This window comes from Streptomyces sp. NPDC093984, assembly GCF_044764595.1.
GTDB lineage: Bacteria > Actinomycetota > Actinomycetes > Streptomycetales > Streptomycetaceae > Streptomyces > Streptomyces cynarae.
In genome coordinates this window covers 110,452-165,375 of record NZ_JBIWIM010000007.1, presented here as the reverse complement: position 1 = coordinate 165,375, position 54,924 = coordinate 110,452, and the positions used below count along the sequence as shown (strand labels likewise).

55 protein-coding genes and 5 pseudogenes (1 of these 60 only partly in view) are annotated in these 54,924 nt (G+C 69.8%); 36 read left to right on the top strand and 24 right to left on the bottom strand.

Translation table 11 applies throughout. The features are described 5' to 3' along the window. Positions 1-201 precede the first annotated feature (201 nt). Positions 202-591, bottom strand: coding sequence for a VOC family protein (locus ACIRC0_RS25135; protein ID WP_403619521.1), 390 nt, complete (start codon positions 589-591; stop codon positions 202-204). A gap of 280 nt (positions 592-871) precedes the next feature. Here ACIRC0_RS25135 and ACIRC0_RS25130 point away from each other — a divergent pair, with 280 nt between their 5' ends. From ACIRC0_RS25130 to ACIRC0_RS25090, 9 genes and pseudogenes are all read left to right on the top strand, one after another. Continuing rightward, positions 872-1,183 carry a hypothetical protein gene (locus ACIRC0_RS25130; RefSeq protein ID WP_403619518.1) on the top strand — a complete coding sequence of 104 codons (312 nt, stop codon included), beginning with the start codon at positions 872-874 and terminating at the stop codon, positions 1,181-1,183. Between the two features lie 406 nt (positions 1,184-1,589). After that, the gene (locus ACIRC0_RS25125; RefSeq protein WP_403619515.1) at positions 1,590-2,402 is read left to right on the top strand and encodes an amidohydrolase family protein; all 813 of its coding nucleotides are present in this window, start codon (positions 1,590-1,592) and stop codon (positions 2,400-2,402) included. Between the two features lie 191 nt (positions 2,403-2,593). Next, positions 2,594-4,297: a serine/threonine-protein kinase gene (locus tag ACIRC0_RS25120; RefSeq protein WP_403619512.1), complete on the top strand. Its 1,704-nt coding sequence runs from the start codon at positions 2,594-2,596 to the stop codon at positions 4,295-4,297. Positions 4,298-4,527: 230 nt separating this feature from the next. Next, positions 4,528-4,812: pseudogene (locus ACIRC0_RS25115) on the top strand (MerR family transcriptional regulator). A gap of 287 nt (positions 4,813-5,099) precedes the next feature. Further along, positions 5,100-5,303, top strand: a complete 204-nt coding sequence (locus ACIRC0_RS25110) for a cold-shock protein (RefSeq protein WP_007383480.1) — start codon at positions 5,100-5,102, stop codon at positions 5,301-5,303. Positions 5,304-5,495: 192 nt separating this feature from the next. Beyond that, positions 5,496-6,134: pseudogene (locus tag ACIRC0_RS25105) on the top strand (DEAD/DEAH box helicase); the annotation flags it as partial. Between the two features lie 311 nt (positions 6,135-6,445). Next, positions 6,446-6,781, top strand: coding sequence for a hypothetical protein (locus ACIRC0_RS25100; protein ID WP_403619509.1), 336 nt, complete (start codon positions 6,446-6,448; stop codon positions 6,779-6,781). Between the two features lie 21 nt (positions 6,782-6,802). Beyond that, positions 6,803-7,102 carry an SCO5918 family protein gene (locus ACIRC0_RS25095; RefSeq protein ID WP_403619506.1) on the top strand — a complete coding sequence of 100 codons (300 nt, stop codon included), beginning with the start codon at positions 6,803-6,805 and terminating at the stop codon, positions 7,100-7,102. A gap of 218 nt (positions 7,103-7,320) precedes the next feature. After that, on the top strand, positions 7,321-7,734 hold the full coding sequence (locus tag ACIRC0_RS25090) for a DUF5994 family protein (protein ID WP_403619504.1): 414 nt from the start codon (positions 7,321-7,323) through the stop codon (positions 7,732-7,734). A gap of 579 nt (positions 7,735-8,313) precedes the next feature. On the opposite strand, the gene ACIRC0_RS25085 is transcribed toward ACIRC0_RS25090, so the two are convergent. Continuing rightward, positions 8,314-8,904, bottom strand: coding sequence for a TetR/AcrR family transcriptional regulator (locus ACIRC0_RS25085; RefSeq protein ID WP_403619501.1), 591 nt, complete (start codon positions 8,902-8,904; stop codon positions 8,314-8,316). A 111-nt stretch (positions 8,905-9,015) separates the two neighbouring features. Here ACIRC0_RS25085 and ACIRC0_RS25080 point away from each other — a divergent pair, with 111 nt between their 5' ends. The 9 genes from ACIRC0_RS25080 to ACIRC0_RS25040 all read left to right on the top strand — a co-directional run bounded on the left by ACIRC0_RS25080 (position 9,016) and on the right by ACIRC0_RS25040 (position 17,273). Next, positions 9,016-10,026: an NADP-dependent oxidoreductase gene (locus ACIRC0_RS25080; RefSeq protein ID WP_403620307.1), complete on the top strand. Its 1,011-nt coding sequence runs from the start codon at positions 9,016-9,018 to the stop codon at positions 10,024-10,026. A gap of 499 nt (positions 10,027-10,525) precedes the next feature. Next, on the top strand, positions 10,526-11,008 hold the full coding sequence (locus tag ACIRC0_RS25075; RefSeq protein ID WP_403619498.1) for a nuclear transport factor 2 family protein: 483 nt from the start codon (positions 10,526-10,528) through the stop codon (positions 11,006-11,008). A 409-nt stretch (positions 11,009-11,417) separates the two neighbouring features. Next, positions 11,418-12,377 (top strand): ATP-binding protein, encoded by a 960-nt coding sequence (locus ACIRC0_RS25070; RefSeq protein ID WP_403619495.1) that lies wholly within the window; start codon positions 11,418-11,420, stop codon positions 12,375-12,377. Positions 12,378-12,426: 49 nt separating this feature from the next. Further along, positions 12,427-12,819, top strand: a complete 393-nt coding sequence (locus ACIRC0_RS25065) for an SCO5389 family protein (protein ID WP_403619492.1) — start codon at positions 12,427-12,429, stop codon at positions 12,817-12,819. 324 nt (positions 12,820-13,143) lie between these two features. Continuing rightward, positions 13,144-14,121, top strand: a complete 978-nt coding sequence (locus ACIRC0_RS25060; protein WP_403619489.1) for a metal ABC transporter solute-binding protein, Zn/Mn family — start codon at positions 13,144-13,146, stop codon at positions 14,119-14,121. A gap of 9 nt (positions 14,122-14,130) precedes the next feature. Beyond that, on the top strand, positions 14,131-15,069 hold the full coding sequence (locus ACIRC0_RS25055) for a metal ABC transporter ATP-binding protein (RefSeq protein ID WP_403619486.1): 939 nt from the start codon (positions 14,131-14,133) through the stop codon (positions 15,067-15,069). Then, complete coding sequence (locus ACIRC0_RS25050) at positions 15,056-15,964, top strand: metal ABC transporter permease (RefSeq protein ID WP_403619484.1); 909 nt, start codon at positions 15,056-15,058, stop codon at positions 15,962-15,964. The genes ACIRC0_RS25055 and ACIRC0_RS25050 overlap by 14 nt, the downstream gene beginning before the upstream one ends. Further along, positions 15,961-16,830, top strand: coding sequence for a metal ABC transporter permease (locus ACIRC0_RS25045; RefSeq protein ID WP_403619481.1), 870 nt, complete (start codon positions 15,961-15,963; stop codon positions 16,828-16,830). Before ACIRC0_RS25050 ends, ACIRC0_RS25045 begins: the two co-directional genes overlap by 4 nt. After that, positions 16,827-17,273, top strand: a complete 447-nt coding sequence (locus tag ACIRC0_RS25040; protein WP_403619478.1) for a Fur family transcriptional regulator — start codon at positions 16,827-16,829, stop codon at positions 17,271-17,273. The genes ACIRC0_RS25045 and ACIRC0_RS25040 overlap by 4 nt, the downstream gene beginning before the upstream one ends. A gap of 277 nt (positions 17,274-17,550) precedes the next feature. Here the strand turns inward: ACIRC0_RS25040 and ACIRC0_RS25035 are convergent, their stop codons facing one another. Next, positions 17,551-18,117 carry a helix-turn-helix domain-containing protein gene (locus ACIRC0_RS25035; RefSeq protein WP_403619475.1) on the bottom strand — a complete coding sequence of 189 codons (567 nt, stop codon included), beginning with the start codon at positions 18,115-18,117 and terminating at the stop codon, positions 17,551-17,553. A gap of 193 nt (positions 18,118-18,310) precedes the next feature. Here ACIRC0_RS25035 and ACIRC0_RS25030 point away from each other — a divergent pair, with 193 nt between their 5' ends. Next, positions 18,311-19,705 carry an MFS transporter gene (locus ACIRC0_RS25030; protein ID WP_403619472.1) on the top strand — a complete coding sequence of 465 codons (1,395 nt, stop codon included), beginning with the start codon at positions 18,311-18,313 and terminating at the stop codon, positions 19,703-19,705. Positions 19,706-19,725: 20 nt separating this feature from the next. Here ACIRC0_RS25030 and ACIRC0_RS25025 read toward each other — a convergent pair whose 3' ends face one another. Continuing rightward, positions 19,726-20,001 (bottom strand): helix-turn-helix domain-containing protein, encoded by a 276-nt coding sequence (locus tag ACIRC0_RS25025; protein ID WP_403619469.1) that lies wholly within the window; start codon positions 19,999-20,001, stop codon positions 19,726-19,728. 59 nt (positions 20,002-20,060) lie between these two features. On the opposite strand from ACIRC0_RS25025, the gene map reads away from it, so the two are divergent. Beyond that, the gene (gene map, locus ACIRC0_RS25020; RefSeq protein WP_403619466.1) at positions 20,061-20,828 is read left to right on the top strand and encodes a type I methionyl aminopeptidase; all 768 of its coding nucleotides are present in this window, start codon (positions 20,061-20,063) and stop codon (positions 20,826-20,828) included. Between the two features lie 261 nt (positions 20,829-21,089). Here map and ACIRC0_RS25015 read toward each other — a convergent pair whose 3' ends face one another. From ACIRC0_RS25015 to ACIRC0_RS25000, 4 genes and pseudogenes are all read right to left on the bottom strand, one after another. Beyond that, positions 21,090-21,959 (bottom strand): class II glutamine amidotransferase, encoded by an 870-nt coding sequence (locus ACIRC0_RS25015; protein ID WP_403619464.1) that lies wholly within the window; start codon positions 21,957-21,959, stop codon positions 21,090-21,092. Between the two features lie 185 nt (positions 21,960-22,144). Then, positions 22,145-22,354, bottom strand: a pseudogene (locus tag ACIRC0_RS25010) (glutamate decarboxylase); the annotation flags it as partial. 125 nt (positions 22,355-22,479) lie between these two features. Then, positions 22,480-22,911: an ASCH domain-containing protein gene (locus tag ACIRC0_RS25005; protein ID WP_403619461.1), complete on the bottom strand. Its 432-nt coding sequence runs from the start codon at positions 22,909-22,911 to the stop codon at positions 22,480-22,482. 93 nt (positions 22,912-23,004) lie between these two features. After that, on the bottom strand, positions 23,005-24,954 hold the full coding sequence (locus ACIRC0_RS25000) for a SpoIIE family protein phosphatase (RefSeq protein WP_403619458.1): 1,950 nt from the start codon (positions 24,952-24,954) through the stop codon (positions 23,005-23,007). Positions 24,955-25,577: 623 nt separating this feature from the next. Between ACIRC0_RS25000 and ACIRC0_RS24995 the strand changes: the two genes are divergently transcribed. Next, on the top strand, positions 25,578-26,405 hold the full coding sequence (locus ACIRC0_RS24995) for an alpha/beta fold hydrolase (RefSeq protein WP_403619455.1): 828 nt from the start codon (positions 25,578-25,580) through the stop codon (positions 26,403-26,405). A gap of 604 nt (positions 26,406-27,009) precedes the next feature. Here ACIRC0_RS24995 and ACIRC0_RS24990 read toward each other — a convergent pair. Then, complete coding sequence (locus ACIRC0_RS24990; RefSeq protein ID WP_403619453.1) at positions 27,010-27,648, bottom strand: HD domain-containing protein; 639 nt, start codon at positions 27,646-27,648, stop codon at positions 27,010-27,012. Between the two features lie 138 nt (positions 27,649-27,786). On the opposite strand from ACIRC0_RS24990, the gene ACIRC0_RS24985 reads away from it, so the two are divergent. Next, positions 27,787-28,761, top strand: a complete 975-nt coding sequence (locus ACIRC0_RS24985) for a GlxA family transcriptional regulator (RefSeq protein WP_403619451.1) — start codon at positions 27,787-27,789, stop codon at positions 28,759-28,761. 373 nt (positions 28,762-29,134) lie between these two features. On the opposite strand, the gene ACIRC0_RS24980 is transcribed toward ACIRC0_RS24985, so the two are convergent. Further along, complete coding sequence (locus tag ACIRC0_RS24980; protein WP_403619449.1) at positions 29,135-29,626, bottom strand: hemerythrin domain-containing protein; 492 nt, start codon at positions 29,624-29,626, stop codon at positions 29,135-29,137. A gap of 227 nt (positions 29,627-29,853) precedes the next feature. Then, positions 29,854-30,219: an STAS domain-containing protein gene (locus tag ACIRC0_RS24975; protein ID WP_403619447.1), complete on the bottom strand. Its 366-nt coding sequence runs from the start codon at positions 30,217-30,219 to the stop codon at positions 29,854-29,856. Between the two features lie 214 nt (positions 30,220-30,433). On the opposite strand from ACIRC0_RS24975, the gene ACIRC0_RS24970 reads away from it, so the two are divergent. After that, positions 30,434-30,856, top strand: a complete 423-nt coding sequence (locus ACIRC0_RS24970) for an ATP-binding protein (RefSeq protein WP_403619445.1) — start codon at positions 30,434-30,436, stop codon at positions 30,854-30,856. A 157-nt stretch (positions 30,857-31,013) separates the two neighbouring features. Here the strand turns inward: ACIRC0_RS24970 and ACIRC0_RS24965 are convergent, their stop codons facing one another. Then, positions 31,014-31,949: an LLM class flavin-dependent oxidoreductase gene (locus ACIRC0_RS24965; protein WP_403619443.1), complete on the bottom strand. Its 936-nt coding sequence runs from the start codon at positions 31,947-31,949 to the stop codon at positions 31,014-31,016. A 109-nt stretch (positions 31,950-32,058) separates the two neighbouring features. Between ACIRC0_RS24965 and ACIRC0_RS24960 the strand changes: the two genes are divergently transcribed. Continuing rightward, positions 32,059-32,526: a MarR family winged helix-turn-helix transcriptional regulator gene (locus ACIRC0_RS24960; protein ID WP_403619441.1), complete on the top strand. Its 468-nt coding sequence runs from the start codon at positions 32,059-32,061 to the stop codon at positions 32,524-32,526. 213 nt (positions 32,527-32,739) lie between these two features. Here ACIRC0_RS24960 and ACIRC0_RS24955 read toward each other — a convergent pair whose 3' ends face one another. The 4 genes from ACIRC0_RS24955 to ACIRC0_RS24940 all read right to left on the bottom strand — a co-directional run bounded on the left by ACIRC0_RS24955 (position 32,740) and on the right by ACIRC0_RS24940 (position 35,258). Further along, positions 32,740-33,639 carry an amidohydrolase family protein gene (locus ACIRC0_RS24955; protein WP_403619439.1) on the bottom strand — a complete coding sequence of 300 codons (900 nt, stop codon included), beginning with the start codon at positions 33,637-33,639 and terminating at the stop codon, positions 32,740-32,742. A 79-nt stretch (positions 33,640-33,718) separates the two neighbouring features. After that, entirely contained in the window at positions 33,719-34,129 is a 411-nt protein-coding gene (locus tag ACIRC0_RS24950) for a hypothetical protein (RefSeq protein WP_403619436.1), read from the bottom strand. Positions 34,130-34,199: 70 nt separating this feature from the next. Continuing rightward, positions 34,200-34,367 (bottom strand): hypothetical protein, encoded by a 168-nt coding sequence (locus ACIRC0_RS24945; RefSeq protein ID WP_403619433.1) that lies wholly within the window; start codon positions 34,365-34,367, stop codon positions 34,200-34,202. 294 nt (positions 34,368-34,661) lie between these two features. After that, the gene (locus ACIRC0_RS24940) at positions 34,662-35,258 is read right to left on the bottom strand and encodes a polysaccharide deacetylase family protein (RefSeq protein ID WP_403619429.1); all 597 of its coding nucleotides are present in this window, start codon (positions 35,256-35,258) and stop codon (positions 34,662-34,664) included. Here ACIRC0_RS24940 and ACIRC0_RS24935 point away from each other — a divergent pair. Beyond that, entirely contained in the window at positions 35,257-35,499 is a 243-nt protein-coding gene (locus tag ACIRC0_RS24935) for a hypothetical protein (RefSeq protein WP_403619426.1), read from the top strand. The two genes, ACIRC0_RS24940 and ACIRC0_RS24935, sit on opposite strands and share 2 nt — an antisense overlap. A 702-nt stretch (positions 35,500-36,201) precedes the next feature. On the opposite strand, the gene ACIRC0_RS24930 is transcribed toward ACIRC0_RS24935, so the two are convergent. After that, positions 36,202-36,927, bottom strand: coding sequence for an SDR family NAD(P)-dependent oxidoreductase (locus ACIRC0_RS24930; protein WP_403619425.1), 726 nt, complete (start codon positions 36,925-36,927; stop codon positions 36,202-36,204). Between the two features lie 274 nt (positions 36,928-37,201). On the opposite strand from ACIRC0_RS24930, the gene ACIRC0_RS24925 reads away from it, so the two are divergent. Together ACIRC0_RS24925 and ACIRC0_RS24920 are read left to right on the top strand one after the other, a co-directional pair. Beyond that, positions 37,202-37,570: a hypothetical protein gene (locus tag ACIRC0_RS24925; protein ID WP_403619422.1), complete on the top strand. Its 369-nt coding sequence runs from the start codon at positions 37,202-37,204 to the stop codon at positions 37,568-37,570. A 630-nt stretch (positions 37,571-38,200) separates the two neighbouring features. After that, positions 38,201-39,385, top strand: coding sequence for a type III polyketide synthase (locus ACIRC0_RS24920; RefSeq protein ID WP_403619419.1), 1,185 nt, complete (start codon positions 38,201-38,203; stop codon positions 39,383-39,385). Positions 39,386-39,554: 169 nt separating this feature from the next. On the opposite strand, the gene ACIRC0_RS24915 is transcribed toward ACIRC0_RS24920, so the two are convergent. Beyond that, entirely contained in the window at positions 39,555-41,717 is a 2,163-nt protein-coding gene (locus ACIRC0_RS24915) for a SpoIIE family protein phosphatase (RefSeq protein WP_403619416.1), read from the bottom strand. A 266-nt stretch (positions 41,718-41,983) separates the two neighbouring features. On the opposite strand from ACIRC0_RS24915, the gene ACIRC0_RS24910 reads away from it, so the two are divergent. Beyond that, positions 41,984-42,190 (top strand): glycosyl hydrolase-related protein, encoded by a 207-nt coding sequence (locus ACIRC0_RS24910; RefSeq protein ID WP_403619413.1) that lies wholly within the window; start codon positions 41,984-41,986, stop codon positions 42,188-42,190. On the opposite strand, the gene ACIRC0_RS24905 is transcribed toward ACIRC0_RS24910, so the two are convergent. Next, positions 42,191-42,652 carry a hypothetical protein gene (locus ACIRC0_RS24905; RefSeq protein ID WP_403619410.1) on the bottom strand — a complete coding sequence of 154 codons (462 nt, stop codon included), beginning with the start codon at positions 42,650-42,652 and terminating at the stop codon, positions 42,191-42,193. Positions 42,653-42,761: 109 nt separating this feature from the next. Next, complete coding sequence (locus ACIRC0_RS24900) at positions 42,762-42,962, bottom strand: hypothetical protein (RefSeq protein WP_403620371.1); 201 nt, start codon at positions 42,960-42,962, stop codon at positions 42,762-42,764. Positions 42,963-43,035: 73 nt separating this feature from the next. Between ACIRC0_RS24900 and ACIRC0_RS24895 the strand changes: the two genes are divergently transcribed. Continuing rightward, the gene (locus ACIRC0_RS24895) at positions 43,036-44,583 is read left to right on the top strand and encodes a helix-turn-helix domain-containing protein (RefSeq protein ID WP_403619407.1); all 1,548 of its coding nucleotides are present in this window, start codon (positions 43,036-43,038) and stop codon (positions 44,581-44,583) included. Positions 44,584-45,382: 799 nt separating this feature from the next. Here ACIRC0_RS24895 and ACIRC0_RS24890 read toward each other — a convergent pair. Then, the gene (locus tag ACIRC0_RS24890; RefSeq protein WP_403619404.1) at positions 45,383-45,934 is read right to left on the bottom strand and encodes a YciI family protein; all 552 of its coding nucleotides are present in this window, start codon (positions 45,932-45,934) and stop codon (positions 45,383-45,385) included. Between the two features lie 49 nt (positions 45,935-45,983). Here ACIRC0_RS24890 and ACIRC0_RS24885 point away from each other — a divergent pair, with 49 nt between their 5' ends. From ACIRC0_RS24885 to ACIRC0_RS24875, 3 genes and pseudogenes are all read left to right on the top strand, one after another. After that, positions 45,984-46,238 (top strand): NIPSNAP family protein, encoded by a 255-nt coding sequence (locus ACIRC0_RS24885; protein ID WP_403620300.1) that lies wholly within the window; start codon positions 45,984-45,986, stop codon positions 46,236-46,238. A gap of 186 nt (positions 46,239-46,424) precedes the next feature. Beyond that, on the top strand, positions 46,425-46,883 hold the full coding sequence (locus ACIRC0_RS24880) for a MarR family winged helix-turn-helix transcriptional regulator (protein WP_403619401.1): 459 nt from the start codon (positions 46,425-46,427) through the stop codon (positions 46,881-46,883). A gap of 723 nt (positions 46,884-47,606) precedes the next feature. Further along, positions 47,607-47,864 (top strand): annotated as a pseudogene (locus ACIRC0_RS24875) (IS630 family transposase); the annotation flags it as partial. Here ACIRC0_RS24875 and ACIRC0_RS24870 read toward each other — a convergent pair. After that, positions 47,861-48,778 (bottom strand): NADP-dependent oxidoreductase, encoded by a 918-nt coding sequence (locus ACIRC0_RS24870; protein ID WP_403620297.1) that lies wholly within the window; start codon positions 48,776-48,778, stop codon positions 47,861-47,863. The pseudogene ACIRC0_RS24875 and the gene ACIRC0_RS24870 overlap by 4 nt on opposite strands. A 279-nt stretch (positions 48,779-49,057) precedes the next feature. Between ACIRC0_RS24870 and ACIRC0_RS24865 the strand changes: the two genes are divergently transcribed. The 4 genes from ACIRC0_RS24865 (at position 49,058) to ACIRC0_RS24850 (ending at position 53,177) form a co-directional block, all read left to right on the top strand. Continuing rightward, on the top strand, positions 49,058-49,591 hold the full coding sequence (locus ACIRC0_RS24865; protein WP_403620294.1) for a kinase: 534 nt from the start codon (positions 49,058-49,060) through the stop codon (positions 49,589-49,591). Positions 49,592-50,423: 832 nt separating this feature from the next. Further along, positions 50,424-50,846, top strand: coding sequence for an Hsp20/alpha crystallin family protein (locus ACIRC0_RS24860; RefSeq protein ID WP_403619398.1), 423 nt, complete (start codon positions 50,424-50,426; stop codon positions 50,844-50,846). Between the two features lie 63 nt (positions 50,847-50,909). Beyond that, positions 50,910-51,578, top strand: a complete 669-nt coding sequence (locus tag ACIRC0_RS24855) for a universal stress protein (protein WP_403619395.1) — start codon at positions 50,910-50,912, stop codon at positions 51,576-51,578. A gap of 123 nt (positions 51,579-51,701) precedes the next feature. Beyond that, the gene (locus tag ACIRC0_RS24850) at positions 51,702-53,177 is read left to right on the top strand and encodes an AAA family ATPase (protein WP_403620291.1); all 1,476 of its coding nucleotides are present in this window, start codon (positions 51,702-51,704) and stop codon (positions 53,175-53,177) included. Between the two features lie 142 nt (positions 53,178-53,319). On the opposite strand, the gene ACIRC0_RS24845 is transcribed toward ACIRC0_RS24850, so the two are convergent. Beyond that, positions 53,320-54,423, bottom strand: a complete 1,104-nt coding sequence (locus ACIRC0_RS24845; protein ID WP_403619392.1) for a hypothetical protein — start codon at positions 54,421-54,423, stop codon at positions 53,320-53,322. Positions 54,424-54,527: 104 nt separating this feature from the next. Beyond that, positions 54,528-54,924: pseudogene (locus ACIRC0_RS24840) on the bottom strand (glycosyl hydrolase family 65 protein); its annotated part runs 183 nt beyond the window's last position; the annotation flags it as partial.

Genomic DNA, 54,924 nt, shown 5'->3' with positions numbered 1-54,924 from the left:
CGCCGGTCCGCGGATCGGGAAGGCTTGTGGACCTGCCTGCTAAGGCCTGGGAGCCGGGGCACCATGGCGGGACCTGCCATCGCCGCCCGTTACCGCGCCGGACCCCTTCTGGCATCCGTGATCCTCTGGCTGCGTGGACTCACCTGATGATCTTTTGTCCGGCAGACCCCAGAGCTGTCCGACGGGTCGCCGTGCGAATCCTCAGGCGTCCTGCGGATACCAGCGCAGTTCCACAGTGTTGCCGTCCGGGTCCTGCACGTAGAGGGAGATCGCGGTGCCCTGGGCCCCGAAGCGCTCACCGGGACCGTCCAGCACCGTGAAGACGCCGGAATCGATGACCTGTTGCCAGTCGAGCGGCTCGACCACCAAGCAGATGTGGTCGACGTTGGACCCCTCTGGCCGCTCGGCGGGCGCCTTGACTAGGTCGATGATGGTGGTGGGGCTCACCCGCACCGACGGGAAGGAGACCTTGCCGGCCCGCCACTCCTCCACCCGCACCGGCTGCAGGCCCATAGGACCGGTGTAGAAGGCGAGCGAGCGCTCGATGTCGGCGACGTTCAGGACGAGGTGGTCGAAGCCGATTACGCGCATGGTGTCTCCACAGGGTCGGGGCGCCGGGGCGCCGATGGCGGTACGACGGGGCCGGCGGCTCCGGATCTGAGCCGTCGGCAGTGGCTGGTCGCCCGGCTGCCGTCGCCTGCCCCTGATCTAAGCATCGCCAAGCGGGCATCCATTGGTCCAACGCATGCTTGTCATCTGATCCATCGCATTTCACGATTGATCGATTGATCGACGGATCTTCAGCAGATGCGTACGTGCTCGCGGTAACGGAGAAACGGAGACCGCCTGCTCCACCCGCGCCGCCCGAACAGTGCCACACGTCCAGTTCGCGCTCAGCGGCCAAGTGGACCGGCTGGAGAAGGAACTGGGCGCCCGGCTGTTCGATCGGATCAGCCCGGCGAGGCGTTTCTGCCAGCCGCCTACCAGGCAATGGAAGCGGCCGAGCAGTCCCCGTCCTGGCGGTGCAGAACGCCTTCCCGGCGAGCGACGTGGGCACCGCCACGTCCGCCAACACCTTCTTCCGCGAGATCGACGCCACGCTGGGCACCGCGGCCGTGGGCGCGCTCTTCTCGCATCGGCCTGGCGGACCAACGCGCCGACCGCGTCCCCGCCTCCGCCATGAAAGCCGTCGGCGACACCGACTCCCTCGCCCCGGCACTCGTCCGCTCCCTGCCGGGGAAGATCCAGGACGCGGTGATCCTCGCCCATCAGACGCGCTGACGCCGGTCTTCCGTTACCTGGTGCTCATGTTCGCGCTGGGCCTGGTGCTCGCCTTCCTCCTCCCGGGGAGAAAGCTCTCCGACGGGACCCCGCCTCGAAGTCCGCCCCGGTAAAGAACCTCACGCACAGTTGAGGTCCCTCGGGAACGGGCGGTACCGGCGCTTGGGAAGGGGCTGTCTCTCCGGCGGCTGCGACGGCGCCGTCGGACGGTGGCTGCGGACGACACGTACGGTTAAGGTTGCGGTAAGCGATCGCTTAGCCGTCTCGACGCAGGACGGCCGAGCGCCAGCAGAGAGGCCGGGAACGTCATGCCAGTCATCGATGCCTGGATGCAGCACCCCACACTCCGTCACTCCAACCACGAGATGTTCGAGTCGTTGCGCAGGTGGACGGGGCGGGCGCTGCTGGAGGAGCCGTTGCCGGTGAAGGCCACCGTGGCCGCGATGGCCGCGGCCGATGTCGAGATCGGACTGTCGGCGGCCTGGTACGGGCCCCAAGGGCCGCTCATCAGCAACGACGAGTTGGCCGAGTTCGTCGCCCAGTCCGACGGGCGGCTGCGAGGGGTGGCTGGCGCGCATCTCGCCCGGCCGGTCCAGGCCGTGCGTGAACTGCGCCGCGCGGTGCGGGAACTCGGCTTCGTGGCCCTGCGGATCGTGCCCTGGCTGTGGCAGCTCCCGCCCACCGACCGGCTGTACTACCCGCTGTACGCCGCCTGCGTCGACCTGGGCATCCCCTTCTGCACCCAAGTCGGTCACACCGGCCCGCTGCGCCCGTCCGAGACCGGCCGTCCCATCCCCTACATCGACCAGATCGCGCTCGACTTCCCCGAGTTGACCATCGTGTGCGGACACATCGGCTACCCCTGGACCACCGAGATGATTGCAGTGGCGGACAAGCATGCCAACGTCTACATCGACACCAGCGCCTACACCTCCCGCCGCTACCCCCGCGAGCTGGTCGACTACCTGCGCGGCCGAGGCCGCCGGAAGGTGCTGTTCGGCAGCAACTACCCCATGATCACCCCTGGCCAGGCACTGGAACACCTCGGCGAACTGGGCCTGGACGAGGAGGCAACCGAGCTGTTCCTGTCCGGCAACGCCCGACGGGTCTTCAGCCTCTGAGCACCGGCTCGCGCAGTTGGCCCCAGCAGTCGGTGGCCTGAACCACGGCCCCTGGGTCGTCATTTCGTGGCTCCCTGAGCGAAGCCGTTATAGGTGCTGGCGAACTTTCCGGCGTAGTCGCAGCGGAAGTCGGAGTGGTGGACGTCGTGCCGTCGTCGGGTGCGATCCTAGGAGCGAGGTGAAGGGGGAGGGTGAACGTGCAACCGCTGGAGCTCACGGATCCGGCCACGGTCGGTGGATATCCGCTGTTGGCCCGGCTCGGTGCGGGCGGCATGGGCCAGGTGTATCTCTCATGCACCCCGTCGGGCCGGCCGCTGGCGTTGAAGACGGTTCGCGCTGATCTTGCGGCAGCGCCGGACTTCGAGCTCCGGTTCGCCCGGGAGATCCGCAACAGCGACCGTGTCCGCTCCCCGTACACCGTGTCGGTCGTCGACTTCAGCCCGCCCGGGCGGCACCCGCAGTGGCTGGCGACCGAGTACGTGGCCGCGCCGTCACTGACCGACTGGGTCGCCGCGCACGGCCCCCTGCCTCCAGGCGCCGTCCGTGCGCTGGGCGGTGAACTCGCCGCCGCCCTCTCCGCTGTGCACGCCTGCGGTCTGGCGCACCGGGACGTGAAACCGTCCAACATCCTCCTGTCGGGCGAGCGTCCGATGCTCATCGACTTCGGCATCGCCCGCGCCGCGGACGACACACGGCACACCCGTACAGGCGGTGTCATCGGCTCCCCCGGCTACCTCGCCCCCGAGCAGGCATCCCACGGCGCCGCCACCGAGCCCGGCGATGTGTTCTCACTCGCTTCCGTCCTGGTGTTCGCGGCCACCGGTCACAGCCCGTTCGAGCGTCCGGGCGAGGACGTCTCCGCGGCGATGCTGCTGTACCGGATCGTGCACGAGGAGCCCAGCCTCGACGGCGTGCCTGAGGAACTGGTGGGTGTTCTTGCGCGCTGCCTGGCCAAACACCCCGAACAGCGCCCCGGCAGCAGCGATGTGGTGCACCTGCTGGCCCGGCGCGGTGAGCCCCGCTGGGGGCCGTCGCTGCTGCCCGGCCTCGCTGCCGTGCTCGCAACGCGCCAGGCGGAAGTCACGCGCCTGCTCGCGACGGCTCCGGAGGCGACGACGCCTGCCATGGCGGCCCCTGTCGCGACGGCGTCGGCATCTTCGCCCGCCGCCGACCCGTCGCCGTCGTGTGCTCCGCCCTCGCGACCCGGTATGGGCGCCGGCGTTCCGGAGTCGTTCGGGCCCCCACCGCTCGCCGCCTCGATAGGCGGTTCCGCCGCTCACAGATCCACCGGTTCCGCCGTGCAACCGACCGCCGCCCGCCCGGCACGGTCCGCCTGGCTCGTCGCCGCCACCGCGGTGGGCGCCGCTGCCGCGCTGGCCGCCGCGGTGCTGCTGTGGCCCCGCGGCGGAGGCGACGACACCAGAGGAAAAGGAGCCGGGAGCGGCAGCGCGACACCCTCTGCCTCCGCCTCCGTGGCGGCCCCCGCTCTGTCCAGGAAATGGGCGGGCCTCTGGACCGGCAAGGGCCCGGGCAACCCGGATGCCGACGGGCTGCTCCAGCCGCGCACGAACTCCTTCGAGGTCACCCTGACCCTGCACACCGCAGACCTAGGGGAGGTCGCCGGCAAGCAGGTCAGCAACATCACCGAGGTCGGCACCGGGCGGGAGGTGGGCTGTACCGAAGCCCTGGAACTGCGCGGGGTACACGGATCCACGGCCACCTTCGAGGCGGTCACCAGCCACCCCACCGACCGCTCGTCCTCCACCCTGACCTGCGAGAAGGACCGCATCTACGTGGTGGAGCTGACGGACGCCAACACCATCACCCTCGGGGAGGAAGGCGCTCAGTCGGCTGGTGCCCCCTCGCAACTGCGCCGGGGCTCGACTACTCGGTGACGATGAGATCGGTGACGATGAGACGGATGTGTGACCCAGGCCGGCGGGCCTGACGTCTCACACCGGCCGGCCGGCGGGCGCCGCCAGTGAACAACCTGCCTGAACCGCCGTCACCCCGTCACGCCTCGCCCCGTGATGGTGCCTGCTGACCTTGGTCGGGCATTCCTGCCGGGCGGTCGCTGCGCAGCAGGCCGGGAAATCTGCTGGGGCGGGATCAGGTATGTGGGCTCGTGGCGCCAGGGTTTACTACCGGGGCACCACGGGGGACGGGTCTCAGGGCCATCGGTGAGGCCAAGCTGATCACTCCTCGGCGCTCGGAGGGCGGCCACCGCCGTTACTCCCGCTACCAGCTGCGTCTCGCCGCCCGCGCCCGCGAGCTCGTCGACCAGGGAACTGCCCTCGAGGCCGCGTGACGCATCATCGTCCTCGAGGACCAGCTGGAAGAGGCCCGGCGCCTGAACGAGGAGATGCGCCGCAGGCTGGGCGGCTCCGGCATGGGTGACACCGTGAGCTGAACGTCCGCCTGGCTGAATATCTGTCACCGCCGTTGCAGATTTACACACAGATTCCCGAAAGCTTCTGCATCTCCGCGGGGCCAGAATACTGTCCCGGCCGAATCAGGATGGAGGAAGGCGCGGGCGTTCCGCGTGCGCCTGTGTTACCGTGAAACAGTTGCGGCTTTGGTTGCCGGAGATTTTTCATACGAAATCCCTCCAGCTTTCCGGTCTCCCGGATGGGTGATCATTGCGGCAACTCGGGTCTGCGCAGTGCGGACCCCGGCATGCCCGTAGGGAGATTGAATATGGCATCTGGCACCGTGAAGTGGTTCAACGCGGAAAAGGGCTTCGGCTTCATCGAGCAGGACGGCGGCGGCGCCGACGTGTTCGCGCACTACTCGAACATCGCCACCTCCGGCTTCCGCGAGCTTCAGGAGGGCCAGAAGGTGACCTTCGACGTGACTCAGGGCCAGAAGGGCCCGCAGGCGGAGAACATCGTTCCCGCCTGACGCTGACGCGTATGACGTGGCTGGGGCCCGCGCTCTTGGGGCGCGGGCCCCAGCCCGTTTACCCCCACACTTTTTCACCTCGCCGCCTTTCCAGATTTCCCTTCGGCTCATTCTTGCGAATTCTGCCGCGGTTCCTCGCCGCCGAATGGAATTCCTCGATACGTGCCGCGCGCATCGAGGAAGGTTCCCCCATTGAACCGCACCGGTCGTACCGGTAACAATTCTGCTGGTTTCCGTACGCGGAGGACGAGCCCGCAAGGGAGGGGGGCACCTTGCAGTGAGTTCGCCCTTCCCGTCATGCTCACCGAGGCACTGCCCGCAGCGGGGGCGCTCGCCGATCTGGATCGGCCCGGGCCGGCGCGCACCGCGCTGCGCGCCGCAGGCGTGACCGTGCCGTTCCCGATCCAGGCGGCGACCCTGCCGAACTCGTTGGCAGGCCGGGACGTCCTGGGCCGCGGACGTACGGGTTCGTGTAAGACGCTCACTTTCCGCCTGCCCCTGCTGACCCGCTTGCAAGGGAAGCGGGCCGAACCCCGGCAGCCTCTCGCCCTCGTGCCCGTACCCACCCGGGAAGTGGCCCAGCAGGTCACCGAAGCGCCCAGCCCCTACGCGCGGGCGCTGCGCCTGCGGCTGACCACCGCGGTCGGCGGCATGTCCATCGCTCGTCAGACGGCCGCACTGCGCACCGGTACCGAAGTCGTCGTCGCGACCCCCGGCCGGCTGAAGGACCTCATCGATCGCGACGGCTGCCAGTTGGACCACGTGGCCGTCACCGTCCTGGACGAGGCCGACCAGATGACCGACATGGGCTTTCTGCCGCAGGTGACCGCGAGCCCGAGCTGAGCCGTATCACCAGCGCCCGGACGCCCTCCGGAGTGCCCGTCACCTTCGCCGCACCGGCCGCCGAACCATCCCAGCGCCCCGGATCCGCCGGGCGCGGCCGAGGCGGGCGGGCGAGGCGGCCTCGGCGTCCCGCGCCCGGCAGGAACCGATAAGGGCACGCACCTTCGGCCGGCACCGGAAGCCCGCCCCGCCGAAGAAGGCAAGCTCTTGAACCCCAAGAGGAGAAACTCTTGCTCCATGCCCCGCACAGCCCTTCGCCCCGTGCAGCCGACGGCACAGGCCTCACAGCCCGCGACGCCATGGGCGCTCCCGGACTCCAGATAGACGATCACATGACCGTCGACGTGGCACTGTCCGTGCTCATCGGCGCGCGCGCCACCCACCTGCTCCTGCAGGACGACGACGGCCGCTGCTCCGGGCTGGTCACCAGGGCCCAGCTCACCGCCCACCGCGCCGGCTCCTCGTACAGCGACCGGATCCGGCTGCGGGACATGCCGCTGGAGCGCGGACCGTTCACCTCGTCCGCGTCGGCCCTGAGCGACGCGGAAGCCGCCATGCGGGTCCGGACGCTGGACGCGTCCCCCGTGGTCGACGAGCAGGGCTACGCCCTGGGCGTCCTGACCGTCACACCCTGACCGTTCCCCGTGGAGGCGCACATGCGCTGTGTCATCGCCCGTTTCCCCTTCGACCTGACGAAGAACGAGGTCGAACAATCGATGGAGAGCGTCCGGCCCGAACCCGCCGTGGGCATCTGCGTGACCATCGCGCGCAGGGCCTATCCGGTCAAGCAGGTCGGGCAGGTCATCACCAAACAGGACCGTCGCGACTTCACGGCCGTTGAGGTGAGCAGGGCACTGACCCGGCTCGGCTTCACCTGCTACCAGGCGCCGGCTGTCCGCCCGCAGGTCCGCCCTGACCCTTCGTCGCTTCCCTGGGCCGACACACCGCTGGGCTAGTTCCCGCGGACCTGTTGTGGTCGCACTCACCTCGTGCTTCGAAACGGACGTACGGTGGCGGCACCGAGAGCATGTCGCGCGACGCGACCGCGGCGGTGCCGTTCCCGGCGAACGACGGAAACGGGCGGCCGGAAGCCGCCCGGGACGGGATCACACGTATGGTCACGAACGGAAGCCCCCTCGAGAACGTTTCCCCCGCTGGGGCACGCACCTACCGGATGCCTCTTCCCCGGCTGACGCTCACTTCCGACGCCGGCCGCGGGCTGCTGGACGGAGCCTGGTGGCCCCGCTGCGACGCTCTGGAACTGGAACTGCCGGCGCTGGTCGGCGCGGTCGACCCCGGATTCGGCACGGTCGCCAGCGTCACCGTGGACACCGCCGCCTGGCCCGACGCCCCGCGTACGGTGCCGGCGCCCGGCCACGTCATCGAAGTGTCCCTGTCGGACGTCGACAACGAGGCCCACACCATCGCCCTGGACTGCGGCTTCATGGGGCGCCGGGAGTTGCTGGTAGTGCCGCCCGGTCAACCCGCCGATGCGGCCCGCTGGTTGCTGTCCACCGCCGCCGATCCGTGGAACGCCCTGGCGGCCACCCACATGCTGGCGCTCGCCGAGGCCCGCTGGGGGCGCTGAGGGCGGGGGAGAGGCCGGGTGCGGACTCTCACACCGTCTGCGGACGGCAGGCATCCTTCTGCTTGGGCCACATCACCGTGGGCCGAAAGCACCCCGCGCCTGGATGAGGCAGAAGCTCACCGGTAACCGCTGGGCGTTCCTACCCGGGGACCACCGCCCAGCGGGGAACTGTGCCAAGCGAGCGCCGAGCCGGGGGGAGGGGGAGGCGGAGTTCGGCGATCTGCCGTGACGCCGGGCTCGCCCGAGCGGTCGGGGGCGTGCCGGCCGGGGTCCCGGCCTGCAGCGACGCCCAGAACGCCTCGGTGTCGGCCTCGGTGACGAGTGGGCCCAGGCGAAGGTGCAGGGGCGTCCCTGAGGGCCGGGTGCTGCATCGCTCAGCTGAGCGGTCAGGGGCCGGCCAGGGCGCTGATCGGCTTGCGCGCCGCGGCCTTCGTCGGCCGCTTGGGCAGCGGTCGCGGGGTGCTCCCGGCGAGCGGCGCGACTCGTTGCCGCGGTCCTCGGCCGGTTGGCCAACTGGCGTCGAACCTCTCCATGCCGAGCGCGCGGCCGAGTCCGCTGGTCAGCGTGCGGCCATTTCAGCTACGGGACTGAGGGCGGCGTTCCCACCTCGGCGTGGCTGCTCCCTGCGTTCGTCAGAATCGCCCTCGCGACAACCTCGAAGAGGCGATCGGCGCGTGGCGCGAGCGAGGGCTGATCGCCGAGCCAAGCGAGCATGGCTACCAGCGCAAACAAATCGGCGCCATCGATATCGCTCCGTGCCACGCCCGCGGCCTGGGCACGCGTGAGGAGCCGCGCGCCGGCTGCGCGCAGGGTGACGCACGAAGCGTGGAGTGCGGATTCGGTGTCCTCGATGGCGGCTGCCATCAGCACGGTCACGCCCCGATACTCGGTCGTCCACGCGACGCAGTCGCGTAGCCACGAAACGAGAGCGTCTTCGGGCGAGCGTGACGTCTCGAGCTCGCCTGCCTTTGCGGTCAGTTCGTCGAAGCTCGTGCGGAGCAGGGCGTCGAGCAGCGCCTCGCGCGTCGGGAAGTGCCGCAGCAGCGTCGCGAGCCCGACATCGGCCCTGCGCGCGATGTCGCGCAGTGACACGTCGACGCCTTGCTCGGTGATGGCGGTGCCCGCTACTGCGAGCAGGTGGTCGCGGTTCTTCCTGGCGTCGGCCCGCATCTGTCCCTCTTGACTATCCGGATCAGTGGTCCATATATTCGGATCAGTGGTCCACTTATGTGGATCGCTGATCCGAATAAGCGTATCCCGCAGCGCGGGCAGGAGAAAACGATGCCGACACACACGATGAGGGCGGTCCGGCTCCATGAGCACGGCGGCCCTGAGGTTCTGCGTTACGACGAGGTGCCGATTCCCGAGCCGGGGCCGGGTGAGGTGCTCGTTCGCGTTCACGCGGTCGGCGTCAATCCTCCGGACTGGTACCTGCGCGGCGGGCTGACCAGGATGCCCGGGGAGACGGAATCGACGGTCAGCCTGCCGGTGATTCCGGGGACGGACGTGTCGGGCGTCGTCGAGGCCGTCGCCGCGGACGTGGACGGCCTCGCCGTAGGGGATGAAGTCTTCGGTCTTCTGCGTTTTCCCAGCTTCGACGGCAGGGCGTATGCGGAGTACGTGGCCGCGCCCGCGTCGGACCTCGCCCGCAAGCCGGCCGGTATCGATCACGTGCACGCCGCCGGGGCGCCCATGGCCGGGCTCACCTCGTGGCAGTTCCTGATCGAACTCGGACACGATCATCCCTCGCCCTTCCAGGAGGCACGGCATCGCCCGACGGCACTCGACGCCGACACGACGGTGCTCATCAACGGCGCCGCGGGGGGCGTGGGGCACTTCGCGCTACAGCTGGCGAAGTGGAAGGGTGCACGTGTCATCGCCGTGGCATCGGGCGCGCACGAATCGTTCCTGCGCGAACTGGGCGCCGACGAGTTCATCGACTACACCAAGAGTCGTCCTGAGGAACTCGTGCACGACGTCGACCTCGTTCTCGACACCGTCGGTGGCCCCGACAGCGAGCGTTTCCTGCGTACGCTCAAGCGCGGCGGCGCCCTGTTCCCCGTGTTTCCCGGGGACTTCGACGAAGCAGAGACCGCGAAGCTGGGCGTCACGGTCTCGACCGCGCAGGTCCGCTCGAACGGCGCGCAGCTCGCCGAACTGGGGCGCCTGCTCGACGCGGGTACGGTCCGCGTAGCGATCGACAGCACGTTTGCGCTCGCGGACGCACGAGCAGCGCACGAACGCGCCGCCCGAGGGCACATCCAGGGAAAGATCGTACTCACGGTCGCTTAGGCACGATCCGTTTCCCCGAGGCGTCCGGTGCCGTCCGAGGGGCATCGACGGCCATCGAGCTCCCGACGCGGAGAGCTTGGGGCGCGTCTGGCGGCCAAGGCGGTCGCGATGCTCGCTGCGGCGGGGCGCGGCCCCCCCGGGGGGGGGGGGGGGGCCCCCCCCGGGGGGGGGGGGGGGGGGGCCCCCCCGGGGGGGGGGGGGCGGCCCCCCCCCCCCGGGGGGGGGGGCCGCCGCCCCCGCCGCAGGAGATGCCGAGACGGTCGCATTCCCGATGCCGGCGGAACGGCGACATCACCGGCCTGCATCACCGGCCGACATGACCGGCCGGCACATCGCCGTCGTCGGCGGCAGCGGTCCGGCGTCCTGACGGTGGAGCGGCCGGTCGCAGGACGGCGCGCCGCTCACGGCACGCCCTCCACCCCTGGCGAACGCCGGGTGGCCGCTGTCGCTGTGCGCGCCCGATCTTCCACCCGACAACCGAGCACGAGCGAGGTTTGCCATGACGACGACTGCGGCTTTCGGCTGGGGAAGCAGCCACCTGAACACCACGCCGGCGGGAGAGGTGGATCTCGCCCCTGAAGGGCGGCTCGCCGTCCAGCAGACGCTGGCACGCTACGCCTTCGCCCTGGATCACGGAGATCTGGGGACTTTGGCTGGCGTTCTGACCGAAGACGCCACCTGGACGGTCGCCATCGCCGGTGAGGTCGAGCAGGGCCCCTTCGTCGGACGCGCGGCGATTCTCGGCCTGGTGCGCGATGCAACGGAAGCGCAAACCGAGCAGCGAAGGCACAACCTGATCAACATGGTCTTCCACCGTGCGGACGCCGACACGGCAGTGGTGTGGGCCTACCTGATGCTGACGTCGAACGCAGGCGGAGCCTCGAACGTGATCGCGACCGGTTTCTACACGTTCACGCTGCAGCACGCCGAAGGCGAGTGGCGCATCGCGAAGCTGTTCGTCGGTCTGGACAACGCCGCATGAAGCCCAGCGGCCAACCGGCCGAGCCCAACCTCCACTTCGCCCCGACCCCATGGTCCAGCCCGGCCTGATCAGGCCGTCCGACGTCGGCGCGGCCAATCCGGCCGCGTCCCGCGCCCACTGAGACTCGGACGGCGTGTAGAGGAAGAAGGTCTCCTCGTCGTGCGTCGAGATCCGAGCCTCGCGACGCCGCTGGAGGGCGATGACGTCCGCGAGCCCGGTCTCCACCGACACCGCGGCCGGATCTACCGGCACGGCCGGGTCCGATGTTCGGACGGATCCCCCATTTGCGCCACGGGTCACCCAACTGGCGTGCGTGACCGGCCGAGTTGCGATGCGAGTGATTTGACACCGCCCTGCCTCATCGCCAGCCTATGCTCATGACTTCCATTTTCAATAAGAGGGGTTGGCCGTGCGTGTCGCGTTCGTAGGCAAGGGCGGCAGCGGCAAGACGACCCTGTCGGCTCTCTTCTCCCGTCACCTGGCGCGCTCGGGCGCGCCGGTCGTCGCCATCGACGGTGACATCAACCAGCACCTGGCGTACGCCCTCGGTCTCGGTGACGACGAGTTCTTCACCGCGCCGCCGCTCAGCGCGCGGATCGGCGAGATCAAGGACTACCTTCGGGGCACCAACCCGCGCGTCCCGTCCCGCGACGCCATGGTCAAGACGACCCCGCCCGGCCGCGGCTCCCGCCTGCTGCGACTGCTGGGCGAGGACGAGGTCCACTCCCGCCACGTCCAGGAGGTCGACGGCGTACCGCTCATGGTCACCGGCGCCTTCGACGAGAGGGATCTCGGCGTGGCCTGCTACCACTCCAAGCTCGGCGCGGTCGAGCTCTACCTCAACCACCTGGTCGACGGCCCCGGCGAGTACGTCGTCGTCGACATGACCGCCGGCGCCGACGCTTTCGCCTCCGGGCTGTTCACCCGCTTCGACATGACGTTCCTGGTCGTCGAGCCGACCCGGAAGAGTGTCTCCGTCTATCGCCAGTACCGCGACCACGCGGCCGCGTTCGGCGTCCCAGTCGCCGTCGTCGGCAACAAGGTCACAGGTGAGGACGACCTGCTGTTCCTCAAGGAGCACGTCGGCGACGACCTGATCGCCCACTGCGTGCACTCCTCTTGCGTGCGGGCCCAAGAGCAGGGCCGCGGCCACGCCGAGCTGGAACCTCACAACACCCGCACGCTGGACCGGCTGCGCGCGGCCGTCGACGCTCGCCCCAAGGACTGGGCCGCCTTCCAGGAGTGCGCCGTCGAGTTCCACCTGCGCAACGCCACCGCCTGGGCCGACGAGGCCACCGGCCAGGACCTCGCCGCCCAGGTCGACCCCGACTTCCAGCACGGCCCCACGGCACTGACCGCTCTCGCCTGACCTCCCACCACCACCTCAAGAACACAGTCACAGAACAGGACGGCCCTTCATGTCGCTCGACGTCTCCCCGCAGCTGCTCGCCGAAGCCGAGATGGGCGAAGTGCGGGAGCAGGACTTCGTGGATACGGTCCGCACGTCCCTGCCGTACGCCTACGACCTCATCGCCCGTCTGGCCACGGAACTGCGCTCCGGCACCGCGGAGTTCGCCGACAACCAGACCCCGCCTCCCTCGGAGAAGGAACGTGGCCAGCTGCTGCGCGCGCTGTCCAGCGACGCCATCCGCGGTAGCCTCGAGCGCCACTTCGGCATTGCCCTCGCCTTCCAGAACTGCCACCGCGTCGCCGCCTTCCACCCCGAGGCACGGGGCGGCGAGACCCACACCCGCTTCACATCTCTGCGTGCGCAGGTCCTGAACCAGTCGCCGGAGTTCCGCGACTGCTGAGCCGCTGACAGCGTCGGCGGATCGCGACGACGATCGCAGCTACCCCGTACTCCGGACGCGACCTCCGCTCCGGGCGCCAGCACCTGTCGCAGTCGTACCGCGGTGGAGGCAGCTTCCGGGGGGTCGCGTGAGCAGAAAACCTCTTCAGGCTCGGGGCTGTCGCCACCAGTGGCGACAGCCCCGAGCCCTGGGAGGTCGGTCAAAAGGTGGCAACGGTTTTCAACTGTCATTGAGATGAAAATCGTTTCTATCTAGGGTGAGTGCTGTGACCCACTGCCGACGCGTGTCCGTTTCGCGTCCGGCACCGCCCGAAGGAGCTCCAACATGTCCGCCGTCCCGGCACGTTCCGCCCCACCGTCCGTGAGGCTCGCGCTCGTCGCAGCGACCGCCGCCCTGACGGCGGCGACGGCGACCGCCTGCTCGACCTCCTCCTCGAACGCCGCCGGCAACACCACCGGGACCAGCAGCGGCAGCGGCTCGGGCAAGACGATTCAGGTGGTGGCGGCGGAGAACTTCTGGGGCAGCATCGCCTCGCAGCTCGGTGGCAGCCATGTGAAGGTGACCAGCATCATCACCAACCCCGACACCGACCCGCACGACTACGAGCCGACCGCTGCCGACGCCCGCACCGTGGCCGGCGCCCAGTACGCGATCGTCAACGGCATCGGCTACGACGCGTGGGCTGACAAGCTCCTGGCCGCCAACCCCGGAAGCGGACGCACCGAGTTGAAGGTCGGCGACCTGGTCGGCATCAAGCCGGGCGGCAACCCCCACCGCTGGTACTCACCGGACGACGTCCACAAGGTGATCGAGAGGATCACCGCCGACTACAAGAAGATCGACCCGGCCGACGCCGCGTACTTCGACCAGCAGAAGACGACCTTCGAGACGAGGACGCTGGCCGGGTACAACAAGCTCATCGCCGACATCAGGGCGAAGTACGCGGGAACCCCGATCGGCGCCTCGGAGTCCATCGTCATGCCGCTCGCCGAGGGCCTGGGGCTGAAGATGCTCACCCCGCAGACATTCCTGGACGCGATGAGCGAGGGTTCGGACCCCACGGCCAAGGACAAGGCCGTCATCGACCAGCAGATCAAGGACAAGAAGATCAAGATCTACGTCTACAACTCCCAGAACTCCACGCCGGACGTCCAGGCGCAGGTCAAGGAGGCCAAGGCGGAAGGCATCCCGGTCGCCACCGTCACCGAGACCCTCACCCCCGCGGGCGCCGGCTTCCAGCAGTGGCAGAGCGCAGAACTGCGGGGCATCGAGCAGGCCCTGGCCAAGGCCACCGGGAAGTGAGCTGACGCCATGAACCCGATAGCGAAGGCCCGCGAAGCCGTCACCCACAGCGGACACACCGTCCCCAACCGCCGCGCGGGCGGCCACGACACCGGACCAGAGAGCGGAAGCGGCCCGGTGGTCGCCCTGCGCGACGCCGCCGTGCGGGTCGGCGGCCGTACGTTGTGGTCGGGCGTGGACCTTCGCATCGGGGTGGGCGAGTTCACCGCCGTCCTCGGGCCCAATGGCGTCGGCAAGTCCACCATGCTCAAGGTGCTGCTCGGCGCCCGGCCCGCCGCGGCCGGTGAGGTGCGGGTGCTCGGCGTCCGGCCCGGGCAGGCCGGCGACCGCATCGGCTACCTGCCGCAGCGTCACGGTTTCGACGCCTCCCTGCGGATCCGTGGGGTGGATGTGGTGCGCATGGGTCTGGACGGCGACCGGTGGGGGGTTCCGCCGCCGTTTCCGAGCGTGCGTCGGCGGGCCGCCCGCGCGCGGGTGGACGAGGTGATCGAGCTGGTCGGGGCGTCGGCGTACGCGAACCGACCCATCGGGCAGTGTTCCGGTGGCGAGCAACAGCGGCTACTGATCGCCCAGGCCCTGGTCCGCAGGCCCGAGCTGCTTCTGCTGGACGAGTCGTTGGACAGCCTCGACCTGCCCAACCAGAGCGCGGTGGCCGCGCTGATCGGGCGCATCTGCCACCAGGAGGGCGTGTCGGTGGTCATGGTCGCCCATGATGTGAACCCGATACTGCACCACCTGGACCGGGTGGTGTACCTGGCCGAGGGCGGGGCCGCCGCCGGCAGCCCGGGCGAGGTCATCACCTCCGAGACGCTGACGCGGCTGTACGGCACGCCGGTCGAGGTGCTGCGGACTTCGGACGGCCGGCTGGTCGTGGTGGGCCAGCCGGAAGCACCCGCGCCGCACACCGATCGGCACGACACCCCAGGGAGCGGTCATGGTGCTCGCTGAGACCGGGGCACCGGCCTGGTCCTGGAACCTCCTCACTGACTTCCAGGAGATGTGGTCGTACCCCTTCATGGTCAACGCGTTCCGCGCGGGCGCGGTCGTGTCCGTGGTCTCCGCGGTCGTGGGGTGGTTCGTGGTGCTGCGGCGGCAGACGTTCGCCGCGCACACCGTCTCCGCGGTCGCCTTCCCCGGCGCGGCCGGGGCGCTCCTGCTCGGGGTGAGCGCGGTCTACGGGTACTTCACGCTGTGCGTGGCCGCCGCGGTGGTCATCGCGGCCCTGCGCGGCGGCGGTGACCACGAGGAGTCCGCGCTGACCGGGACCGTGCAGGCGTTCCTGCTCGCGTCCGGATTCTTGTTCACCGCCCTGTACCGGGGACTGTTGGAGGGGCCGCAGACCATCCTCTTCGGCACCTTCCTGGGCATCACGTCGTCGCAGGTGACCGTGTTGACGGCGGTCGGGGCGGTGGTGCTTGCCGTGCTGGCGGTGATCGGACGGCCGTTGCTGTTCGCGTCCGTCGACCCCCAGGTGGCCGCCGGACGCGGGGTGCCGGTCCGGGCGCTGTCGGTGGTCTTCCTCATCCTGCTCGGGGCGGCCACCGCCGGGGCGAGCCAGATCACCGGAACCCTTCTGGTCTTCGCCCTGATGGTGATCCCGGCCGCCACCGCGCAGGTCCTCACCGCCCGACCGGGCCCGAGCCTGGCCCTGGCCGTACTGCTGGCGTTCGCCGCCACCTGGCTCGGGCTGATCGCCGCCTACTACTCGCCGTATCCCCTGGGCTTCTTCGTGACGACCATCGCCTTCGCCGGATACCTGCTCGCGCTGGGCCGGCGCTCGCTGCACGCGGTGCTCGGCCGCCGGGCCGTGGCCTCGACCGCCGCCGGGGAGGTGACGGCATGACCTTCCTGCTCGCCGTCTCCCCGCTGTCCCAGCCCTTCCTGCTGCACGCCTTCCTCGCCGGGACCGCGATCGCCGCCGCCTGCGGGCTGGTCGGCTACTTCCTGGTCCTGCGCGCCCAGGTCTTCACCGGTGACGCGCTCAGCCACGTCGCCTTCACCGGCGCGATGGCCGCCCTCGCTTTCGGCTACGACCTGCGCCTGGGGCTGTTCGCCGCCACCATCGCCGGCGCGCTGCTCTTCGGCACCCTCGGCCGCCGGGCACGCCCCGACGACGTGGTCATAGGCAGCGTCTTCTCCTGGATCCTGGGCCTGGGCGCCTTCTTCATCACCCTCTACACGACCTCCCGCAGCACCACCGACGGCACCGCCGGCATCAGCGTGCTGTTCGGCTCCGTCTTCGGCATCTCCACCAGCAGCGCGGTCGTCGCCACCCTCGTGGCCGCCGGAGTCGCTCTGCTGATGGTCCTGATCGCCCGGCCGCTGCTGTTCGCCACCCTCGACGAGGCCGTGGCCGCCGCACGTGGGGTCCCCGTCCGCCTCCTCGGCTACGCCTTCCTCGCCCTCGCCGGCATCAGCGCCGCCGAGGCGACCCAGGCCGTCGGCTCCCTGCTCCTGCTCGGCCTGCTCGCCGCCCCCGCAGGCGCCGCCATCCGGCTCGCCGACCGGCCATACCGGGGGCTTGCCCTGTCCACCGGGCTGGCCGTGCTGGAGATGTGGGCGGGGCTGTTCGCCTCCTACGCCGTGCCGAACATGCCGCCGAGTTTCGTCATCATGGCCGTCGCCACCGCCGTCTACGCCGCCACGTTCCTGATCCGACGGCCCGCCCAAGGTCCCCGCGCACGACCCGCTGTCCCCACCGGCGCATGAGTACCGAGCGAGGCAGGCTGATGGCACGCACCCGGCAACGCACCCCCGCTGAAGTGGCGCTGATCGGCCGCCACACTCACCAGCGCTCCGTCGTCCTCAAGGCGCTCATCCGGGCCGACGGCTTCGTCGGCGCCCAGGCCCTCCACGCTCAACTCGCCGCCAACGGCACACCGGTCGGCCTGTCCACGGTCTACCGCACCCTGACCCGCCTGGCCGACGCGGGCCGGGCCGACCTGGTCCGCGACGCAGGCGGTGAACGCCTTTTCCGCTACCGTCCCGGACCCGACCACCGCCACTACCTCATCTGCACGGAATGTGGTCTGAGCCGCCCCGTCGACTCCGGCCCGATCGAGGACTGGGCCGACGCCATCGCCCAGGACTCCGGCTTCGCAAACGTCCGGCACACGGTCGAACTCTCCGGAGTGTGCCCCGACTGCGGCTGAGGGCATGCGGCGGCCGAGGGGTGCACGCGCCGGGGGGACTGACGTCCGTTGAAGTCGGTCGCAGCCGGCCGCACCCGTCGTCCAGCCGGCTGACTACGGGCAGCCTGGCAACGTATCCACACCAGCCGCGGGCCAACGCCGACGCGAATGAACTGATCACCCCCTGGAACCTCAACGTCGACGCCACGCGCGGCGCGCAGTCGGGCCACCAGCCGACGCCCGTACTTGCCGGGCTCACCAGCACGCCGCCGCGCCCAGCTTCCCGCAGATCAGCGGCTCACGGTCGCGCGCGGACGACAGGCTGGTCGCCCCGTGGTCCGAACAGGTGCAGGATCTCCACGTCCTTGCCGTTCGCCGGCCCGAACCAGTGCGGTCCCCGGGTGTCGAACTCGGCGACCTCGCCGGGCCGGAGGGTGAAGTCGCGTTCCCCCAGGATGACCCGCAGTTCGCCGGCGAGGACGTAGAGCCACTCGTAGCCGTCGTGGGTCACCGGCTTCGGCTCGCGAGGGGCCAGTACCTGCTTGAACACCTGCACTCGGCCCGGGTACTGCGTCAGGGGCACGAGGACGTTCCCGCGCCCGTGGCGCACTGGCCGTAGATGCACCCGCGGGTCACCGCTGGCCGGCGCAGCCACCAGTTGGTCCAGCGCGACGCGGTGCGCACGCGCCAGCGGTATGAGCAGGTCGAGGGTCGGGCGCCGTTTGCCCGACTCGAGGCGGGACAACGTGCTCACCGACATACCGGTCGTCGCCGCAAGCGCCTCCAGCGTGAGTCCACGGTCCCGGCGCAGCGTACGCAGCCGTGGCCCGATGCCGTCGAGTATCTGTTCCAGTTCCGCGTCCACGGGGTCCAGTTTGCAGTCTCCGCAAATCTACTGGGTGCCGGTCGTCGTCCGGGCCGAGCATGACCGCAGATGCTCTGATGCTCCCGGATGCGAGAGGTACGCCGTGGTCGCTACGACTCACCCTGTTCAGCCCCTTCTCAGTGCGCGCAGACGCTGGACGGTGCTGGCCGTCTGCTGCCTGAGCATGTTCCTGGTGGGACTGGACACCACCATCGTCAACGTGGGTCTGCCCGCCATCGGGCGTGGCCTGGGTGCGGGGACCCGCGATCTTGAATGGACCGTGGACGCGTACACCCTCGTCCTGGCCAGTCTCCTGATCTCCTCCGGTGCGTTGGCGGACCGGTTCGGGCGCCGACGGGTGTTCCAGTGCGGTCTGGCCGTCTTCGGCACGGCCTCGCTGCTCTGCGCGCTGGCCCCTTCGGTGGGCGCGCTCATCGCGGCCCGTGCAGTCCAGGGGATCGGCGCCTCGATGCTCAGCCCCGTGGCTCTCGCGATCGTGGTCAACGCGATGCCCGACCCGAGGGAGCGAGCGCAGGCGATCGGTGTCTGGGCCTCGGTCTTCGGGCTCAGCATGGCAGCCGGCCCGGTCACGGGCGGCGCTCTGATCGCGGGGTTCGGCTGGCGGTCGGTGTTCTGGGTCAACGCGCCGGTCATCGTCGCCGCCCTTGTGCTCAGCGCGCTGTTCGTGCCGGAGTCCCGTGGGCAGCGGGCGCGGCGGCTCGACATCCCGGGTCAGACCCTGCTGACCGTGGTGATCGGCGTCCTGGTCGGCGTCCTCATCGAAGGGCCGCGCATCGGGTGGACATCGCCCGCCGCGCTGGCCGCCTACGCGGTCACCGGCATGGCGGCGGCCGGATTCGTGAAGGCCGAGTGCCGTCGAAGCGAGCCGCTGATGGATCCGCGCCTCTTCCGGCGTCCGGTCTTCAGCAGCGCGGTCCTGGGCGCCGTGGCGGTCTTCGTCGCCCTGAACGTGACACTGCTGCTCAACACCCTGTACTTCCAACAGACTCGGGGGTGGACGCCACTGGCCGCCGGGGTGGCGACCTTGCCCATGGCTGTCGGAGCGACCGTCTGCGCCCCGCTGTCGGGCCGGCTGGTCGGGCGCAGCGGACCGCGGCTGCCGCTCGTCCTGGCCGGTGGCTTCATCACGGCGGGCGGACTGTGCCTGGTCGGACTCGACCAGGGTACGAACGTGCTCCTGCTGCTCTTGGCCTACTTGCTCATAGGCATCGGGTTCGGCTTCGCCAACGCGCCCATCACGAACACCGCGGTCAGCGGGCTTCCTCAGGCCCGTGCCGGCGTTGCCGGAGCGATCACCTCCACCGCCCGCCAGGTCGGCTCCGCGCTCGGCATCGCCATCGCCGGCGGACTGGTCGCGGGGACCAGCCCGGCGGGGCTCGCCACGCGTCCCGTCCGGGATGGATCCTGGTGGCCGCCTGCGGACTCTTCCTGTTCCTCGTGGTCCACGCATCGCGGCCGAGGACACCCACGACGGCGGCTCGATGAGCCCCCGGACCAGACCGACCACGAGTCGCGACGGCCCGCACAACGACCGAGCCGAGCAGGTCACCGTCACCGACGTACCTAGCCCGGCGCTGACCTTTGCTCTCAGGCCGAGAGCGCCGGCTCCTGCCAGTCCGGATCGTGTGCGCAGGCGGCCGCCAGCTCGTCCAGGGACACCTGGAGCGCGGCGGCCAGAGCCGCGACCGTGAAGAAGGCTGGTGTGGGAGCCCTGCCTGTCTCGATCTTGCGCAGCGTCTCTGCGGAGACCCCTGCCGCCGCGGCCACCTCCGTCATGCTCCGGTCGCCGCGTGCCTGACGCAGCAGCGCGCCGAACCGCTCGCCGCGTTCCCGTTCCCACGGAGTCAGTGGAGTCCTCACCATGACCGTGATACTAATACCGGTATAAGTATTGGGTCTACTCGGGTTGGGAATCAGAGCACATGGTGGAGATCAAGACCGATGCCGCGTTGGTCGCGATGCGGGAAGCCGGACGCGTGGTGGCCCAGGCGCTGGCCGCCGCCCGGGAAGCAGCCCGGGTAGGGGTGTCCCTGCGGGAACTCGACGAGGCGGCCCGCGCCGTCCTCGCCAAGGCCGGAGCCAGCTCGCCCTTCCTCGGGTACCGGCCGTCCTTCGCCCCGACCCCCTTCCCCGCGGTGATCTGCACCTCGGTCAACGACGCCGTGGTCCACGGCATCCCCACCAACTACCGCCTGAGGGACGGCGATCTGGTGAGCATCGACTGCGGCGCCCAGCTCGACGGCTGGACGGGCGACGCCGCCATCACCTTCACCGTCGGAACCCCGCGCCCCTCCGACGTGGACCTGATCGACGCCACCCGGCAGGCCCTCGACGCCGGCATCGCCGCCGCCCAGGTGGGCAGCCGCATCGGCGACATCTCCCACGCCATCGGCACCGTCGCCCGCAAGGCGGGCTGCGGGATGCCCGCAGACTTCGGCGGCCACGGCATCGGCCGCCGCATGCACGAGGACCCTCACGTGCCCAACCGTGGCCGCCCCGGCCGCGGTTTCCCCCTCCGCCACGGCCTGGTCCTCGCCATCGAACCCATGCTCATGGCCGGCGGACAGGACACCTACCGCACCGACACCGACGGCTGGACCCTGCGCACCACCGACGGCAGCAGGGCCGCCCACATCGAACACACCGTCGCCATCACCGACCAGGGCCCCCGCATCCTGACCCTGCCCTGATCCCAGCGCCCACCAGCGGACGGGCCCGTGCTCCGCCCCACCAGCCGGACGGGCGGGACGCGGGGGTGCCGTGTGGCCGTACGACCCTGCGACCCGCGGGGTTTGCGCCCACCTCCTGTCAGCGCCGGGCCGCAGCAGCGGGGACCGGATACAAGACGCTCTCCCTGCGAGCCGTCGAGGAACGCGGCCTGCTCGCTGTCGACGGACGGTGATCAGGACACTTCTCGCCGGTGGGCTGAGGAGGCGGGTCACATCCCCGCGTCAGGTGGCGTTCTGGGACGCGGCGGCGTCGGGGCGCAGGTCGTTGAGGCTGAGCTGGTGTGCCGGGGCGTCGGGCAGGATCATCCGGTGGGTGGTGCGCAGGTCGGGGCCGACGTGAAGAAGTTCGCCGGGCTGCATCTCGCGCCAGTGGGGGTTGTCGTCCATGCGTTCGCTGGCGACGACGACGGCGGGGTGGTCGGCCAGGCGCTCGGAGTGGATGCGCATGCGGCCGTGGCTGCCACTGTGATCGAGATGCCGGCTGCCGTACTGGCCGCCCGCCTGACGCTCGAGGACGTACAGATCATGGGTGTCCGGATAGCGCAGCGCCCATAGCTCGTCGGAGGTGATGAGGATCAGGTTCAGGGCGTAGACGGGGAGATTCCCGGCGATCCAACGGGCCGCCTGCTCGATACCCGCAGAGGCGTCACCGTCGTGCTTGTGGGTCTCCCGGGTGATCAGGGCGAAGAACCGCTCGGAATCGGTGTCGCCCTGGACCAGCGACCGGTCCTCGCCGAGGTGGTCATCGAGCTTGTCGAGCCCCTCGATGACCCCGTTGTGTGCGAAGAGCCGCCCGTCCTGCTCGAAGGGGTGGGTGTTGCGGGTGTCCAGGCTGCCGGTGGAGGCGAAGCGCACATGGGCCAGGAAGGTCGCCGACTCCTCCTGCCGGGCCTCCTGGGCGAAGGCCCGGTCCTGGTACGCCGCGATGGGTGCCTTGTCGACGCGCGGGGTGCCGTCGGCGGCGAAGTACCCCAGGCCGGTACCGTCCGGTTCGCGGTGGCTCTGTCGGCTGAGACTGTCGGGGGCGTCCAGCAACCAGAAGGTGGCGTGGGCGCGCCGCGGAGCGCTGCTGAGACCGAACAGGCGGCACATGGCTTCCTCCTCGAAACGGCGGACGGGCGGCCCGCCGCCGGTGTCGGGTGGTCGGCGTACAGGTTCGGGAAGTCGTGGACCCTGGTCAGTGACGGCCCGGGCGCCGGGGGTTCTTGGTCTCCGCGCCAGGGGCGAACGCACCCGCGTCGTCGGCGTCGCGGTGCGGCTCACCCTGCTTGTCAAGGCGGGGCAGGATGCGGCGCAGAGAACGTCGCCAGGTTCTGCCGGGCATTGCCGTCGAGGATCAGCTCGTCGTGCCCCACCTGGTAGGCGGTGTCCGGTTCCATCTCCCCGTCCGGCATCGCATGCCGGGGCACCCGGACGGGCTCACGGCTGAAGACCGGGTTGATCTCGAGGTCCCTGCTCTCACCGCGGTCATGGCGCTGCATCGGCATACGCGCCCGGGCCTCTCTGCTTCGGTTGGTACGGCCGCAGCGAGAGTTCCCCCACCGGGGAGCCGCGAACCAGGCAGACCGGCGGCTGGGCGTATCCCGGCCGACGCACCGAGTCGGATGCGATCTCACCGATTACGCGGGTCGTCGGGCTCGACCACCCGAAAGCGTTCAGCAACGACAAGAGTGTCATCGTCGATGACGGGGGTACGACCCAAGAACTCGCTCACGCCGTCGCCCCGGAAGAACTCCTCGTGGGCTGCCCGCCACTGTGCCGCGTCGGAGTAGCCGCGCCCCTCGGCTCGGGCGAAGTCATCGTCGATCTCCTTCATGGGAACGACCCGGACGTCGACGAGCTCGATCGTGACGGCCGGACAACCCTCGGAATCGAGCACCGAGAACCGCTGGCCGGTCTGCGGCACCGCCTCTCCGGCGTGCTCGTAAATCTCCAGGAGGCCCGTGAGCGCGGTCTTCTGACCGCTCAAGATCGCCGCGACGCCACGATCACGTTCCGGACCAGGAAAGGCGAGTTCGAGAGTCGGAAGGTCGTCATGTCCCATCGGGAGAGGGTACGAAGCCCAGTCGGGTTGATCAATGGTCGTCGCCCCGCTCGCCCTGGCACCCACAGCAAGCACTTTCACGACACGCGCCAGTCAGCGGCAGGGGTGGGTGCGGGCCAGAAGGAGCGCGATGTCGTCGTCCACCGGTCCGTCAGGGGCCAGGGTGTCGACGACCGATGCGCACAGGTCGTCCAGACTGGAAACGGGGCCGGCGAGAGCGGCGCGCAACCGCTGCAGTCCACGGTCGACGTCGTGGTCCATCTCGATCAGACCGTCGCTGTACAGCCCTATCACGCTACTGTCCGGTAGTTCCACTTCGGTCGATTCGAAGGAGCCCAGCCCCACCCCGATGGGTGCACCGGGAGGTACTTCGGCGAAGTCGACCGATCCGTCCGGGGAGATGATCGCGGGCGGGGGATGGCCGGCACTGGACATGGTGCACCGCTGAGATTTCGGGTCGTACACACCGTAGAGGCAGGTGGCTCCCACAGCCGATGGTGTGGAGGCGCCTTCGTCGAAACGGTCACGGGCGATGTCGACGGAGAGTTCATCCATGAGGCGCAGCAATTCGGCCGGCGGCACTTCCAACTTGCTGAGCGCACGGGTCGTGGCGCGCAGGCGTCCCATGGTCACAGCTGCGTTGATGCCGTGACCGACAACGTCTCCAACGACCAGGGCGACGCGGGCATCGGACAGTTGGATGACGTCGAACCAGTCGCCGCCGACGCCGCCGTGCGTGTCGGCGGGCAGGTAGCGGGTGGCCACCTCGACTGTGCTGCCGCCTGACAAGTGGTGCGGCATCAGCTCGCGTTGTATCGCAAGCGCGGCCGTTCGCTCTCGCGTGTATCGCAGGGCGTTGTCGATGATCAGTGCGGCCCGGGCCGCGAGTTCCTCGGCAAGAGTAAGGTCCGCCCTGCTGAACGGGACCGGGTTCTGGCTGCGTACGAAGACGGCGATGCCGAGTATCGCACCGCGGGCCTGCAGGGGGACGATCATGAGGGAATGCATTCCGGTCCGGTGAATCACCTGGGCCCGATCCGGGTCGTTGTCGAGCCAAGTGCCGGGGGAGGTGTCGAGAACAGGCTCGAAGTAGGACCTGTGTTTCTTGAGTACGGTGGTGAAAGGCGATGCACGCGGGACGTAGACCGGCGTTCCGCGCGCCCAGAGAGACTCGCGAAGATCGTCGTGAATGGAAGCGGCGCCGGCGCGGTAGAAGCCGGGGATGCTCGTATCGGTGGACTTCAGGCGTCTCAACGGCTCCTTGTCCAGCGGCACGGCCTCGACGAGGTCGATGGTGACGTAGTCGGCGAGGTTCGGTACCGCTGTCTCCGCCAGCCTCTGGCTGGTGACCAACGGGTCCACATCTGTGCCGATGCGGCTTTTCGCTTCATTGAGCAAGCGCAGTCGTCCGCGTTCCTGCCCGATGCCGGCCTGCACAGCCACAGAACAGACGCCCAGTGGTCGACCGTCCGGCCCATCGAGACGGATCAAGGCAACACTGTAGTAACGGTCGTGAGCCCGAGCCTCGGCCGGCCACAGTTCGTGCCCGAGGAGCGGCACGCCGTTCGACAAGACGTACGCCATGGCGCATTCCAGAAACTCTGGGTGACGAGCACGGACGACGTCGGTGACATAGCCGCCCAGCTCCGGCTCGGAACTGTAGATGTCCCGGTTGTGAACGCTGTCGTTGAACCAGACACAGCGCAATTCCCGGTCCCAGATGGCCAGACTGATCGGCGAGTGGTGAAAAAGGGCATCCACCGCAGCCGGATCCAGGCCTGGCCGGCCAAAGGTGTTCGGCCCCCATACGAGCCAACCCGCGCCGCCGACAGCGTCCAGGGGAGTAACCCGCAGATCCGCGGTTGCCTCCTGGCCGTCGCGGCGGCGGATCCGCACCCGCCCCGACCAGGGGCTGCCCGCAAAGACACGGGGAACTTCCGGGGCGCCCGAAACCAGCAGCTCCTTGGCGGGACTGTGTAGCACTTGGTCAGCCGAATAGCCCCATAGGCGTTCGGCGGTCCCGGTCCACACGGAGACCGTCATGTCGGCACTGAGCACTGCCAGGACGTCACCCGGTTCCACAGCCCGCTCTTCAGCGGAAGGTCTCGTAGGACCATCAGTGGACATACTGCAACTATCCCGCGCATGTGCCGACCGCTCCACGGCAGGGGGCCGCGCTGATCCAAGGCTCGACGCGATCGCCCCGCCCGAAGGGGACGCTGCGGGAGCACCCAGCACTCGCCGGGACTGCTGAGGCCGACGCGCGTGACTGCGTCGGCGCACTCGGTCGTGGGCGGCGCCGACGTCCGCTTCGCAGAGACCTGCCGGATCCTTGCCCAGCCGGCCGTTGGCCGCGCGGACCGCACCCGGTCCAGCGACCCCTTGCGACCTCGTGAGGCGAGAGGCCCCCGCCGCCTGGTGACAGCGGCGGCCTTCGGATGAGATGTATGGGGGCGCTGTGGCCTGCCCGACGCGCTCAAGAGGGGCTTTCCGAGTAGCGTGACAAGACGACGTGCTCATCGGCCGCCTTCCGCTGCCTGCCTATCCGTCGCTTCCGATGGGCGTCCACTGCTGGTCGTGGCGTGACATTCCAAGTGCGGCTCGGGCACAGAATTCCCATGCAGGCATGCAGGGCGGAGTTCCGGACAAATGCTAGAGAGGCAATCATGGCCTTTGCCACTGCCAAGGACGGCACACAGATCTACTTCAAGGACTGGGGATCGGGCCCGCCGGTCGTTTTCTCCCACGGCTGGCCACTGATCGCGGACGCGTGGGATCCGCAGCTGAAGCTGATGGCGGACCATGGCTTCCGGGTCGTGGCCCACGACCGGCGTGGGGGTGGACGCTCGGGCCAGCCCTGGCAGGGGAACGACCTCGACACGTACGCAGAGGATCTGGCCGCGGTCATCGAGGCCCTCGACCTTCGCGACGTCATCCTGGTCGGCCACTCGACCGGTGGGGGAGAGGTCACGCGCTATATCGGCCGACACGGCTCGAGTCGTGTCACCAAGGCGGTTCTGCTCGGCGCGATCCCCCCGTTGATGCTCAAGACGGAAGCGAACCCGGAGGGGCTGCCGATCGACGTCTTCGACGAGATCCGAAAAGGCGTGCTGACGGACCGTTCCCAGTTCTACAAGGACCTCAGTGCTCCCTTCTACGGCGCCAACCGCGAGGGAGCGACCGTTTCTCAGGGGACTCGCGACGAGTTCTGGCTCTGGAGCATGACGGTGGGCATCAAGGGCGCCCACGACTGCATCAAGGCGTTCTCCGAGACCGACCTCACCGAGGACCTCAAGAAGTTCGACATCCCCACGCTGATCATTCACGGCGACGATGACCAGATCGTTCCCATCGTGGCATCCGCGAATAAGTCGTCAAAGCTCGTGAAGGACGTGGCCTTCAAGGTCTACCAGGGTGCTCCGCACGGCTTGTCGATGGTTCCCGAGTTCGCGGATCGGTTCAACGCCGACCTCCTCGAATTCGCACGCGGCTGACCGGACCACGCCGCGTCGCCCGGCCACTGCGCTGCGCCGCAACTTCACGGCGCCGCAGGAAGGGCGCGGTAGTCGCTGATGGCATGGTGTGCACCTGGCGCAGGCCGACCGGCGACTACGGCGTGGAGTGAGAGGGCGGTGCGACGGTACGTGCGGCGATCGACGCAGCCGAGTTCCTCAGGGAGTAAGAAGCAGGCGCGGACGACCGGCATCTCACCGAAGACGTCGACGACTTCCTCACCCGATCCGGCGAATTCCTGCGCTCGCGCCCCGCCGTGCACATCATGCCGCTGGAATTCACCGCGAGGCTGTGAACACACGGTGGCCGTGCGGAGGGCCGGACAGGTTGCGCATTCGTGTACCTGGGAGCCTCGACCAGCACCGGTCGGCGACCCGGCCGGTCACTCGGCGATCCGGTCGCCGGCAGGGATTCGAGCAGGCCCGCGACGTACATGGCGAAGGCCACCGGCATGATCACGACTGAGGCCGTCATCACGACGGTGCGCATGTCGGCACGGCACAGGCAGCCCGGGTCCGAGACGACGGCCGCGGGTACGGCGATGGCCGTGAGTCATCGCATGACCCGGTGCGGCGTGCGTGCCGGTCACTTGGACCAAGGCGAACCAATGATGCGCTCGACCATGGTCTCGCGCCGGAAACCCGGAATGAAATGCTCCAGCACGTCCTGGTTCACGGTTCCGTACGTGGTGTCGGGACGGTTTTTGAGCCCTTCGACGAAAGCCTGCAGAAACTCGTTCTTGAAATCACCCCGTGGATGGAGGGCGGTGATTTCCTCCACCTCGCCGGGATCCATCCTGTCCAGCCCCAGGCCGACCACATCGGTCAGTACTCCGAAGTTCGTGGCGGCGATCTCCGGTCCCAGTCGGCCCGGAATTCCGGGCGTCGTGTGCAGCGCAATCGCCATCCACACCGTGTCGGTGGCCGCGGTCGAGAAACCATGGTCGAGCAGAAACTTGCGCGCGTGGTCGGCGCCGTCGAGCTCGAAACGCTGCTCCGTGTCGGAAAACGGCGTCAAGAGGCCGGAATCGTGGAAAAGGGCCGAGAGGTAGAGCAGCTCGGGATCGGGTTCCAGACCGAGCTCGCGAGCCTGAATCGCGCCGAAGAAGAAGACGCGCCGGGAGTGGTGGAAAATAAGGGGGCTGGTTTTCTCCCGTATGAGCCGGGTGGCTTGGGCGGCCGCCGGGGTCTCGGGAACCTCTACGCCCGCGACGATTTCGGTCATGAGCTCTGCGCCCCTTCGGGTATCTTTTTTGTGCTGCACTGGACGGATGCTTTCTTCAACGATGCCGACCACCGGCCTTCCACGCCGCCTCGGTCCGGCCGTGAACCACCCGAATCCGGACACGCAAGGAAGGTGACGATGAGCTCCCACACACATCGGGTCGCGATCCTGGTGTACGACGGGGTCAAACTGCTGGATGTCGCCGGCCCCGCCGAGGTGTTCGCCGAGGCGAATCGGCTTGGCGCCCACTATCGGGTCGTGCTGGTGTCACCGAACGGTGCCGACGTCGTCTCATCGAACGGGATCCGGATCGCGGTCGACGACGACGCCGAGTCCGAACGGGACCCCCACACGTTCCTTGTGGCCGGCGCGGACCTCTACCCGAGTACCCCGGTCGCCCATGATCTGGCCCGGGCCGCTCGGACCCTGTCCGCCCGAGCGGCAAGGACCGCTTCGATCTGCACGGGAGCCTTCGTCCTCGGCGCCGCTGGTCTCCTGGAAGGCAAGCGTGCGACCACGCACTGGAAGGTCACTCACCAGCTCGCCGCGCGCTGCCCGGCCACCCGCGTCGAACCCGACGCGATCTATGTGAGAGACGGCACCACATACACCTCGGCAGGCGTCACCGCCGGCATCGACCTGGCACTGGCGCTCGTGGAGGAGGACCACGGCCCCGACCTCACTCGCGACGTGGCCCGCGCCCTGGTGGTCTACCTGCAGCGCTCGGGCGGCCAGTCACAGTTCTCCGCCCCGCTGCAAGGACCACCACCCCGCACACCGGCGCTCCGCAAGATCACCGACCTGGTGACGGCGGATCCCCCGGGGAACCACTCACTCGGTGAGCTCGCGAAGCACCTCAACCTGAGCCCTCGCCATCTCACCCGGCTCTTTCGCGACGAGCTGTCCACCACCCCGGCCCGCTACGTGGAATCGATACGTTTCGACATGGCGAAAGCCCTGCTCGACCAGGGGCACACCGCTACGCAGGCGGCCGCCCTCGCTGGCTTCCCCAGCTACGAAAGCCTGCGGAGGGTCTTCGCCAGAGAGCTGTCGATCAGCCCTGCGGCCTACCAGCGCCGCTTCGCCACGGCGCGCCGCGGCAACGACGGGTAGGACCACCGGCTTCGACATCCCCCTTGTGCCGCAGGCGGACCGGCACAGGAAGCAGTGGCCGGCGCGGGATTCTTGCGGAGGAGATCGTCCGGGCGGTGGCGTATCAGGAGTCTCAGGCGGTGCTGGTGCTGGTGCTGGTGCCGGTCGGTGCTGGTGCTGGTGCTGGTCGCCAGCCGTGCGACGGTCCTGGAGGCCCCGTGGGCACGGCCCTCGCCCGGACAGCCTCGGCCGTCATCTTCCGCTGGTCACCGCGGCGGGCTCAGCCTGGGTACACCTGGCCGCGCTGGAGGCGGCCCGCGCCGGGCCGGTCCGGGCCGTGCAGCCGGACCCGGGGCCCTGCCCCCGGCGCGGGACGCCCCGCAATGGGGCACGGTCAGGAGTTGACGATGCGGCGCACGTTGTCGACCGATCCGCAGCCGGTCTTCAGCTGACGCTCGCGCTCCTCCCGGAACGCCGCTCCCAGTTCCTCACGCCGCTCCATCGCCACGTTCTCGCGCGCGCCGTTGAGGATGGTGCGCTCCTCCTCGTCGGCGTGGTGGGTGACGGCCTCCACCAGTTCCTCCAGCTTGGAGTCCCACTCCTCGGAGCCGACCTCCTCCACCTCCAGGAGGTCCAGCAGGGCCTTGTTGCCCTCGTCATGCTCGTGCTCGCCGTGTTCGACCTCTTCGTCGTCGATGTTCTTGTACCTCTTCAGGGCGGGATAGACCTTGGCCTCCTCGGCCAGCGCGTGGGCGATCAGCAGGTCCGCGAACTCCTGGAGTGCGGCGGCCCGGTCGGCCTCGACGCTGCGCATCAGGCGGAACAGGTCCTCCATGCGCCGGTGGTCCTGAAGGATGAGCTCGACGACGTCCTGTGTCTCGGCCATGGCAGGGCACCACTTTCGTTGCGAACGGTTGGGGTCACTACCCCCTACCCTCACCGTCTGCATTGATGGCTTGACGGCGCCGCGGCCACGACGGCCCTTCGATGCCCCGTCCGGTCCTGCCCGCTTCCTCCTGCGCAGGTCCATCAGCCCCTCCGGCACGCAGACGTGAAGAAGCTCCCGCTCCTCGTGCTCAGGCGTGACGCCTGCACCGGGCCTGGCCGAGCCGGTCAGCGGTGGAGGGCGTCGCGGAGGGTGGGGTAGCAGTTGATGATCGTGTCGAGTTCGACGATCTGCAGGGTGCGCATGACGGAGTCCTGAGCGCTCGCGAGGCGCAGCCAGCCGCCGGCCTGTGTGGTGGCCTGGTGCGCGGCGACGAGCAGGTTGATGCCGGCGGAGTCCATGAAGGTGACCTGCCGCATGTCGATGACCACTCGGGGAGGAGAACCCAGACGGGAGAGATCGAGGGCCTGCTGGAGGGGCAGGGCTGTGTCGTGGTCGATTTCGCCTGCCACCGTGAGCACGTGGATGCCGTCGGTGGAGGTGGCCACGACCGACAGATGGTCGGGCTGGTGCGCTTTTCCGGTGTCCGCCACGCTTCCCTCCACGCTGTCGGATACTTACAGGCCGGTTCTCCCGGCGGGCCGACCTGCATCGTACGGGCCGGCCCTGTGAGGGGTTGAGCCAGGCGGGGCAGCCAGGGCGTGATGCTGCCGGCGGTGGGTACGCGGCGGGGCGTGAAGGGTGAGGACGGACTGTATGGAATCAGTGCCTGTGGGGGAGGGGGGCGTCACGCCGGAGGCTGAGCCGATGCAGACCACGGTGGCCTTGGACGAGGACGGTACCTGTATCGCCGAGGCCCGCCACCTGGCTGTCCAGTTCCTGGCCGACGTGCAGGCGAAGCACGGGCTGTCGGTGTCGGCCCGTGCGATCGAGGTGACGCAGCTGGTGGTGAGTGAGCTGGTCACCAACGCCCGCAAGTACGCGCCGGGCCCGGTGCTGATGGACCTGCGGATCGTCGATGAACTGGTCGAGGTGACGGTGTGGGATTCGGATCCGGTGCTGCCGGTGGCCCGGGCGGCGGATCCCGGCCGGGTGGGCCAGCACGGCCTGGAGATCGTGATGGCCGTCGCGGAGGCTTTCGAGGTGGCGCGTGAGCCGGTGGGCAAGCGCATCGCCGCGCGCATCGCCCTGATGGACGGCCCCGGCGCCCCCGGATACCGCGCCTTGTAGGGCCAGGACGGCACGGGCAGGCAAGCGAAGGCCGAACAGCTCGCCCACGCCGGTCAGGCGAAACAGCCGCGCGACGACCGGGACCAGGGTGCGTGGTAGTGATCACGGCTGCTGCGGCCGTGCACAGGAGAGTCCTACCGGGTGGCAGACAGCCCGGTCATCGGAGTTCTCCGGCTGCGCTGCGCACTGGCGTGATGATCTCGTCGACGAGCCACCGCGCGGCCTGTGAGGGATAGGGGCTCCGCAGGCTCAGCACGATGTGGGTCACGCCTGCGGCGATGAGCTCCGTGATGGCCTTGCGGTCGGTGGCCGGGTCGTCGTAGGAGACGATGTACTGCACGGAGCGGGTGATCGTCCGCGGATCACGGCCGATGGCGGCGCAGTGGTCGTCCAGAACGGCACTGCGCTCGGTGATGTAGTCCAGCGTGTTGTGCGGCGGTCCGGGGATGTTCCAGATGTCGGCCTGCTCGGCGACCACGCGGAGCGTCCTGTTTCCCCAGCCGCCGATCAGCAGCGGCGGTCCTGACTGCTGAACAGGCTTCGGCTCGTTGCGGTTGCCGGTCAGGGTGTAGTAGCGCCCGTGGAAGTCGAACACGTCCCGAGTCCACATGCTGCGGAGGATGGTGATGGTTTCCTCCAAGCGGGCGATGCCTTCGGCGGGCGGGACGAGCGTGAGGCCGTAGGCCCCGTACTCCGCGACGGCCGGATTCTCGCCGGCGATGCCGCCCGCGTCGGGTGGCTGCACGGTGCCGCCCACGCCGAGGCCCATGATCAGGCGGCCGCCGGAGATCACGTCGACTGTTGTGGCGATTTTGCCGAGGAGGGCGGGTGGCCGGAGCCGGTTGCTCGTCACGAGCAGGCCCAGGCGCAGCCGCCGGGTTCTGGCGGCCAGGGCGCTCAGCAGCGTCCATCCTTCGAGGACGTGCCCGTCCTTGGGGCCGGCGACCGGCATGAGGTGGTCCCACAGCCAGGCGTCCGCGATGTCGGGCAGGTCGTCGGCCTCCTGCCACACGCGGAGGATGTCCTCGTAGGGAACCCGCATCGGGGTGGTCTTGATTCCGAACGTCAGGGAGGGGAGCTGCTGGTCGGACATGGTTGTCACGCGCCCTTCGAGTCGACGCGCCGCCATTGACGGTGACGCCATCATCACCGTAGCGGATCGTCAGTATCGCTGACCATCAGTCCCCGGATACCCTGCGGCCATGACTCGCGACGCACCGCCCGAGGTCCTCTCCTCCCGCCTCGGTTATCTGCTGAAGCACGCGTACCTGCGGTTGACCGAAGAGTCCGCGCGGGCCTTGGCACCGCACGGGATCGACGGCCGTGAACTGGCGGTTCTCGCCGTCCTCGACGCGCATGACGAGCTGTCTCAACTGGAGGCGTCGAGCAAGCTGGGCATCGACCGCACGACGATGGTGGCCCTCATCGACGCTTTGGAGGGCAAGGAGCTCGTCGAGCGCCGCCGCAGTCCGCAGGACCGGCGCAAGAACATCGTGCAGCTGACGCCGGCCGGACGGGAGCGCCTTCGCGACGCCGAAATCGCCCGCCAGGAGATGGAACGCCGGTTCCTCGCCCCGCTGTCCAGAACAGACGCCACGTGCTTGGTCCGTGCCCTGCAGTCCGTTGTCGGTGCCCCGACGAGAGATGGCCAGGCGTCTGACTCGGCATGAGGGACGGCGGCGACCCACATCCCTGGCCGTCCGCAAAATGGGCGAGACGGTCTCCAACCGCCCCGGATCACGCGGCGTCAGCCTTCGGGCGTGGACCAGTTGACCCCGTTCGAAGCGGTCCGGTGCGGCCGAGGGCTGGGATCCGGGCGGCCAAGTCCCGTGAGCCGTCCAGCGGCTCATCCTTGGCAGCCATACCCAGAGCGCCCGGGCCCGTCAGAGTCCGAACAGGTCTGCTGCGTTGTCGTGGCACACGGCCCGCAGCCACTCCTGGCCGATTTCCAGCCGTTCCAGTGCCTGGAGCTGGTGCAGGTAGCGGTAGGGGATGTTGGGGAAGTCGGAGCCGAGCAGGATTCGGTTGCCGAGGTCGGCGAGCCGGGGCAGGGCCTGGCGGGGGAAGGGCTCGAGTTCCTCGGTGAAGTCGGTGAACGTCATCGTCGTGTCCAGCCGGACCTCGTCGTATCGCTCGGCGAGATCGAGGAACTCCTGGTACTCGGGCATGCCCATGTGCGCGATGATCAGCCGCAGCTTCGGGTGGCGGGCGAGCACTCGCGCGACGGGTTCGGGGCCGGTGTGCTTTCCGGGCGCCGGTCCTGAGCCGCAGTGCATCACCACGGGGACGCGGGCCTCGGCCAGCAGTCCCCACGCCTGCTGGAGTCGCTCGTCGGCCGGATCGTACGCCCCCACCTGCACGTGCGCCTTGAACACCCTGGCGCCGGCTTCGAGGGCCTCGCGGACGTAGGTCTCGACGTCGGGCTCGGGGTAGAGGGTGGCGGTATGCAGGCAGTCGGGGGTGCGCCGGGCGAAGTCGGCCGCCCAGCCGTTCAGCCACCGGGCCATCCCCGGCTTGTGGGGGTAGAGCATCGAGGTGAAGGCCCGCACGCCGAACTCCCGCAGCAGCAACGTGCGCTCCGACTCCTCCTTCCGGTAGGTGATCGGCCACTCCAGGCCGCCGATCAGCGGCCCGTTGGTGTCGAAGTAGTCCCAGACCTTGTGCAGGACACGCTCGGGCATGAAGTGGGTGTGGACGTCGATCAGCCCGGGCAGACCGAGCCCGCGCCAAAAGCGACGGACCGCAGCTGCCTCCTCGCTCACGACCGTGCGGGGGGAACTCACCTGGTACTACCTCTCTCTCGAACGGCCTGCGACTGCTACCGGCATCAGGGCGCTGAAACGAGCCCGCCAACCTCGGGTATCAGAAGCCCTGGAGGACGCGTTCGGCAAGGAGGGCGAGGCCGGCGACGAGGATCATCGCGGCTCCCGCGACCTTCGCCGTGGCCCGGGCCGCCCCCGGTCGCGCGCTCAGCGCCCGGTCGGCGGCGTAGCCGAGGGGGACATGGGCCAGGGGGCGGGTCACGACGTAGACGCCGCCCAGCGCGGCCAGTTGCAAGGGCTGGGTCGGCTTGCGCAGGGCTTGGTGAACTACGGGTGGGGCGACAGGAAGATCAGCAGGGCCTTTGGGGTACAGGGCACTGACCCCGATCCCTCGCACGAGGAAGTGCCGCGGGCAGGCGGCAACCGTACTGCTGATTTCGGCGGCCACGGGCTCGATCGGGGCCCGAGGGACGCGGGCGTCGACGTACACCAGGTAGGCGACACCGCCCACGGTGAGGGCGGTCCGGCAGACAGGCCGAGCGGCGCCGGGGGGACGACGCCTACGACGACGATCGTGGTGATCAGGGTTCGACCTCGCCGCCTACCAGCAGCTCTGCGACCAGCAGCTCGCCCGCCTGCCCGGCGTCCAGCGCCTGACCGCCACCTTCGTCATGAAGAAGTCGATCGGCTCGGCCCCGCTCGCCTCGGCCCTGATCGAGCGCGTCGTCGACGGGCGCCGCCTCACGCACCGCTGGATGACCGGCGCCGCTCTGGGCCTGTCCGGGACGGCGCTGCTGTGCACGGCCGGCACCAACGGCCCGACACTTGCCCGGCTCGGTCGGCGAGCGCGGCGCCGAACTCCTCTACCGAGTCGGCGACTTCAAGCGCTGGGCACGCAACCGCCCCCGCCGCTGCCGGCACCACCGACCTGGACTGACCGCACCGGCTGGGCCCACCGAGCGGCCGCCATAGCGGCCGCCATACTGCCCGTCACGGGTGGCGTCGGCAACGAGGAGGGCCTGAGCAAAGGCTCAACGACAACCTCAGGCCGGGAAGCCGTAGCTGTAGCCCTGAGCGTCCAGCTGGTTGAGGAGACGGGCGAGCGCCTGCACCGTCTGCGAACGGTCACCGCCGCCGTCGTGCATCAGGATGATCGCGCCGGGGCGCAAGTCCTGGTTGATGTTGCGCAGGATGCCGTCCACACCCGGGCGCCGCCAGTCGTTGGCGTCGTCGCTCCAGCCAAGGGGCTGCAGGTGGTTGGCGCCGGCTATGGCCCGGATCGTCGGGCTCCAGTCGCCGCCGGGTGCCCGGTAGTACACAGGCTTCGCGCCGTTTCCCGCGGCGTTGGTTATCTCGCGCTCGGCGTCGACGATCTCGTGGATGTTGTACTCGGCCGGCTTGCGGCTCTGCTGCTCGTCATGATGGACGGAGTGGTCGCACAGCCGGTCCCCGCGCGCGACGATCGCCTTGGTCAGGTACGGGTACTTCTGGGCGAGCGGCCCGACCTGGCAGAAGGTGGCCTTCGCGTGGTGCTGGGCGAGGAGCGCCAGCACCTGCGGGGTCCACCGCGGGTCCGGGCCGTCGTCGAAGGTGAGCGCTACGGACTTGCCGCTGCCCTCCACCCCGTGGCTGACCACCATGGCGGAGCCCGTCGGGGCGCTCGGCAGTCGCCCGAAGGCATTCGCCGTGCCGGACTGCGAAGCGGGCCCGGACGGATGCGCGGTGGAGCCTCCGGTGCGGCCGGAGTGCGTTTCTCCTGCCGCGCGGCCGGATGCCGACGCGGACGGGGGAGCGGACGAGGGCGACGGCGCCCGGGACGACGAGTGCGGCCTGGGGGAGGAGGGCTTCGTCGAGGGAGTCACGCTGCTGGGAGAGCTCTGAGGTGTGTGCCCGCCTGCGTGCGGCCCGCACGCCGTGAGCGCGGCTCCCGCGATCGCCGCCGTCAGGGCGGCTGCCGTCGCCCCTTTTATTCTGGCCGATGCCACAGATCTACCTCCGTCGGCACCACTCGGTGCACGAATCGCTGCTGGTACTGGTCACGCCGACGCGCGCAGGGCTGAACGCAGGCGCGCCGCCGGGCCGACGGCGCGGCGGCGTCCATGGTCAGGGTCCGCTGGAGATCTGCGTCCCTGTGCATCAGTGCCCAGGGGCTACCGGTCGCTCCGAGCGCTCCGGGGCCGGTCAGGCGGCGGGCTCCATCGCCCGGCCGCGAATCTCCCGGCTATCGATGGTGGCCAGTACATCCGTTTTGCGCCTGATGTCCGACCACAATAAAGGACTCGTACCGCCTTGCTTAAGAATTCCTATCTGTGATGAATGTCGCATTGCGTCCTAAGATGAAGGGGCACGAGGCGAAAACAAGGGGTACGAGGCGAAAACAAAGCCGTCGGCATCGAAATCGGGGTGGATCAGAACTCCGGGATGGCTCTGGCGGTGCCCGCTTATTGGCCAGGGCCCACTCGTGAGGTCCCTGAGTCTGTCACCGGACGCCGCCGTCGTCGTCGAGGGCGCCGGAGAACGCCTCCCGTTCGAGGAGCGCAAGGAGCCTCCCCTGCCGATGGCGGGGGAGGCTTCGCTGCTTGCTCAGAGCGCGGTGCCCGTCTCCTGTGCCAATGTCTGCAGGAGAAGGTCCTGGAACGGCTCGTCGTGGACTGCGCGGTGCGGCTGCAGTCGCCGGCGGTGGTACCAGTATCCGCCGGTGGTCAGGGCCTCGGGGTCGTCGCTGGAGGCGAGCCACTCCTGCGTCTGATGTCCGAGTTCGAGGTCGTCCGGTGCGTTCGGTCCGCCCATCCTGGTCGGTACCCAGCCCGGGTCCACGGCGTTGCTCAGTACCCCGGGGCGCAGGCGGGCCACCGCGGCGGCAAGCGTCGTGACGAACAGCTTGCTGTCGGCGTACGAGCCCGCACTCCGCCCCTGCCAGTCGATCCCGGTGAGCGAGGGCCGCCCCCCGAAGTGCGAGCTGCTGCTCAGGTACACCAGGCGCCGCGGTCCGCGCAGCAGGGCCGTGAGCAGGTACGGGGCGATGATGTTGACCGGCATGACCGCCGGCCCGCTCCACACCCCGGCGTTGTGGATGACCGCGTCGAGCGGCTCCGCGTCGTTCAGCTCGGTGGCGATGCGCCGTACGGCGTCACGGTCCGTGAAGTCGCCGACCACGAGGTGCGCCCCACGGGCGACCAGCGGGTCGAGGCCGGCACCGCGCTCCTGGTTGCGGGCGTGCACCACCACCTCGTGTCCAGCGGACAGCAGCGAATCCGCCGCGGCTCGTCCAAGGCCGTCGGCGGAACCGGTCACCAGGATCCGACTCACGGTCGCACCGCCTCTCGTAGGCGCGATGTCCGGGCGGGCGCCACGGCCGGGAGTGTGAGGGCCGCTTTGGCACCGTGCACCGGCCGTCCCCGCGCCTTCCTCACTCCCCAATGGGATCGCGGAATACGGAAACCGAAGCAAGAAATATCGCGTCTTCCGCTCTGCCCTTGCCCGCAGGTCTCCATGCAACGGAGAGTTCCACTTCGAGTGGACGGTAGCCAGGGACAAAACTGTCCCACCCTGCCGACTTGCCGGTGATCTGAGACTGGACGGCATGACCACCAGCGGACATCTCAACGCGCTGGGCGAATTCCTCAAGGCTCGCCGGGCCGAACTCACCCCCGCCGCGGTCGGTCTGTCCGGGGCCGACGGACGACGGCGGGTGGCCGGGCTGCGTCGGGAAGAGGTGGCCGTGTTCGCCACCATCAGCACCAACTGCTACATCCGTTTGGTGCAGGGCCGTATCACTCCCTCCGCGTCCATGCTTTCCGGCACTCGTCCGCGTCCGTGCTTTCCGCACTCGTCCCCGCGTCCTGCCGAATCTCACGAGCAGCGACAGCCGCGCCTGACGGCCTTCCAGATATTCCCTTCAAAGGGGGGAGTCTCTTCTCGGCGGCCCGGCAGGCTGACGCAGCTGACCTGACGAGACGTCAGCAGATGGCCACAGTGTTGCGGACGATGATCGAGCACAGACCGCCGCAGGCTTTGGTGTGGGCCTCGGCCGTCGGCAGGGTGCACGCGGTGATGCGTGCTGTCCAGGTCACGGATCAGGGCGTTGAGGCCGGTGAGTTCGACGGTGCCACGGCGCGAGCGCGGCCGAGGCGGGTGCGCGTGCCGCGCCGCGTCGGCCGACAGGCCCGCTGATACCGGGCCCCGGATCATACGAAGCCTTTGGTGCCTCAGGAACGTATGGCAGCGAAGTGTGGCAACCGTCGCGGAGAGCCTCCGTGGTCGAGTGGCCCGTGCCACGAGGGGTGTCGCCCGGCTCAGGCGGCAGTGACCAGCAGGCTTTTGGGCGACGGTAAGTCAGGTAAGACCTGCGGACCGCTCTGAGGTCCCCTGTTTCGGCGGTGTGTGCCGTGTCACGCATTCCAAGGGCCGCCTGAGTTGTCTGCATCACAGCGCAAATGTCCATTTAGTGGCCATGCTCGAAACGGATTGCCGACTCCCGAAGTGGAGTTGATCGGCAATTTCCTGGTCGCGAACTCCCAAAGTGACCCACGACACAGCATTCATGACATTTCTCCTTGTTCCCCCGGAAAGGTGCCGCATTATGGCCGCTTACCTCTGTCCTCCTGCCGTGATACACGGCGAGCACGCTGTGAAGACCAGCCAGATCGTGGCGGAGGTGCGTGACCGGCACCCGCACGCGGCGTGGGCGCCGCGGATCGACGGCATCGCGGCCAGTACGGGCATCGAGACCCGCGGGTGGATGCTGCCGCTGGAGGCCGCCGTCGCGCCCGGCAACGGCGGTGGCCTGCGGGCTGTCGGCATCGGATCGGCCCAAGAGGCGTTGGCACGCGACGGGTTCACCCAGCAGGACGTGGACCGCGTGATCACCGCACTTGAGGCGATACCCGCGCCGCAGACCGTCCAGGAGCGCACCGCGCCGGCCTGGGAGGCCGTGCAGTCCTACGGGGAGCGCGCGGCGCGCGGCGCCCTGCAGATCGCCGGGCTGGACGCCGCGGACGTCGACTGCCTGATCACCAGTCACTCCACCACCCCGGCGCTGCCGGGTCTCGACATCGCCCTGGCCAACAAGCTTCCGCTCCGCAACGACGTGATGCTGCTGCCGGCCACGCAGTGGGCCTGTATCGCCGGGACCCGCTCCCTGGCACTGGCGGCGGATCTCGTGGCCGCGGACCCCGACCGGGTGGTCCTGGTCGTGATCGCGGAGGCGCTGAGCACGACCTACCAGCCCGCGGACGACACTCTCGAGTCCCTGATCGTCCGGTTGCTGTTCGCGGACACCGCGGTCGCCGCTGTGGTCACGGGCCGCCAGAGGCGCGAGTCGGTGCTGCGGCTGGACGCCGCCTGGCACCACACCCTGCCCGGCACCCAGGACCTGCACCGCCTGGAGACGCGGGCGGACGGAACCCACTTCGTGATGGACCGGCGCGGGCCGCGCGCCGTACAGGAGACGGTCACCGCGATGTGGGAGTGGCTGCGCGTCCGTTACCAGGACGACCCCGACGCCTGGCACCCCGACGTGCTGCTGGCGCACCCCGGCGGGACCCGGGTGCTGGAGTACATGGAGCAGACGATGCCCGACGCGTGGCCGTCGGGACTGCTGGACTACAGCCGGGACAGCTACACCAGCGGCAACCGTGGAGGCGCCGCCGTGTTCGACATCATGCGGCGGGCCCACGACGCCGGGCAGAAGCCGGGCGATCGCGCCGTCCTGTACTCGGCGGCACCGGGCCTCACCGCCACCGCCCTGGAAGGGGAGTGGCTGTAGTCGAGCCCGCGCCACCCGTACCGGCAAACGGGCCGTCCGCGTCACCGGTCACGCCACCGGTACTGCTGACGGCCCCCTCCGTACCGTCGGTGGCGCCGGGTGACGCGTACGCCGCCCGTACCCTCGCGGCGCTCCCGTACGCCGGCCGCGCCTCCGCCCCGCAGCCGCGTCACCTCGCGACTTCCGCCCAGACCACCTTGCCGGTGTCCGTCCACCGCACCCCCCACCGAGTGGTGAGCCTGTGCACGATGTGCAGGCCACGACCGCCGTCGTCGAGGAGGCCGCCCCGGCGCAGACGCGGCCTGCCGTTGCCGGTGTCGCCCACCTCGCACAGCAGGCCGCGACCGGCCCTGATCAGCCGTACCGTGATGGGACCGGTGGCGAAGCGCACAGCGTTCGTGACCAGCTCGCTGACCAGCAGCAGCACGTTGTCCCGGGTGTCGTCCCTGGTGCGCCATTTCCGCAGCAGCGCGCAGACCTGCGCACGGGCACGGGCGGGGGCGTCGTCGCGGGCGGGCAGCCGCCAGGTCGCGGTGTCCCCCTTGCGGTAGCCGATCATGCGCGCGAGCAGCAGGCTCACGTCGTCGCGCTGGTGGGCGGGTGCCAGCGCGGAGACGACGTGCCGTGCGGCCTGCTGCAGGGCGTCCCAGGGGTGCACCGTGGACACGGTCTCCGCCAGCCTGCCGATGCCCTCGTCGATCGACACGGCCGGGTCCTCCACCAAGCCATCGGTGTAGAGGGCGAGCAGGGAGCCTGGGGGTGCGCCGAACATGTGCACGTCGAACGGCTCCCGCAGCGCGAACTCGGCGCCCAGGCCGGGATGAGGGCGGACCGCGAGCGGGCCCGCGTGCCCGTCCGGGGACACCAGGACCGGCGGGAGGTGGCCGGCGCTGGACAGCGCCACGCGGTGGCTGACCGGGTCGTAGAGGGCGATGCAGCAGGTCGACCCGAGGGCGCTGTAGCCGGCCGTCAGCCCGGACTCCGCGTCGTCCAGCAGCGTCACGGTCTTGTCCAGGTGCTCCAGCACCTCGTCGGGTGCCAGCCCCGCGGACAGCAGCGCGCGGGCCTCCATGCTCAGCTGGCCCATGGTCGCCGCGGCTCCCAGGCCGTGCCCGACGACGTCTCCGACCACCAGCGCGGTCCGGCCGTCCGGCAGCGGAAAGCTGTTCACCCAGTCGCCGCCGACGCCCGCGCTGTCGGGGGTGGCGGGCTGGTAGACGCTGGCGATCTCGATGGTGTCGCCGCCGGTCCGGGGCAGCAGCCGGCGCTGCAACGCCAGCACCTGCTTGTGCTCGCGCTGGTGCTGACGGGCCAGGTCGACGTGGTGGGCGGTCCTGGCCACCAGTTCCTGCAGGTCGAACAGCTCGCTGTCGCGGAAGGGGCAGTCCGCCCGCCGCCAGACCTCCGCCACGCCCAGCACGACGGGCGGCGTGCCGTCCAGGACCAGCGGAATGCACGCCACACCTGCCGACCGGTCGCCGGGCACCAGGGCACGCATCACTCGCGGACTGCCGAGTACCCGCTCGACCGCCTCCCGGTCGGGTATGACGATGGCCTGCGGGGCGTCGTCCCGCCGTACCGCCTGCGCAAGCAGGCGACTCGCGTCGCTGGGAAGATCGTCGCCCGGAGTCACGTAGCCGTCGGGCCACGCCCGGTCCGGCACCAGGGCCGCCCGCCGTAGCCGGATGCGCCCCTGCGGCTGCCCGGTGACTCCCTCGCCCGTCCACACGGCGAAGTCGAGGTCGACGGCGGCCACGTCTCCCCAGGCCAGCAGGGACTCCGCCAGCGACTGCGCGGTCTCGCCGATGTCCAGCGAGGTGCCGATCGCGGTCTCGGCGGCGTACAGATGCAGCCTCCTGGCCATGGCGATCAGGGAGACGGTCAGGCCCTCCTGAGGCACCGCGGCGGGCAGGATGCTCAGCGAGACCACCAGCTCCGACCCGTCGGCGCGCCGCAGGCGCTGGATCCGGGCGACATGCGCCTCACCGGTCGACAGGACCTGCCGCAACCGCCGTGTGACCGTCGGTACGTCCCCGGGGGGCAGGAGATCGACGAAGGGACTCCCGACCACGGCGTCCAGACCCGCGAACACAGGGGCGTCCACATTGCAGCCGGTGATTCTCAGATCCCTGTCCAGGTTGACCACGCCGAGAATCTGATCCTGAGGGCCGGCTGCCGGGTTGTCGGGGACGCCCTGGCGGGTGGCGCGGTCGCCCTGCGTGTCGGCAGGACCGGCAGCCGCTGCCGCTCCGCCGCGCGGGATGTAGCGCCCCAGGGCGCTGCTGACCAGGCTGTACGGCGAAGAGGACGAGGGGGACGGTGTGGAGTCCATACGGCTCTCTCAGCAATCCCCGGCGCAGCGCCGGGGCCGTACTCAAACCCATGCGACGGGCCCCGAGATCCCTGACCGCACACCTCATTGAATAACACCGGTGGTCGCTCCGCCCACACCAGCGGATCCGCGGTGAACGCGGACAGTGACGGAATGCCACGGTCGGTGGGGCCGCGCTCACCTTGCCGGGGGCCGTCCCCCGCCAGGATGCGACGACCGCCGGACCACTGGGCGCCGGCGCCGTCGGCTCTGGTGAGTTGCAGTCGGTGAACCCGGCGCAGGACCGCAGCGGGGGTGTGGCGGTGCGGCTGTACGAGTCCAGGGAACGCCGGATGCGGGCCACCCTCACGCCCGGGTTCCCGGTGGGTCGGGCCGAGGTGACGGGCCTGCCGGTACGGCCGCTGCGCGAAAGCCACTTGGCCTTCGAGCCGCGACCGTTCCAGATCCTCACGCTGCGGCTGCGACCAGAGTGACTACTTGCGTCCCACGCCCTTCTCGCCGATGTGGAAGATCCTGTGGCTGTCGCGGGTCATGTCGACGACCAGCTTGGTGGTGGTGTCGCGGCTCCAGGTGAGGGTGACGACGGCCTCTGTGTAGTTGCGGGTGGTGCCGTTGTCGGTGACCTTCCAGGCGAGCGGGACGTTCTGGGCGCGCAGGACGCCGTCGGCGTGCTCCCGGTCCTCCCAGGCCGCCAGCTCCTTCTGGAAGGCGGGGATGAGGTAGTGGCTGCGCAGGGCCTGGCCGAGGTTGCCCCTGTCCTCGTCGATCACGGCGTCGATGTAGGCGCCGTAGAAGTCGGCGATGCGGGTGATGTCGTCGGACGGTTTGCCGCTGACGCTGCGCGGGGCGCCAGCGGAGGCCTGGGCGGTGGCGCCGAGGCCGAGGGCGACGGCGAGGACGCCGGCGGTCAGTACGGTGCGGGTCTTGCTGCTCATGTGTGTTCCCCGTTTTCCGAGTCGTGCCGAATCACGCCGGATGGCGCTGTCGGTGGTCGTGGGGCCGCCCTCCCCACCCCCGTGGCGGAGGGCGGCCCCGGTCATGTGGTCAGTGCAGCTTGTTCACGGCCGTGACGGTCGTCTTCCTGAAGGCCTTCACCGGCGCGTCCCCGAAGTCGCCCAGCTGACCCCAGTCGACGACCGTGACGGTCCTGCCGTCCCGGCCGACGGAGAGCAGACGGATGTCCGAGGCGCCCCAGGAGGTCACCGTGTGCAGGCCGTAGGCGACACCAAGAGCATCGGCCGTCACGGCCCCCCGGTGCAATGCCGGACGCCCGTCCGGCGACGGTGGAACCATCCCAGCCCATCTGACGTGCAGGTACATGGACCGCCTGGGATACGGGGACACGTGGGAGGACGGGGGAACGGTGTCGACCGGGGACGACGTCGAGCAGTTCGCGGCGCTGCTGCGCCGACTGAAGGACCGCACGGACCGGAGCTACGGCTCTCTGGCCCGGCGCCTCAACATGAACACCTCCACGCTGCACCGCTACTGCGCGGGCGAGGCGGTCCCGCAGGACTACGCCCCGGTGGAGCGCCTGGCCGCCTTCTGCGGGGCGACGCCGGAGGAGCGCCTCGAACTGCACCGCCTGTGGCTGCTCGCGGTGACGGCACGACAGCGGCCGAGGGCGGGTGCGGGGGGCGCGGCGGAGCCGGCAAGGGCCGAGGAGGCAGCGGAGCCGGCAAAGGCCGAGGGGGTGTTGGAGCCGACAGGGGGCGAGCGGGCTTCGGGTCCGGACAGCCGGACGGCGCGGGGTGTGGGTGGCGGCGCGGACCGCGTCGGTGGTGACGGCGGTGGCAGGAGCGGTGCACCGCCGCGACTCGGCGCGGGCGCACCCGACGCCGGGCTGCCCGCCCCCGACGCTCCCGGACCGGGCAGTCCCGAGGCGACGGCCCCATGGGACACGGCCCGCTCGACCGGACGGCCCTGGTACCGCCGTCGCCGCACCGTCGTCGGAGCCGCCGCGGCGACCGCGCTGCTGGTGACGCTGGGCAGTCTGTCGGCGCTGTCGGCAGATCGGTCTGACGACAACTCCGCCGAGGCCCCCGGTCAGTCCCGTACGACAGGAGCCGGTACGTCACACCACCCCTCGGCCACTGCGACCAGTCCCTCGCCCAGCCGTTCGTCGGCCTCGCCCTCCGCAGGAGTACGGGCTTCGGGGAGCGCCGAGTCGAAGGGCGGACCGTCGGCGGAGACGAAGAGCGACGCCCCGGTACCGACCGGTGTGCCGCTCGCCTGGACCGCCGACTCGCAGATCTGGCAGGGCGGTTGCGGGCACGACTACGTCATCGGGAAGAAGCCGACCCAGGTACCCCCGCCGCCCGAGCAGCAGGACGCCGGGGCGTGGGCGGTGACGCAGGGGGCGGTGCACGGGGGGCAGACGATGGTGCAGATCTCCGTGCAGGGGAAGTCGTCCACGGCCGTGGTCCTGGAGGCCCTCCGGGTCCGTATCGTCAGCCGCGGCACCCCGGTCACCGGCAACGCGTATGCCATGGACCAGGGTTGCGGGGGAGCCCTGACGCCCCGTGACTTCTCCGTGAATCTCGATCTCAACCGCCCGATCGCCCACGCGCGCCCGGGCAACGACAGCGGGAAGCCCCTCCCCGCGGTGCAGTTCCCCTACCGCGTCTCCGCCGAGGACCCGGAGGTGCTGCTGGTCACCGCGACGACCGAGACCTATGACTGCAACTGGTACCTGGAACTCGACTGGTCCTCCGAGGGCCGCACCGGCACGGTCCGCATCGACGACCACGGGCGCCCGTTCCGCACCAGCAGCATCAAGGGACTGCCCCGCTACTGGTACGGCACGAACGGCGCCGGTGTGCGTCAGTGGGTACCCGCCGACTCCTGGACTCCGACAGCGGCGTGAACCCCGGCTGGTGATCCTTCGGAGGGCTCGGCCTCCCGGGCCCGCCGCTGCTGCGCGCCCGGACTGGGGGACCGGGCGCGGGGTTACGGCGGCGGCGAGCCCCGGGGCAGCCGCCGGCACAGGGCGGCCCGTCCGTCGGGGAACGGTGCCGGCCCGGCGAACACGATGGCGAGCACGCGGGAAGGTACTTCGTCGTCAAGGGGCGCGTGGGCGGCGGCGTGTGATGCATCGACCAGCAGGGCGTAGAGCTCGGGCCGCGGTGGCCTGGGCACACTTTTCGCGGCTCTCCGCAGTGACCCTGCCTCCCGTCGGAAGGCAGGGCCTACGCTGTGACCTGTGACCATGTGATCTTGGATGGTCCACACAACTGTCCATAGCGACGGTGGCCGCGTTGTCGGCGTACGGGTGAGCGTGCATAGGTGTGCAGCAAGTCGAGACCCGTTGCCATCGCGTGGGGGCCCTGATCAGCACGGCGCCACTAACTCCGCCGAAACGCGCACAGTTGGCCCGACTGCTAGCCGCCCTCGTGGACCACCACAGCCAGACCATGGGAGCGGTCACGCGCCCGGCCTGGATCGATGCAGCAAGCACACGGACGCATCGCTGTGCACGTCAGCCGTATGCCGACACGCACCTGTGCGGAAGCAGCGGCACAACGCCCCGCACCGCCGACCGTCCCGACGCGAACTCACGGGTGCACCGGTGTGCGTCAGGCGGATGCATCCGTGAGTTCGGATGGAGAACGAGGATGCTGAGCGATCCGAAGGGCTTCGGCGGTAAGGCCGGCGGACGTCCTCGGCTATGACGGGCGCCCGCCGAACTGCCAGTTGTGCACCTCGATGTCGGAGTACAGGTCCGGGGCCAGAAAGGAGCGTGCCGTGTCCGGGTCCGGCGCCCGGACCAGCGCCGCAGTGCCCAGCCAAGTGGCCCCGTTGTCGGACAGCAGTGGCCCGTAGGCGATCAGCTCGTCCCGGTCGGGCGGCACCGCGAGGTCGGCGGCCTGCCTTGTGCCGAGGCCGAGCACCAGATACCGGCTGCCACCGTTCCGGCCGCCGGGGAAATCCCACATGGTGCGTCCCAGCATGTTGCGCCACCGTCGCAGCAGCACGTCCCGGTAGACGCCGGCCTGGTAGTTCGGCTCGTCGAACGCGAACACTCGGGCAGCGGCCGGATCGGGCAGGTCGAGAATGTGCACGCTGCCAGTGGGTGTGTCGCCGTCGTCGGCGAGGGTCGGGCCCCGGGCGATCATCTCCTTGGCGTACCGGTCCATATAGGACCAATGCTCTTCCCGCAGCTCGTAGCGCAGCGGCAGGGAGTCGGCCCGGTCGCGGTGGTAGCAGAAGAACTCCATGCCCGAAGGATGTCTGATCATCGGTGTGTGAAGACAGAGGACAGGGTGGATTCCGATCGTCACCCGCTTCGGCGGCACGCACCACGGCTGCTTCTTGCCGCACGAAGGAGCCAACGACATCGCCTACGCCCTGTTCTCCTTCCCCAGCCTGGCTGCCTACGAGGACTACCGTGCTGCCATCCGGCAGGATCCGGAGGCTCAGCAGCTCTGGCAGCTCAGCACGCAGACCCGCTGCATTCGCCGCTTCGACCGGACCTTCCTCCGCCCGGCAATGCAGCCCACAGGCGGCGTTGAGACCACATAACCCGCTCGCAGACGGGTGTCTCTGACCGGCACTGCTCGGCAGGGACCCCCAGCTCGCTGGCGCCATCACGCGTAACTCCTCACCGGAAGAGACGGAGATGGCCGAACAGCCTTGACCTCAAGTCAAGTTGAGCTTCTACGGTCGGTCTCGTCGAACCAGCTCAGTGCAAAGTTGGAGAAACTGGCCATGGAGTACTCGCACAGTGACGCCGAACTGATCCAGCAGCCCATCGGCTACTGGACTTGGGCGGCCTACAAGGCCGTCGTCACCCGCACCCGGGCCGCCCTCGCCGGGATCGGCACCACCCAACCGCAGTGGTGGGTCCTCGCGCAGGTCGCGCGCGCCGACACCGTCAAGACCCGCGACGAGGTGTCCAGCCTCCTCCGGAACTACCTCGACACGGGTTCGGAAACCATGGAGTCAGAGATCGACAGGACCATCGCCCGGGGCTGGATCACCGAGGACGCCGAGGGACGCCTGGGCATCACGGCCGAGGGCAGGGCGTTCTACGACAAAGCCGCGGCCCTTCAGGACGAACTATGGGCGGAACGGCATGCGGGCATCTCTGACGAGGAGTACCTGACCACCCTCAAGGTGCTGCAGCGATTCATCCACAACACGCACGGGCGTGCCTGGCACCACTAGGTTCTGATCGAAACCAACGTGTTCGGCACCCTGTGGGTCACCCAGGGTTTTCTCCCGCACCCTCGCTTTCCAGGTCGTCCCACAGCTCTACGCCGAGCGACTCAAGACCTGGGAGCAGTGGGCCGAGGGGTCCGCCGAGGCAGAGGCCGGCCAGGGCTGAACACCCCCGAGGGTGGTCCGGACGCATGAGGGATGTCCCGCGCCCGGACCGCTGAACCCGTCAGTGACCACCCACCGTGCGGGACGACTTCGGTGACACCGCTCGACCGACCGAGAGCGTGGTCAGTCCTCATCGACATTTCCGAGCTGTCTGATCGCTGAGTGCTGCCCGAAACCGTCGACAAACGTTGCCGACCCTCACCTACGAAACCAACAGGTTGAAGAGCGCTTGACGTACTCCTCCAAGCGCCGGGTGAGCAGGCCCGAGAGACGGCCGGTGGGCCGGGGGCGGAGCCACTCCCGCGAAATCACTGACGAGCGGGCCAAGGCCTGTGCCGCCACGGATGGGGTCATCGACAACACCGGCGTCGGGATCTCCTCGGCCCCAACGACGCCCGGGTCGTGCTGCGTGCGCTGACGCAGGGGGGAGCCGCTGCTCTCGTGTCAGGCAGCGAGAGGCCGCGGCACTGCCGGCGCTTGCGGAAGAGGCGGGCGGCGTGGTGGAGCGCTGGGAGAACGACAGCGCGGTGTCCGCGGCGGGACTGGCCGCACCGGCTGCTGGCCCACCCCCGCTTCCACCTGCACTTCACGCCCACCGGGTCGTCCTGGCTCAACCTGGTGGAAGGGTGGTTCGCGGAGCTGACCGACAAGCAGATACGGCGAGGCGTCCACAAATCCGTACAGGCCCTGGAGAAGGACATCCGCACCTGGATCGCCGCATGGAACACCGACCCCAGGCCCTACGTCTGGACGAAGACCGCAGACGAGATCCTCGAACGCCTCGCCAGCTATCTGAACAGAATTCCTGACTCAGAAGACTAGGGCCGGAGCACGATCTTGCCGTGGGTGTGCTGCTGTTCCAGCTCGCGGAAGGCGTCTCGCACCTGCTCCAGCGGGTAGGTACGGGCGATCGGAACCTCCAACTGCCCCCGTGCGGCAAGCCGGGCCAGCTCGCCGAGCACGACCGCGCACGCCGCCGCGCCTTCTCCGTAGGTCTGCGCGCCGACCTTGGCCGCTGCCTGCCAGTCGCGGATCGTGTTGATTCGCTCGGGCCGCACGCCCAGCTCCACTGCCAGTGCCACGTAGCCGTCGCCGAAGGTGTCGATGAAAGCGTCGACGCTGCCGCCGGACGCCTGACGGACTCGCTCGGCCACACCTGGACCGTACTCGATCGGAAGGACACCGTGATCCTCCAACCAGGCGTGGTTCCGCTCGCTCGCCAGTCCGATCACCGTGGCGCCGCGCCGCCGCGCGAGCTGCACGGCAAGCGACCCGACTCCGCCCGCCGCACCGGAGACGACGACCGTGTCGTCCGGGCCGGGGTCCACCGCGAACACGGTGGCGTAGGCGGTCGTGCCGGCCACGTACAGCGCCCCGGCCACCTCCCAGGCCAACCCCGCCGGACGGGAGACCAGATTCACGTCGTCGACCACGACGAACTGCGCATGGCTGGCCCGCCTGTGGGTGAAGCCCAAGACCTCATCGCCCACCGCGAAGCCCCGGACGTGCGGGCCCGCCTCCACCACGACGCCGGCCAGATCGCTGCCCTGCCCGGAGGGAAACGCCGCCGGCCAGCGTTCGTGCAGCGCGCCCGTGCGGATGTGCGCTTCGCCGGGCTGTATCCCGGCCGCGCGGACCTCCACCAGCACCTGCCCCGGACCGGGCACCGGCCGCTCCACTTCTTCCACCCTCAGCACATCGATCCCGCCGTACTCGTGAAACCGCACCGCCTGCATTGCGTGATCACCGCACTTTCTCGTCGGGACAAGGCTTGGAAGGCCGCGCGCCGGAGGGCCGACGCCGACCGTGCCACCGCGTTCAAAGATCAAGCGTGGATCCGTATTCCCAAGAGCACTACGACGGCGATGCGGTCTGTGCCGGGCAAGTTGGGCGCGTACCGCTAGGACCGCGCCCGCGTGCGCGAAGGGGAAAGCCACATATCTGGGCGTCGGTGTCAGCGGTGCCCGAGAACGCCCCAGGCGCTGTCACCGGCGGTCGATAACGTGACGGCCGTGATGGTGGGCACTGAAGAAACCCGGCTGGTCGTGCTGCGCGGCAACAGCGCCTCGGGGAAGTCATCTGTCGCGGCCGGCCTCCGCGAGAGATTCGGCCGCGGCCTGGCCCTGGTCGGCCAGGACAACCTCCGCCGCATCGTGCTGCGCGAACACGACCGGCCCGGAGCGGCGAACATCGGCCTGATCGACCTGACGGCTCGCTACGCCCTGGACGCCGGCTATCACGTCGTGGTCGAAGGCATCCTCTACGCCGACCGCTACGGCGACATGCTCGCCCAACTCCGCGCCGATCACCGCGGCCCGAGCCACGGCTACTACCTGGACGTGCCGTTCGACGAAACCCTCGCCCGGCACGCCACAAAGCCGATCGCCGACGACGTCGACGAGACGCACCTGCGCGACTGGTACCGGCCGCGCGATCTGCTGCCCGGCGGCATCGAGACCGTCATCGGCGCCGACAGCGCCCTGCACGAGACCATCGACCGCATCATGCTCGACACCGGCCTGGCCCACCTGCCCGCACTGGACCGCTGATCGGGGCACCGTTGCTTCTGTTGCGCTGCCGGTGCAGGCCGGCCCCCGGCGCCGACGAACTCCTAACAGCCGCCGTGCCCTGCGATGACCGCACGGACGACCCCCGCGGTGCCGCCGGTGGTGTCGTGGCAGGCCCACCACTTCGCCCCCGGGCATGTCGGGTGGCCTCTGGCGGCGAACACTTGGCCGCGGGCCCCGTGGCCCACTGCGACGGCTCTGGGGGCTTGTGCCTACGTTGAAAGGGGCTTCGTCCGGACCACCCTCGGCGTCGGCCGACCGTCGTGAAACGCAACGGTGCATCCGGTCCCGACCGGTCGTCGATCGCGCTTCGACGCAGCTCAGCAAGGATCTCGTTGGTCTGACGGCGCAAAGTGGTCCATGGGCCGCCCATTTGCCCTCTACTCCGTCTAGCAGCCGGACTCCTCCAATGACGATGGCGACACTGGCAGGAGTCCCTAGACGGGAAGAAGGTCGTCCGTACCCGCAACTCCTCGTCCAGGACCTGGCCGGGCAAGGAGCGCTGTGAGAACAGCGGCCCCATGATGCGGCGAGGAGGAGCGCCGTGTGCTCGTCGCGCCGGGCGCAGTGCACCGCTCTCCACCCCGGTTCGCAGCGCCGCTCGGGAGCAAGTGCCGCAGGAGTCCGTACAGCCACGCGTACCACTCCTCGACCCGGATCGCACCAGGTCGGCGACGCACGTTGTCGGTCCTCGCACCGGACGGAAGGGACCTTCGGGACCCGGGCATGGGCTGTTCGGCCTCTGCGATCAAGGAGTGCACGCGGTGGACTGGAGGAGGTCGGTAGTCGCAGCCACAGTGCAGGAGGTACGGCGATGGCGACACTCTCACGCAGGCAGAGGTTCCCGTTCCCGGAGATTCCCGAGTGGTTCGAGTCCTTCCCCGCGCGTTTCGGGATGCCCACGCCGGGCGATGTCTCGGCGATGCGGATCGAGGACTACACGGAGGGCGACCGGTACGTGATGCGGGCAGAGCTTCCGGGGGTCGCGCCCGACGACATCGACGTCCTCATCAGCGAAGGCATGCTGACCGTCAAGGCCGAGCGCACGGAGCGCGATGTGGAGAAGAACCGCAGCGAGATCCGCTACGGCTCCCTGAGCCGCAGCGTCACCCTGCCGCCCGGCGCCGACGAGGACGACGTCAGGGCCGACTACACCGACGGCATGCTCACCGTCAGCGTGGGACTGGGACAGAAGAAGGCCGAGGCGAAGCGCATCGAGGTCAAGCATGGCGCGTGACCCTGCCCTCTGGGCGGAACTTCCCGGCCACCCGGACGGTGACGCCCGGGAAAGGGCTGGGCGATGAGACACCGCAGCGTGGGCGATCTGATGACCCCCACCGCCGTGAGCGTGCGACCGGACACCACGTCCAAGGAGATCGCGCGCCTCCGCGACGAGTACGACATCACCGCGGTTCCGGTGGTCGACGAGTGGTCGACGACGGTCACCGCTTCTGGATCCGCGGCGGCAGCGAGGAAGGAGCCGAAATCCTCGCCGAACCACCCCCGCGCCGAAACCCGCGAAGAGGTGCCCACGCCCACATCCCACGGCGGCGTGGTGGTGGCGCTGAAATTGCACGGATCGTGCGACGACCTGCTCGCATTCGCCTTCGCCACCGCCGCGGTGAGGAAGGTGGGCCTGCGGGCCGTCCACGGCCGCAGCGTGCCCCTTCACGCGCAGTTGCCCTGGGGCATCGACCACGACATCACCGAAGAGATCAAGCAGGAAGCGCAGGAACAGCTGAGCCAGGCGCTCCGACCCCGGCGCGAGAAGTTCCCGCACGTCGACGTCGCCGTCACCATCGCTCTCGACAGCCCCGCCAAGGCCGTCGTACGGGCGGCCGAGGGCGCCGGAATGCTGGTGGTCAGCAGACGCAGGCACCACGCCGCCCTCGCCCCACGCCTGGGCCCCGTGGCCCAGGCCGCCATCCATCCCGCGCACTGCCCTGTCGCCGCCGTACCCCATGACTGAGCGGGCCACCCCAGGGAGCCGAACATGCCGGGCCATCACTTTGACGCGTCGGTGCTGCGGTCGGCCACGGCGGCCGACGCGCCGACCACGGCTCTCAACGCTCCGGCGCTCCCGCGCGCAGAAGTGCGCGAGACCCACACCGCCATCGTGTTCTTCGCCGGTGACCGCGCCTACAAGGTCAAGAAACCGGTCGATCTGGGCTTCCTGGACTACTCCACCGTGGCGGCTCGTCGGGCAGCATGTGAGCAGGAAGTCGCCCTCAACCGCCGCTTCTCACCGGACGTCTACCTGGGCCTGGGGGAGATCCGCAGCCCGGACACAAAGGCGCCCGAACCCCTCGTGGTGATGCGCCGCATGCCGGCCGACCGGCGCCTGTCCCTGCTGGTACGGGAAGGGGCTGTGGTCGACGACGATCTCCGGGCCATCGCCCGGCAGCTCGCCGCCTGCCACGCGGGGGCGCCCCGCAGCCGCGAGGTCGATGAACAAGGCACGCGAGACGCACTGTCCTCGCGCTGGGAGGCCAGCTTCGCTCAGGTCCGCGCACTGGCCGACGACGGACCCGTGCCCGACGGGGTGGAGGAGGTCGAACGGCTGGTCCGCCGCTATCTGGCCGGACGCAAGCAATTGTTCGACGCCCGCATCGAGCAAGGACGGATCGTGGACGGGCACGGCGACCTGCTCACCGAGGACGTCTTCTGCCTCGGCGACGGCCCCCGCATCCTGGACTGCCTGGAGTTCGACGACCACCTCCGCTACGTCGACGGCCTCGACGACGCCGCGTTCCTTGCCATGGACCTGGAACAGCTCGGAGCACCGGAGGCTGCTGCTCTCTTCCTCGCCCAGTACAGCGAGTACTCCGGCGATCCGGCCCCACCGTCCCTGTGGCACCACTACGTCGCCTACCGCGCGTTCGTCCGCGCCAAGGTCTCCCTGATCCAGGCGCGACAGGGCGCCCCCGGGGCGGAGGCGGCATCACGGCGGCTGGTGACGACGGCACTGCGCCACCTGCGCGCCTCCACCGTCGGCCTGACGCTGGTGGGCGGACTGCCGGGCAGCGGCAAGTCCACCCTCGCAGGAGCACTGGCCGACCGCCTGGGCGTCACGCTGCTCAGCAGCGACCGTCTGCGCAAGGAACTGGCCGGCATTCCGGCGGAGCAGTCAGCGGCGGCCGGCTACGGGGAGGGCCTGTACACGGCGGAGTGGACCGCCAGGACCTACGAGGCCCTGCTCGACCGGGCATCCGCCCTGCTGTCCTGCGGGGAGTCCGTCGTCCTGGACGCCACCTGGTCCGACGCGGGACAACGCGAAGCCGCCGTGCGCATGGCCGAACGCACCACCGCCGACCTGGTGGCCCTGCACTGCCAGGTCCCAAGCGACGTGTCGGCGGCCCGTCTGACCACCCGGGCTCCCGGAGCATCGGACGCCGACCCCGAGGTGGCCGCTGCCATGGCGGCCAAGGAGCCGCCGTGGACGGAGGCCGTCACGATCGACACCAGTGGCCCCCTGGAATCCGCGGTCGTCCAGGCGCTGGCGACCGTACGCCCGTGGAGCATCGGCCAGGCCCCGGTCTTCCGCCGCCCCTACATGGAGCCGGACTGAGGAGGCAACGCGCGACAGCACGCCGCGCGGTACGGGCCCGTCCCGTATCCGGTGCGGCGGTGTGCGGGTCGACGACGGGCAACCGGGGCGCACTGGCCGCCGCCCGTGCCCCGGCCACCACTCGGACGCCCACGCCGCAGTGTCATCCGGGGGATGCGGGGTCGGCGTAGCGCAGCAGTACGCCCACGCCCTCGCGCAGCTGCAACTGCTGCTCCGGGACGACGACCAGTTCGGCCCTCGTGCCGACCAGGGCGCGGGTCAGTGCCGCGTCGGCGCGCTCCTCGCGGACGTCCCGTACGCCGTAGGAGCGCAGTTCCTCTTCGGTGACGGCGAGTTGTCCTGGTTCCGGACCGACCCACAGACGCAGCGTCGACTCGGGATGGTTGTTGAGGAACAGGGCCTTGACCCGGCCGCGCTGCAGGGCCGATACGGCGGCGGGAAGGCCCTCGGCCGAGGCCCCGTCGCGTGCCTTCTGCGCGAGGAAGGCATCCAACAGCGTCCGGTCGTGTGCGGCCATGCGCCCGCTGAAGAGGCTTTCGAGCCGGTGCTCGAGCAGCGCCCGCCCCGGTTGGGACTCGCCGGCGCCTTCCACCGGGGTGACCTGTCCGCGCAGGGAAGCGGGGAGCCGGTTGACGAGGATGCCGCGAGCCCAGACGTCTCCCGCGACGACGACCGCTTCCGTGTCGATCCGCCGTGCATGGCCTTCCAGTTCCCGGCCGATCACTTCGGCGGCGTGCAGCCAGTCGGCCACGGGGATCTCCTCGTGCAGGCGGTGCCCCGGCGTGACCTTGGTCAGGGGCCAGACACCCGCCTCGGCGTCGACACGCACGGTGCCGGTGGCGTCGGTGGAGTGACGGCCGCCGTAGTGGATGTGAACCGCCAGGTAGGCGATACCAGGCGCGTGCTGGACGACCAGGGGCATGGTGTCCGGGAGCGGCCCGTAGTGCGCCGTGTCCCGTGCGGGCGGGGCGGGCAGCTCGTCCAGCAGGGCCGGCCGGCCGTGCGCGGTGAACACGGCCTGCCCGTGGGCGCCCGGGACGTCCGTGTCGCAGCCCACCATGCGCGCCAGCGCGGTGACGGAGTCCTGATCCGCCCCCTCTGCCAGCAGGGCGTCCCGCAGATGCCGCCACCGCAGTTCCACGGCGGCGTCGGGATCCTCGACGGCGCGGTCGCGGGACGTGTCCAGGTAGACCGACGCGAAGGGGCCGGGCTGCCTGTACAACGGTTCGAGAAACGAAAGTCTCATGGCCATTCCCCCAGGTCACTCTCCATGGTGGACGTTTCCGCCCGACCGGGCGACTCCGTCGCAAGGCCCTGATGCCTTGCCTGTGGTGAAGGACGACCTCGGCATCACTCCCAGACGACCAGCCGGCCCGTCTCTCCCGGCTGGAGGCACACGGCGCGGTCCGGCAGCCGGATGTCGATGGGGGCGCGGTCGGACGACGGTACAGCGATCTCCAGCAGACCGCGCTCCAGCCGCAGTCGCACGCCCCAGTGCCCCTGGTAGCGGATGGCGAACCCGTACGAGGACAGCTCCGGCAGGGGCACCGGGTCCAGCCACAGCGCGCCCTGGCGGGTCTCGAGTCCGGTCGGTCCGCGTTGGACGAGGTCGAGGGTGCCCGCCATGGCGCCGAGGTGGATGCCCTCGCCGGTGGTGCCGCCCTGCACGTCGGCGATGTCGCCGCGCAGGGTCTCCTGGCAGAACGCCCACGCCTCGGCCCGCCGATTCCGGGCCAGGACCCAGCCG

Coding starts and splice junctions, on each gene's coding strand:
- ACIRC0_RS24940 (WP_403619429.1), bottom strand. CDS start 35,258: ATGGTGGTCAGCCACGGGGTGGAGGGCAGCGGCAAGTCCGTAGCGCTC.
- ACIRC0_RS25075 (WP_403619498.1), top strand. CDS start 10,526: ATGACGACGACTGCGGCTTTCGGCTGGGGAAGCAGCCACCTGAACACC.
- ACIRC0_RS24935 (WP_403619426.1), top strand. CDS start 35,257: ATGGCGGAGCCCGTCGGGGCGCTCGGCAGTCGCCCGAAGGCATTCGCC.
- ACIRC0_RS24990 (WP_403619453.1), bottom strand. CDS start 27,648: ATGACCGAAATCGTCGCGGGCGTAGAGGTTCCCGAGACCCCGGCGGCC.
- ACIRC0_RS24895 (WP_403619407.1), top strand. CDS start 43,036: ATGGACCGCCTGGGATACGGGGACACGTGGGAGGACGGGGGAACGGTG.
- ACIRC0_RS25080 (WP_403620307.1), top strand. CDS start 9,016: ATGCCGACACACACGATGAGGGCGGTCCGGCTCCATGAGCACGGCGGC.
- ACIRC0_RS25005 (WP_403619461.1), bottom strand. CDS start 22,911: ATGGGACATGACGACCTTCCGACTCTCGAACTCGCCTTTCCTGGTCCG.
- ACIRC0_RS24845 (WP_403619392.1), bottom strand. CDS start 54,423: ATGAGACTTTCGTTTCTCGAACCGTTGTACAGGCAGCCCGGCCCCTTC.
- ACIRC0_RS24980 (WP_403619449.1), bottom strand. CDS start 29,626: ATGGCCGAGACACAGGACGTCGTCGAGCTCATCCTTCAGGACCACCGG.
- ACIRC0_RS24870 (WP_403620297.1), bottom strand. CDS start 48,778: ATGCAGGCGGTGCGGTTTCACGAGTACGGCGGGATCGATGTGCTGAGG.
- ACIRC0_RS25055 (WP_403619486.1), top strand. CDS start 14,131: ATGAACCCGATAGCGAAGGCCCGCGAAGCCGTCACCCACAGCGGACAC.
- ACIRC0_RS24970 (WP_403619445.1), top strand. CDS start 30,434: ATGCAGACCACGGTGGCCTTGGACGAGGACGGTACCTGTATCGCCGAG.
- ACIRC0_RS24960 (WP_403619441.1), top strand. CDS start 32,059: ATGACTCGCGACGCACCGCCCGAGGTCCTCTCCTCCCGCCTCGGTTAT.
- ACIRC0_RS24965 (WP_403619443.1), bottom strand. CDS start 31,949: ATGTCCGACCAGCAGCTCCCCTCCCTGACGTTCGGAATCAAGACCACC.
- ACIRC0_RS24915 (WP_403619416.1), bottom strand. CDS start 41,717: ATGGACTCCACACCGTCCCCCTCGTCCTCTTCGCCGTACAGCCTGGTC.
- ACIRC0_RS24880 (WP_403619401.1), top strand. CDS start 46,425: ATGGAGTACTCGCACAGTGACGCCGAACTGATCCAGCAGCCCATCGGC.
- ACIRC0_RS25025 (WP_403619469.1), bottom strand. CDS start 20,001: ATGGTGAGGACTCCACTGACTCCGTGGGAACGGGAACGCGGCGAGCGG.
- ACIRC0_RS24985 (WP_403619451.1), top strand. CDS start 27,787: ATGAGCTCCCACACACATCGGGTCGCGATCCTGGTGTACGACGGGGTC.
- ACIRC0_RS24920 (WP_403619419.1), top strand. CDS start 38,201: ATGGCCGCTTACCTCTGTCCTCCTGCCGTGATACACGGCGAGCACGCT.
- ACIRC0_RS24995 (WP_403619455.1), top strand. CDS start 25,578: ATGGCCTTTGCCACTGCCAAGGACGGCACACAGATCTACTTCAAGGAC.
- ACIRC0_RS25110 (WP_007383480.1), top strand. CDS start 5,100: ATGGCATCTGGCACCGTGAAGTGGTTCAACGCGGAAAAGGGCTTCGGC.
- ACIRC0_RS25060 (WP_403619489.1), top strand. CDS start 13,144: ATGTCCGCCGTCCCGGCACGTTCCGCCCCACCGTCCGTGAGGCTCGCG.
- ACIRC0_RS24925 (WP_403619422.1), top strand. CDS start 37,202: ATGACCACCAGCGGACATCTCAACGCGCTGGGCGAATTCCTCAAGGCT.
- ACIRC0_RS25045 (WP_403619481.1), top strand. CDS start 15,961: ATGACCTTCCTGCTCGCCGTCTCCCCGCTGTCCCAGCCCTTCCTGCTG.
- ACIRC0_RS25090 (WP_403619504.1), top strand. CDS start 7,321: ATGCCTCTTCCCCGGCTGACGCTCACTTCCGACGCCGGCCGCGGGCTG.
- ACIRC0_RS25000 (WP_403619458.1), bottom strand. CDS start 24,954: ATGACGGTCTCCGTGTGGACCGGGACCGCCGAACGCCTATGGGGCTAT.
- ACIRC0_RS24865 (WP_403620294.1), top strand. CDS start 49,058: ATGGTGGGCACTGAAGAAACCCGGCTGGTCGTGCTGCGCGGCAACAGC.
- ACIRC0_RS25095 (WP_403619506.1), top strand. CDS start 6,803: ATGCGCTGTGTCATCGCCCGTTTCCCCTTCGACCTGACGAAGAACGAG.
- ACIRC0_RS25065 (WP_403619492.1), top strand. CDS start 12,427: ATGTCGCTCGACGTCTCCCCGCAGCTGCTCGCCGAAGCCGAGATGGGC.
- ACIRC0_RS25135 (WP_403619521.1), bottom strand. CDS start 591: ATGCGCGTAATCGGCTTCGACCACCTCGTCCTGAACGTCGCCGACATC.
- ACIRC0_RS25040 (WP_403619478.1), top strand. CDS start 16,827: ATGAGTACCGAGCGAGGCAGGCTGATGGCACGCACCCGGCAACGCACC.
- ACIRC0_RS25085 (WP_403619501.1), bottom strand. CDS start 8,904: ATGCGGGCCGACGCCAGGAAGAACCGCGACCACCTGCTCGCAGTAGCG.
- ACIRC0_RS25125 (WP_403619515.1), top strand. CDS start 1,590: ATGCCAGTCATCGATGCCTGGATGCAGCACCCCACACTCCGTCACTCC.
- ACIRC0_RS24905 (WP_403619410.1), bottom strand. CDS start 42,652: ATGAGCAGCAAGACCCGCACCGTACTGACCGCCGGCGTCCTCGCCGTC.
- ACIRC0_RS25050 (WP_403619484.1), top strand. CDS start 15,056: ATGGTGCTCGCTGAGACCGGGGCACCGGCCTGGTCCTGGAACCTCCTC.
- ACIRC0_RS25100 (WP_403619509.1), top strand. CDS start 6,446: ATGGGCGCTCCCGGACTCCAGATAGACGATCACATGACCGTCGACGTG.
- ACIRC0_RS24890 (WP_403619404.1), bottom strand. CDS start 45,934: ATGGAGTTCTTCTGCTACCACCGCGACCGGGCCGACTCCCTGCCGCTG.
- ACIRC0_RS25015 (WP_403619464.1), bottom strand. CDS start 21,959: ATGTGCCGCCTGTTCGGTCTCAGCAGCGCTCCGCGGCGCGCCCACGCC.
- ACIRC0_RS24855 (WP_403619395.1), top strand. CDS start 50,910: ATGAGACACCGCAGCGTGGGCGATCTGATGACCCCCACCGCCGTGAGC.
- ACIRC0_RS24860 (WP_403619398.1), top strand. CDS start 50,424: ATGGCGACACTCTCACGCAGGCAGAGGTTCCCGTTCCCGGAGATTCCC.
- map (WP_403619466.1), top strand. CDS start 20,061: ATGGTGGAGATCAAGACCGATGCCGCGTTGGTCGCGATGCGGGAAGCC.